39 protein-coding genes, 1 rRNA gene and 1 pseudogene (1 of these 41 cut by a window edge) are annotated in these 43,284 nt (G+C 75.3%); 17 read left to right on the forward strand and 24 right to left on the reverse strand.

Annotated elements, in window-relative coordinates; translation table 11 throughout:
* A protein-coding gene (locus ACIGG8_RS30665; protein ID WP_396551969.1) for a restriction endonuclease crosses the window boundary here: on the forward strand, positions 1–577 show its 3' portion. The gene continues 500 nt to the left of window position 1, outside the view; 577 of the gene's 1,077 nt are visible here — the last part of the coding sequence; the start codon falls outside the window, past its left edge; its stop codon occupies positions 575–577.
* Positions 578–601: 24 nt separating this feature from the next.
* On the opposite strand, the gene ACIGG8_RS30670 is transcribed toward ACIGG8_RS30665, so the two are convergent.
* From ACIGG8_RS30670 to ACIGG8_RS30680, 3 genes are all read right to left on the reverse strand, one after another.
* Complete coding sequence (locus tag ACIGG8_RS30670) at positions 602–1,027, reverse strand: cupin domain-containing protein (RefSeq protein ID WP_396551970.1); 426 nt, start codon at positions 1,025–1,027, stop codon at positions 602–604.
* A 100-nt stretch (positions 1,028–1,127) separates the two neighbouring features.
* A complete protein-coding gene (locus ACIGG8_RS30675) occupies positions 1,128–1,880 on the reverse strand; it encodes a Mut7-C RNAse domain-containing protein (RefSeq protein ID WP_350521042.1) in 753 nt (250 codons plus the stop codon).
* Between the two features lie 124 nt (positions 1,881–2,004).
* On the reverse strand, positions 2,005–3,321 hold the full coding sequence (locus ACIGG8_RS30680; protein WP_396551971.1) for an MFS transporter: 1,317 nt from the start codon (positions 3,319–3,321) through the stop codon (positions 2,005–2,007).
* A 420-nt stretch (positions 3,322–3,741) separates the two neighbouring features.
* Between ACIGG8_RS30680 and ACIGG8_RS30685 the strand changes: the two genes are divergently transcribed.
* Both ACIGG8_RS30685 and ACIGG8_RS30690 read left to right on the forward strand, forming a co-directional pair.
* Positions 3,742–6,138: a molybdopterin cofactor-binding domain-containing protein gene (locus ACIGG8_RS30685; RefSeq protein ID WP_396551972.1), complete on the forward strand. Its 2,397-nt coding sequence runs from the start codon at positions 3,742–3,744 to the stop codon at positions 6,136–6,138.
* A gap of 145 nt (positions 6,139–6,283) precedes the next feature.
* A complete protein-coding gene (locus ACIGG8_RS30690) occupies positions 6,284–6,751 on the forward strand; it encodes a (2Fe-2S)-binding protein (RefSeq protein WP_396551973.1) in 468 nt (155 codons plus the stop codon).
* Between the two features lie 69 nt (positions 6,752–6,820).
* On the opposite strand, the gene ACIGG8_RS30695 is transcribed toward ACIGG8_RS30690, so the two are convergent.
* From ACIGG8_RS30695 to ACIGG8_RS30730, 8 genes are all read right to left on the reverse strand, one after another.
* On the reverse strand, positions 6,821–7,426 hold the full coding sequence (locus ACIGG8_RS30695; protein ID WP_396551974.1) for a TIGR03086 family metal-binding protein: 606 nt from the start codon (positions 7,424–7,426) through the stop codon (positions 6,821–6,823).
* 208 nt (positions 7,427–7,634) lie between these two features.
* On the reverse strand, positions 7,635–8,390 hold the full coding sequence (locus ACIGG8_RS30700; protein WP_396551975.1) for an SDR family NAD(P)-dependent oxidoreductase: 756 nt from the start codon (positions 8,388–8,390) through the stop codon (positions 7,635–7,637).
* 169 nt (positions 8,391–8,559) lie between these two features.
* Positions 8,560–9,042 (reverse strand): class I SAM-dependent methyltransferase, encoded by a 483-nt coding sequence (locus tag ACIGG8_RS30705; protein ID WP_396551976.1) that lies wholly within the window; start codon positions 9,040–9,042, stop codon positions 8,560–8,562.
* Positions 8,954–9,409 carry a hypothetical protein gene (locus ACIGG8_RS30710; RefSeq protein WP_396551977.1) on the reverse strand — a complete coding sequence of 152 codons (456 nt, stop codon included), beginning with the start codon at positions 9,407–9,409 and terminating at the stop codon, positions 8,954–8,956. Before ACIGG8_RS30710 ends, ACIGG8_RS30705 begins: the two co-directional genes overlap by 89 nt.
* Positions 9,410–9,562: 153 nt before the next feature.
* Entirely contained in the window at positions 9,563–10,330 is a 768-nt protein-coding gene (locus ACIGG8_RS30715) for a transglycosylase family protein (protein ID WP_396551978.1), read from the reverse strand.
* A 556-nt stretch (positions 10,331–10,886) separates the two neighbouring features.
* The gene (locus ACIGG8_RS30720) at positions 10,887–11,555 is read right to left on the reverse strand and encodes a response regulator transcription factor (protein ID WP_350521083.1); all 669 of its coding nucleotides are present in this window, start codon (positions 11,553–11,555) and stop codon (positions 10,887–10,889) included.
* Between the two features lie 190 nt (positions 11,556–11,745).
* A complete protein-coding gene (locus tag ACIGG8_RS30725) occupies positions 11,746–13,416 on the reverse strand; it encodes a sensor histidine kinase (RefSeq protein ID WP_396551979.1) in 1,671 nt (556 codons plus the stop codon).
* A 154-nt stretch (positions 13,417–13,570) separates the two neighbouring features.
* Complete coding sequence (locus ACIGG8_RS30730; protein WP_396551980.1) at positions 13,571–16,099, reverse strand: SpoIIE family protein phosphatase; 2,529 nt, start codon at positions 16,097–16,099, stop codon at positions 13,571–13,573.
* A 93-nt stretch (positions 16,100–16,192) separates the two neighbouring features.
* Between ACIGG8_RS30730 and ACIGG8_RS30735 the strand changes: the two genes are divergently transcribed.
* From ACIGG8_RS30735 to ACIGG8_RS30745, 3 genes are all read left to right on the forward strand, one after another.
* Positions 16,193–16,522 (forward strand): DUF4326 domain-containing protein, encoded by a 330-nt coding sequence (locus ACIGG8_RS30735; RefSeq protein ID WP_350521052.1) that lies wholly within the window; start codon positions 16,193–16,195, stop codon positions 16,520–16,522.
* Between the two features lie 210 nt (positions 16,523–16,732).
* Positions 16,733–18,052 (forward strand): PQQ-binding-like beta-propeller repeat protein, encoded by a 1,320-nt coding sequence (locus ACIGG8_RS30740; protein ID WP_396551981.1) that lies wholly within the window; start codon positions 16,733–16,735, stop codon positions 18,050–18,052.
* Positions 18,053–18,081: 29 nt separating this feature from the next.
* Positions 18,082–18,717 (forward strand): uridine kinase, encoded by a 636-nt coding sequence (locus ACIGG8_RS30745; protein ID WP_396551982.1) that lies wholly within the window; start codon positions 18,082–18,084, stop codon positions 18,715–18,717.
* Positions 18,718–18,764: 47 nt separating this feature from the next.
* Here the strand turns inward: ACIGG8_RS30745 and ACIGG8_RS30750 are convergent, their stop codons facing one another.
* The 5 genes from ACIGG8_RS30750 to ACIGG8_RS30770 form a co-directional block, all read right to left on the reverse strand.
* Positions 18,765–19,598 (reverse strand): DNA-formamidopyrimidine glycosylase family protein, encoded by an 834-nt coding sequence (locus ACIGG8_RS30750; RefSeq protein WP_396551983.1) that lies wholly within the window; start codon positions 19,596–19,598, stop codon positions 18,765–18,767.
* A 52-nt stretch (positions 19,599–19,650) separates the two neighbouring features.
* On the reverse strand, positions 19,651–20,103 hold the full coding sequence (locus ACIGG8_RS30755) for a universal stress protein (protein WP_396551984.1): 453 nt from the start codon (positions 20,101–20,103) through the stop codon (positions 19,651–19,653).
* Between the two features lie 156 nt (positions 20,104–20,259).
* Positions 20,260–21,297 (reverse strand): zinc metalloprotease, encoded by a 1,038-nt coding sequence (locus tag ACIGG8_RS30760; RefSeq protein ID WP_396551985.1) that lies wholly within the window; start codon positions 21,295–21,297, stop codon positions 20,260–20,262.
* A gap of 98 nt (positions 21,298–21,395) precedes the next feature.
* Positions 21,396–22,103, reverse strand: coding sequence for an AAA family ATPase (locus ACIGG8_RS30765; RefSeq protein WP_396551986.1), 708 nt, complete (start codon positions 22,101–22,103; stop codon positions 21,396–21,398).
* A gap of 200 nt (positions 22,104–22,303) precedes the next feature.
* On the reverse strand, positions 22,304–23,230 hold the full coding sequence (locus tag ACIGG8_RS30770) for an LLM class F420-dependent oxidoreductase (protein ID WP_396551987.1): 927 nt from the start codon (positions 23,228–23,230) through the stop codon (positions 22,304–22,306).
* Between the two features lie 152 nt (positions 23,231–23,382).
* Between ACIGG8_RS30770 and ACIGG8_RS30775 the strand changes: the two genes are divergently transcribed.
* Both ACIGG8_RS30775 and ACIGG8_RS30780 read left to right on the forward strand, forming a co-directional pair.
* Positions 23,383–23,736 (forward strand): DUF6401 family natural product biosynthesis protein, encoded by a 354-nt coding sequence (locus ACIGG8_RS30775; RefSeq protein WP_396551988.1) that lies wholly within the window; start codon positions 23,383–23,385, stop codon positions 23,734–23,736.
* Positions 23,737–23,880: 144 nt separating this feature from the next.
* The gene (locus ACIGG8_RS30780) at positions 23,881–24,645 is read left to right on the forward strand and encodes an alpha/beta fold hydrolase (RefSeq protein WP_396551989.1); all 765 of its coding nucleotides are present in this window, start codon (positions 23,881–23,883) and stop codon (positions 24,643–24,645) included.
* A 379-nt stretch (positions 24,646–25,024) separates the two neighbouring features.
* Here ACIGG8_RS30780 and ACIGG8_RS30785 read toward each other — a convergent pair whose 3' ends face one another.
* Positions 25,025–26,038, reverse strand: a complete 1,014-nt coding sequence (locus ACIGG8_RS30785; protein WP_396551990.1) for an ArsR/SmtB family transcription factor — start codon at positions 26,036–26,038, stop codon at positions 25,025–25,027.
* 314 nt (positions 26,039–26,352) lie between these two features.
* Between ACIGG8_RS30785 and ACIGG8_RS30790 the strand changes: the two genes are divergently transcribed.
* The gene (locus ACIGG8_RS30790) at positions 26,353–27,099 is read left to right on the forward strand and encodes a hypothetical protein (RefSeq protein ID WP_396551991.1); all 747 of its coding nucleotides are present in this window, start codon (positions 26,353–26,355) and stop codon (positions 27,097–27,099) included.
* Here the strand turns inward: ACIGG8_RS30790 and uppS are convergent.
* Both uppS and ACIGG8_RS30800 read right to left on the reverse strand, forming a co-directional pair.
* On the reverse strand, positions 27,056–28,759 hold the full coding sequence (gene uppS, locus ACIGG8_RS30795) for a polyprenyl diphosphate synthase (protein WP_396551992.1): 1,704 nt from the start codon (positions 28,757–28,759) through the stop codon (positions 27,056–27,058). The genes ACIGG8_RS30790 and uppS overlap by 44 nt on opposite strands.
* Positions 28,760–28,937: 178 nt before the next feature.
* A complete protein-coding gene (locus ACIGG8_RS30800) occupies positions 28,938–29,528 on the reverse strand; it encodes an isochorismatase family protein (RefSeq protein WP_396551993.1) in 591 nt (196 codons plus the stop codon).
* A gap of 229 nt (positions 29,529–29,757) precedes the next feature.
* Here ACIGG8_RS30800 and ACIGG8_RS30805 point away from each other — a divergent pair.
* Positions 29,758–30,729 (forward strand): annotated as a pseudogene (locus ACIGG8_RS30805) (GlxA family transcriptional regulator); the annotation flags it as partial.
* 118 nt (positions 30,730–30,847) lie between these two features.
* Here the strand turns inward: ACIGG8_RS30805 and ACIGG8_RS30810 are convergent.
* Positions 30,848–32,377: a sensor histidine kinase gene (locus ACIGG8_RS30810; RefSeq protein WP_396551994.1), complete on the reverse strand. Its 1,530-nt coding sequence runs from the start codon at positions 32,375–32,377 to the stop codon at positions 30,848–30,850.
* A 47-nt stretch (positions 32,378–32,424) separates the two neighbouring features.
* On the reverse strand, positions 32,425–33,141 hold the full coding sequence (locus ACIGG8_RS30815; RefSeq protein WP_396551995.1) for a response regulator transcription factor: 717 nt from the start codon (positions 33,139–33,141) through the stop codon (positions 32,425–32,427).
* Between the two features lie 228 nt (positions 33,142–33,369).
* Between ACIGG8_RS30815 and ACIGG8_RS30820 the strand changes: the two genes are divergently transcribed.
* The 3 genes from ACIGG8_RS30820 to ACIGG8_RS30830 all read left to right on the forward strand — a co-directional run bounded on the left by ACIGG8_RS30820 (position 33,370) and on the right by ACIGG8_RS30830 (position 36,123).
* Positions 33,370–34,761: a ferric reductase-like transmembrane domain-containing protein gene (locus tag ACIGG8_RS30820; protein ID WP_396551996.1), complete on the forward strand. Its 1,392-nt coding sequence runs from the start codon at positions 33,370–33,372 to the stop codon at positions 34,759–34,761.
* Between the two features lie 105 nt (positions 34,762–34,866).
* On the forward strand, positions 34,867–35,340 hold the full coding sequence (locus ACIGG8_RS30825; protein ID WP_350521069.1) for an FMN-binding protein: 474 nt from the start codon (positions 34,867–34,869) through the stop codon (positions 35,338–35,340).
* A 30-nt stretch (positions 35,341–35,370) separates the two neighbouring features.
* Positions 35,371–36,123: an FAD:protein FMN transferase gene (locus ACIGG8_RS30830; protein WP_396552004.1), complete on the forward strand. Its 753-nt coding sequence runs from the start codon at positions 35,371–35,373 to the stop codon at positions 36,121–36,123.
* 253 nt (positions 36,124–36,376) lie between these two features.
* Here the strand turns inward: ACIGG8_RS30830 and ACIGG8_RS30835 are convergent, their stop codons facing one another.
* Positions 36,377–37,402: an NUDIX domain-containing protein gene (locus ACIGG8_RS30835; protein WP_396551997.1), complete on the reverse strand. Its 1,026-nt coding sequence runs from the start codon at positions 37,400–37,402 to the stop codon at positions 36,377–36,379.
* A gap of 701 nt (positions 37,403–38,103) precedes the next feature.
* Between ACIGG8_RS30835 and ACIGG8_RS30840 the strand changes: the two genes are divergently transcribed.
* Both ACIGG8_RS30840 and ACIGG8_RS30845 read left to right on the forward strand, forming a co-directional pair.
* Entirely contained in the window at positions 38,104–39,783 is a 1,680-nt protein-coding gene (locus ACIGG8_RS30840; RefSeq protein WP_396551998.1) for a phytoene desaturase family protein, read from the forward strand.
* Positions 39,784–39,892: 109 nt separating this feature from the next.
* Positions 39,893–40,507, forward strand: a complete 615-nt coding sequence (locus ACIGG8_RS30845; RefSeq protein WP_396551999.1) for a TIGR03086 family metal-binding protein — start codon at positions 39,893–39,895, stop codon at positions 40,505–40,507.
* Positions 40,508–40,669: 162 nt separating this feature from the next.
* On the opposite strand, the gene ACIGG8_RS30850 is transcribed toward ACIGG8_RS30845, so the two are convergent.
* Positions 40,670–40,990, reverse strand: a complete 321-nt coding sequence (locus tag ACIGG8_RS30850) for a hypothetical protein (RefSeq protein WP_396552000.1) — start codon at positions 40,988–40,990, stop codon at positions 40,670–40,672.
* A gap of 319 nt (positions 40,991–41,309) precedes the next feature.
* Between ACIGG8_RS30850 and ACIGG8_RS30855 the strand changes: the two genes are divergently transcribed.
* On the forward strand, positions 41,310–42,212 hold the full coding sequence (locus ACIGG8_RS30855; protein ID WP_396552001.1) for a nuclease: 903 nt from the start codon (positions 41,310–41,312) through the stop codon (positions 42,210–42,212).
* Positions 42,213–42,437: 225 nt separating this feature from the next.
* Positions 42,438–42,995 (forward strand): hypothetical protein, encoded by a 558-nt coding sequence (locus ACIGG8_RS30860; protein WP_396552002.1) that lies wholly within the window; start codon positions 42,438–42,440, stop codon positions 42,993–42,995.
* Between the two features lie 186 nt (positions 42,996–43,181).
* Here the strand turns inward: ACIGG8_RS30860 and rrf are convergent.
* Positions 43,182–43,284 (reverse strand): 5S ribosomal RNA (rrf, locus tag ACIGG8_RS30865); the annotation flags it as partial.

Consider the following 43,284-nt stretch of genomic DNA (forward strand, 5'->3'; position numbering starts at 1 on the left):
CTTCCACGAGGTGTTCGCGGCCGCCCAGGAGGACGCCTCCGCCGAGGCGGCCGGCCTGGACGGGCTGCCCGCGATCGAGGTCGCCGCCGAGCCCGCCCGGCTCCTGCTGCACTGGACCGGCGCGGAGGAGTACGACATCGCCGCCCTGGTCTGCCGGGGGAACGTCGCGGTGTCGGACGACCACCTGGTGTTCTACAACAACGCCTCCACGCCAGACGGTTCGGTGCGGCTGGTGACCGGCTACGAGGACGCGAACGCCTGCCTGATGGTCGACTTCGACGCCCTGCCCGCCGACGTCGACCGGCTCGTGATCATCGCCGCGGCCGACACCGGGAACCACCCGGACGCCACCATGGCCGGGTTCGCCGGCCCAGCACTGATCCTGGAGACCGGCACCGGCCAGGACGCCGCCGTGATGCACCTCGCGGATGGCGCGGAGACCAACACCGCCATGCGGCTCGGCCGCTTCGACCGCGACGCCCACGGTGACTGGGAGTTCACCCCGGCCCTCGCCGGCTACCCGGGCGGGCTGCACCAGGCCGTGGTGGCGTACGGCCTGGAGGTCGACGACGCGTAGCCGTGCGGGCCGGCCCGGCCTGCCTCAGCGGACGGTCGCCCGCCAGGGGCCGTCCTCGGGGCGGGCCTCGCCGTCCGTGCCGGGCCAGGGCGGCACGGTGACGGCGGTGATCCGCAGCGGCCCGTCGGAGTCCTCGTCCGCCCGGAACTGGAAGGCGGTGCCGAGCGGTATCGACGCGGCGGTGCCGGGCACGAGCCGTACGATCTCCTCCCGTGCGCCCTGGCGGCGCCACAGCGCGCCGCTGCCCGCGGTGACCTGCCACAGCTCCTGGACGGTGGCGTGCGACACCGCGTGGGTCACCTGCCCGGGAGCGAGCGTGAACACCGCGAGGCTCCCCCGCCCCTCCAGGACCAGCAGCGGGTACACCGCGGCTCCGTCCGGCGCGGTGACGACGGGGGCGTCCGCCAGGCGCGCGGTGCGGAAGGGGTCGTGCTCCGGCTGGTTGCTCATCCGACGACCTGGCCTCTCCCGCGACCGGTCCTGCGACCGAACGACGTGTTTCCCCCACCGTCGATGGGAACACGGCCGCGCGGCCGTCCGCCAGAGCGCCTCAGCCCGATGCCGCCCCGAGCCGGTCCTGCCCGTCGCCGAAGTCGCGCACGGCTTCGGTGACGATCGCCTCCAGCCGGGCGTGGTGGGCACCGCGCCAGTAGGCCTGGCCGCACTCGGTGCACTGGGCGAAGGCGTCGTAGGAGCGCTCGGTGCCGTCCCGCAGCTGCTCGCGCACCGAGGTCTTGGTGACCGTGCGCAGCGTGCCGTTGCAGGTGGTGCAGCGGCTCCAGGGGGCGAGCGGCGGGGCGAAGCGCGAGAGGACGTCGCGCAGTTGCTCGGCGGGGCGGTGGCTGTAGACGTAGGCGCCGGCCCACAGTTCGCGGCGGCGCAGCAGGCCGCGGTCGCGCGAGAGCAGGACGCGCTGCTCGGCGGCGGAGCGGGCGGCCAGCGCGGCGTCGCCGATGTCGGGGTTCTCGTACGCGGCGTCCACGCCGAGCAGGCGCAGGCGGCGGGTGAGGGTGCCGAGGTGCACGTCCAGGAGGAAGCGCGGCGGGGTGGCCGAGGGCTGCGGCCTGGTCACCGCGCGGACGTCGATGTGCTCGCCGTCGGCCGGGACGTACGCGTCGGGCACGGCCCGGCCGTCCACCAGCAGGGCGCCGACCTCGGTGAGCGGGACGCCCAGCGACTCGACGACGTGGCCGAGGGTGGAGGTGCCGTCCGTGTGCAGCGCGGTGCGGCCGGCCCGCCGGGGCGCGGAGACGAAGAGGTGCAGCTCAGGGGCGAAGTCGAGCCATATCCGGGGTCTGTCCACGCGGCCAGCATGCCAGTGGGCGGCGGGCCGGTGCCAGCGGTTTCCGGACGGTTCGGCTGCTCGCCCGCCGCACCCCCGGGGTGCCCCGCGCGCCGGCCCGGCCGCCGCTGCGCCGCTGCGGCCGTCACGCCGCTTCGGCCGCCGTGCCGGCCGTGCCCGTCCCGACCGGCGTGGCGGTCGCGGCCGACGCGACCGGGGCCGACGGTGACAGCGCGTGACCGCGGTCCCGCTCCGCCCAGCGGGCCACCGGCCCCATCGCGAACCCGGCCGCGAGGAACACTCCGCCGAGGACCAGCCAGCCCGCCAGGCCTCCGTCCAGCAGCAGCGCGGTGAGCAGCAGCGGCCCGAGGGTGCGGGCGACAGCGACGCCGGTGCCGAAGAAGCCCTGGTACTGCCCGATCCGGTCCGGCGGAGCGAGGTCGAAACCGATCTGCCAGGAACCCGCCGACTGCCGCATCTCGCCGGCCACCTGCAGCACGGAGGCCACGACCAGCAGCGCGCCGACCGCCCACACCGGCACGTCTAGCGCGGACAGTCCGAAGACGGCGCAGCAGGCGAGCAGCAGCACCCCGGCCGAGCGGACCGCCCGCGCCGCCGAGTCCAGCCCGGTGACGTCACGGGCCGCCCGGACCTGGAAGGCCAGCACCGCAAGGGTGTTGAGCACGAACAGCGCCGAGCCGAGCCAGCCGATCCCGGGGGCGCGCTGGGCGATCCAGAGCGGGATGACCAGGCTGAGCAGCGGCATCCGCAGCAGCAGGACGGCGTTGACCAGGGTGACGGCGGCGTACCGCCGGTCGCGCAGCACGGCCAGGCGCGGTCCGGCGCCGGACTCCTGGGCGGCGGGCGGGACTTCGGGCAGTCGCCGGAGCACCAGCGCGCCGACGAGGAGGCCGATCGTGGTGACGACGAAGGCGCCCAGGTACGCGGCCCGGGTGCCGACGCTCAGGGCGATGCCGCCGACGGCCGCCCCGACGGCCAGGCCTCCGTTGAGGGTCGACTGCAGGTGGGCGAGCAGGCCGGTCCGCTCGCCGGGAGGCACCAGACCGGCGACCAGAGCCTGCCGGGCCGCGGTCAGTCCGGACTGCGCGGTGGCGTAGAGGCAGACCGCCAGCAGGAACGACGGGTAGGAGCGGATCACCAGGAAGGCGACGACCACGGCCGCGGCCGCGAGCCCGAGCACCACCGCCGTGCGGCGCGGGCCGCGCCGGTCGGCGAGGTGGCCGAGCGGGACGGCGGCGACGGAGCCGAGCGCCCAGCCGATCGCGAGGCCGAGGCCGAGGGCGGTCGGTGACATGCCGACGACGCGGGTGAAGTAGAGCGCGGAGCAGGTGTAGTAGGCGCCGTCGCCCACCGCGCTCGCCAACTGGGCTGCGGCCAGGGTCCGCTGGGGGCCGGCGGGCGGCAGGAGGCTGCTCCGCCGGGCGGCTCGGTCGGTCGGCACGTCTCTCCTCCACGGGGTGACCGACCGTCACTGTCCGCCCGACGGCTGACCGCCCACCCACGGACGGGCGACATCACCGATTCGACGAGCGGCGCGCGGGCCGGGAGTTCACAACCGTCGGCGACGGTTCGGCTCCTACCCTAAGCCGGAACTGGCCCATCCGACAGGTCCAATGATCAAGGAGTTCCTTGGGCCACTTCCGCGGGTCGCCGCACCGCCGACCGAGCGCTGAACCCTCGTGCGACAGTGGGTCGTTGGGCTCTCCAGGCCCTTCGGGAACGTTCCGGCCGAGCTGTTCCCGCGCCCCCGCAGCGCCGTCCGTACCCGTTCCGAATCCGCGCCCGCCGAACGCTGCAAAAGCCCGATCGCCCAAGCCGGGGGCCAACTTTGACCGTGTTGACCCGTCAGTAGCGCCCTTTTATGCTCAACGGCGTTCGCGATCCGGCACCGGGGCCGGGGCCGCCGTGCCCGCCCGATCCGGCGCCGTCTCCGGCACGAAGGGTTCCTCCCATCAGCACCTCCGTCGCCCCCTCGGACTCCACCGGCCACCCGGGCGATGCCGGACCCCCCGCCGAACCCGCCGGCCGCCGCCGCTTCCTCACCTACCTGCTGGCCGCACCCACCCTCACCGTCGCCGCCCGCCTGGGCCTCGACGCCGCCGAACCCGCCAGCGCGCGGGCCGCCACCCCGGGCGCCGGACAGGCCGCCGCGCAGGCCGTCCACGCCGCCGCGGCCGCCGGGTCCGCCGCGCCCCCGCAGCTGCTCGGCCTGCCCGGTATCCCCGACATCGTCGACCTCGGCGACGCGATGATCCTCGCCGGGCTGCCGACCTCGCACCTGCTGGTCCTCGAACTCACCCCCGCCGGACGCGCCGTGCTGTACCTGCCGCGGCTGGAGGTCGGCCAGGGCCTGACCACCGCGATCGCGATGCTGGTCGCCGAGGAGCTCGACGCCCGGCTCACCGACGTGGACGTACCGCTCTCCGACGGCCGTCCCGAGCTGCTCTTCAACCAGCTGACCGGCGGATCCAACTCCATCCGCTCGCTGTACGACCCGGTGCGCGGCGCGGCCGCCGCCGCCCGGGCCCGGCTGGTGACCGCCGCCGCCAGGCGCTGGAACGTTCCGGCAACCACGCTGCGCACCGCCGACTCCGCCGTCCTCGCCCCCGACGGCCGCCGGCTCGGCTACGGCGACCTCGCCGCCGACGCCGCCGCGATCTCCGCGCCCGCCGTCCCCGCCGTCCCGAAGGCCGCCGACCGGCTGCGCCTGGTCGGCAGGCCGACCGGCCGCATCGACGCCCGCGACATCGTCACCGGCCGCGCCAAGTACACCGGGGACCTGCAGATCCCGGGCGCCGTACCGACCGTCGTCGCCCGCCCCACCACCGTCAACGGCACCCTCAAGTCCCTGGACGCCTCCGCCGCCCGCGCCATGCCCGGCGTGCTCGGCGTCGTCCAGGTGCCGAGCGGCGTCGCGGTCCTCGCCGAGACCTTCGACCAGGCGCTCAAGGCGCGCGACGCACTGCGCACCACCTGGAACCCGGGCCCGGTCGCCGGGCTCTCCACCGACGACGTCAGGAGCCGGCTGCGCGCCGCCCACGCGCCGTTCCTCCCCCCGCCGCTGCTCGCCCAGCACCTGGACGCCGAGTTCGACTTCGCCTTCGTCAACCACGCCCCGATGGAGGTGCTCACCGCCATCGCCGACGTCCGGCCGAACCGCGCGGAGCTGTGGTTCGCCGCGCAGAGCCCGATCGTCGCCCAGCAGACCATCGCCGCCGAACTCGGCCTGCCGCAGAACGCCGTCACCGTCCACGTGGTGCGCGGCGGCGGATCGTTCGGCCGGCGGCTGTTCTTCGACGCCGCCCTGGAGGCCGCCCGGATCTCCAAGGCCGCCGGCCGCCCGGTCAAGCTGATGTGGACCCGCAACGACGACATGCGCCACGGCCGGATGCGCCCGGCCAGCCACCACCGGATCCGGGCCGTCTACGGCCTCGACCACGTGCTCGGCTGGGAGCACCGCGCTGCCGGCGTGCAGACCGACTTCGGCCACGGCCTCGGCGAGGCCCTCACCGCCGCCGGCTACAACCTCCCGCTGGCCGGGCTCACCACCTCCGAGGCGTTCTTCCTGCTCACCGAGAAGAACCCGTACGACGTCGGCGTCCCGGTCCAGTTGCTCGCCGAGGTCCCGCTGGAGCTGCACACCGGCAGCTGGCGGTCGGTCTACTCGGGCACCGTGCGCGTCTCCGACGAGATCGTGATGGACGAACTGGCCCGCCGGATGGGCCAGGACGAGGTCGCCTTCCGACGCGCCCGGCTGCGCAGCGCCGCCGGTCGGACCGTCCTGGACACCGTCGCCGCGAAGGGCGGCTGGGGCCGTCCGATGCCGCCCGGCCAGGCCCAGGGCGTCGGCTACCACGAGGAGAACGGCGGCACCGCCGCCTACCTGGTCGAGCTGGACGCCACCGACCGGGCCGACCCCCGGGTCACCAAGGCGGTGATCGCCGCCGACGTCGGCCGGGTGATCAACCCCACGGGGCTGGAGGCCCAGTTGACCGGCGCGCTGGTCGACGGCATCTCGGTGATCCTGCAGGCCGGCAACCACCTCGACAACGGCGCCTTCCGGGAGGGGAGTTACGGCGACTTCCACTACGCCCGGCAGCGGCACACCCCGCCGGTGGTCGAGATCCACCTGATGCCGCCGAGCGGACCACCCGGCGGCGCGGGCGAGTTGGGGGTCCCGGCCGCCTCCGCCGCGGTCGCCAACGCCTACGCCCGCGCCACCGGCACCAGCCCGCGCTCCTTCCCCGTCAACTTCTGACCGCCCGGAACCGCGCACGTCCGGCACCGCGTCCGCCCGGAGCCACGAACGTCCGGCACCACGAACGTCCGGCACCACGAACGTCCGGCACCACGAACGTCCGGCACCGCCCCCCGACCACCAGAGCCGAGGATCCCGACTCCCCATGCCCACCCACACCTTCGTCCTCAACGGGCAGCCCGTCACCGTCGAGGCCCCGGACGACATGCCGCTGCTCTGGGTGCTGCGCGACAAGCTCGGCGTCACGGGCCCCAAGTACGGCTGCGGGGTGGGCGTCTGCCGCGCCTGCACCAGCCACCTCGACGGCCAGGAGTTCCAGCCCTGCACCCGGTCCGTCAAGGACTGCGCGGGCCACACCGTCACCACCATCGAGGGCCTCGCCGACGGCGACACCCTGCACCCCGTCCAGGAGGCCTGGCTCGCCTGCGACGTCGCCCAGTGCGGCTTCTGCCAGCCGGGGCAGATCATGGCGGCGGTCGCCCTGCTGCGCCGCACCTCGGATCCGACGGACGCGGACATCGACCGGATCCAGAACGTCTGCCGCTGCGGCACCTACCCGCGGATCCGGGAGGCGATCAAGCAGGCGGCGGCCGCGCGGCCGGCCAAGCCGTGACCGTGGTGCGCCCCCGCCCGGTCGCGGGCGGGGGCGTGCGCACCCGTCGGCCGGTCCGCCGCCCCCGCGCTACCCGGTGACCGGCGCCGCCGGATCGCGCCCGAAGAACGCGGCGAGCCGGTCGTACGGCGGCGCGTCCTCGGGCACGGCGACGGCCGGGCCGAAGGCGTGGTGGTCCTCCTCCGTGCCGCGGTACTCGGGCTTGAGCGCGCCCTCGGCCCAGGCCAGCGCGGCCAGCGCCACCTCGTGGTCCAGCCCCTCGGTGGACTGGTCCGATGACCGCGCCAAGTCCCAGCCGTGGACGGCGAATTCGGCGATCTGCTGGTCCACCGGGAAGCGGGCCGGCAGGGTGCCGAAGCCGGGCACCTCCAGCGTGCCGCCGAGGTCCCCGGCCGCACGCCAGGCGTCGACCAGTTCCTCGGCCCCGGCCTCGAAGGCGTGCAGCCAGTCCTCCTCGACCCGCGCGAAGGGCTGCGACCAGTCCGGCTGCCCGCCCTTCGCCCGGACGGTGAACTGCCGCAGGTCGTGGAGCAGATGACTGACCAGGTCGCCGACGTCCCAGGAGCGGCAGGGAGTCGGGTGGCCGGCCAGCTCGACGCCGGTGCCGTCGATCAGCCCGGCGGTCTGCGCGAGGGCCCGGGCGAGCAGTCCGATCGGGTCTTCCGCTGCGGTCATGGCACACCTCTCGGTCGGGGGCACATCGGTCGGGGCACGGGTCGTGCCGGGCGATCGTAAGCGCGTGCGCCGACAACCGCCCGGCACGACACCGCGCCGGACCCCGCTGCCACCGGGTGCCGGACGCCGGCCAGCGGACCGGCTGCCACCGGACCAGCGGGCCACCGGCCACCGGCCACCGGCCACCGGCCACCGGCCACCAGGACCGTCAGGCCCCGACGCCGCCGTCCACCGCCAGCTCCGCACCCGTCACATAACGGCCGTCCTCGCCGACCAGGTAGGCGACGGCCGCCGCGACCTCCGCGCCGGTGCCGAAACGGCCGAGCGCGGTGAGCCCGCGCTGGAACTCCGCCGATGGGCCGTCGGCCGGGTTCATGTCGGTGTCGATCGGGCCCGGGTGCACCAGGTTGGCGGTGATCCCGCGTGGGCCGAGCTCGCGGGCCAGCGCCTTGGTGAGCCCGATCAGCGCGGACTTGCTGGTCGCGTACAGCGTGGCGCCGGGGAAGGCGACCTGCTTGGCCACGCAGCTGCCGATGGTGACGATCCGTCCGCCCTCGCCCAGGTGCGCGGAGGCCGCCTGCGCGAACAGGAAGGGCGCCCGGACGTTCACCTCCAGCACCCGGTCGACGTCGTCCAGCGCCGCCTCGCCGATCGGGCCGACGGCGCCGACGCCGGCGTTGTTGACCAGGACGTCCAGCCGTCCGAACCGCTCGACGACCGCCGCCACCACGGCCTGCACCGCCTGCGGATCGGCGCTGTCCGCGCGGACGGCCCAGCCGGCCCGCCCCATCGAGGTGATCTTCGCGGCGACCTCCTCGGCCCGCTCCGCGCCGCCCTGGTAGGTCAGCACCACGTCGGCGCCGTCCTCGGCGAGCCGCAGCGCGACCGCCGCTCCGAGCCCCCGGCTGCCGCCGGTCACCAGGGCCACCTTGCCGTCGAGCACCGCGGTTCCGTTCATCGTCATATCTCCAGAACTCCTCGTTCCGATCTCGGACATGACTCGATCCTGGTCCGCGGCGCCGCGGACCTCCGGCGGTATTCGGACGCTGCGTTGAACCTTCAACGATGCCACGCCGCACCCCCTGCCCGCGCCGCACCCCCGCCCGCGCCGCGCGCCCCGGCGTGCGCTCCGCCTATCGGTAGTACGAACCGACGGCCGGCTGCCCCGTGTAGTTCGGCCCGGCGCCCGGGTCGGCCCCCGCGTAGACGAAGGGCAGTTCGACCGGCCGGCCACCGTCCAGGACGAGCAGGTGCCGCCGCGCCCGGTACCCGAACCCGGCCGCCCGCAGCGCCGCCACCACCGGGCGGGCCGCGCTGCTCCCGTCCGTCCGGCGCACCGACTCGGGGTCGAAATGGGCGGCGAACCGGCCGTCCGGAGCCAGCCAGGAGGCGGCGCGGGCGATCGCGCCGAGCTGGTCGCCTAGGTAGTGCAGGCCGTGCACACAGGTGATCAGGTCGTACGGCCGGTCCGGCGCCCAGTCCGCGACCGCCGCGGTGACCAGCCGCAGGTGCGCTAGGGGCCTGTCTTCAAACCCCCGTCGTCCGCCCGAAGGGCGGGCGGGGCGGCGTTGGGGTGCGTGCATCGCAAGGCGGAGGAGGGAGTCCATGCGGAGCATCGGCGACCGACGACAACGCGGCGAGGTGCGTGCCCCGGCGTCGCCCCGCAGGCGGGGGTTCGAAGACGGGCCCTCGGGCCGCCCCGTCCGGCGGCGGGGCCATCGGGCCGACCAGGTCGACCCCGGTCAGCTCGGCGCCCCCGCGCGGCAGCTGCCGCGCGGCCTCCGCCAGCGCCCGGCCCTCACCGCTGCACAGGTCCAGCCAGCCCGGCACCGCGGCGTCGCGCTCCCGCAGCCAGGCCAGCGGGTCGAAACCGAGCGAGCGGGCGTAGCTGTTCACCCCGCTGAGCCCGCGCTCGCGGTTCATCGTGCTGTTCGCCACCACGGAGGTGGCGACGAGCTCGTCGTCTCTGATCAGTCGGACCATCAGCCGACCCTACCGGCGCCCGAGGAGTCATCGGACGGCCGGGAAACGCGTCGCGCCGAGCGGCCGCCCCGGGCAGGGGACGGCCGCTCGGCCGAGTGGTGCGGGGCTCCGACGGAGGCTGGGTCAGGCCTTCCGCCGGATGGTCGGGCTGCGTCAGACGGTCAGGGTCTGGCCCGGGAAGATCAGGTCCGGGTTGCCGCCGATGACGCGCACGTTCTTGCGGTAGAGGCCGTCGGTGTCGACGCCGAACTTGGCGGCGATGTCGCTCAGGGTGTCGCCGCTCCTGACGGTGTAGCTCCCGCCCGCGCTGTTCTTCTCGGTGGACGGCGCGGACTGCGCCGGCTTGGCCGACGGCCGGCCCGCTGCCGGGTCGGCGGCCCTGGGCGCCTGCCGCCCGGCCGCCGCAGCGAACGTGTCGACGGGCTTCGCCGCCCGCGCCGCCGGCTTGGCGGGCTTCTCGGCCGGCTTGGCCGCGGGCTTGGCGGCCGGCTTCGCGGCCGACGGGGTGTCGACGGCGGCCGGGGCGCCGCCCCTGCTCAGGCCCGCCCTCTTCGAGCAGACCGGCCAGGCGCCCGGCCCCTGCGAGGCGAGGACCTTCTCGGCGACGGCGATCTGCTGCGCCCTGGTCGCCTGGTTGGCCTGGGGGGCGTACGCGGTGCCGCCGTACGCCCGCCAGGTGCCGGCGGAGAACTGCAGTCCGCCGTGGAACCCGTTACCGGTGTTGATGCTCCAGTTGCCGCCGCTCTCGCACTGGGCGACGGCGTCCCAGACGGAGGCCGGTGCGGCGGAGGCCGAGGTGGCCGTGACGAGGCCGACCACCGGCAGGGCCGCGACGGCGGCTCCCGCGACGACCGCCAGCCGCACGCGGTTGCGCTGGGTGGTGGTCTCGGTGGCAGCGGTGGTCTCGTGACGGGGATTCATGCGGATCCTCTCGACAAGCCCCGGGCGGGCAGGCGGAACCAGGCCCGGGACATGGGCCGGTGGTGTCCGCTCACCTCACTCGACGGGCGGCCGGGCACGCGTCGGACGTGCCGTGCCGCCCCGGTCACCTCCGCTCGCCGACGGGGCCTGGACGAGCCGGCCTGCTCGGCGGGCACCGCCCTGGCGCCGTGGGTCAGTCGGCGGGCGGTGCGTCGGGGTGAACCCGGGTGGCGCTCGTTGCGCCGCCAATGAAGCTAGGGGCATCCCCGGGGCTCAGCAAGCAATTCTTGGACGTCGCAGGTCAGTTGACTGTTACCGGCGGTATCGATCAAGAAACGGTGACCGGTTCGACCGGGTTTGACCGCATTTACAAGATCTAACGATCAACTCCCGTGCCCTCACTCACATCTGTCCGTTCATCAGAGACGGCACACCATCGACTCATCGCAACGAAGTACTGACGGACCGTCACCACGGCATCCGGAGTTCCCTGCTCCGAGCGGCCGTCGAGTGGCGTCCGCCACACCCACTACTTGACGTGAGCACATGAACGCGCTCAGTTCCGTCCGTCGAGCTCCGCGTCACGCGCCAGCAGCGCCGCCTGGACCCGGTTCTCGCACCCCAGCTTGGCCAGGATGCGGCTCACGTAGGTCTTCACCGTCGCCTCGCTCATGTGGATCCGGGCCCCCGCGTCGGCGTTCGACAGGCCCTCCCCGAGCAGCGCCAGCACCTCCAGCTCGCGCCCGGTGAGCACCTCCAGCCGGCGCCGGGCCGCGGCGCTGCGGGCGGCCAGCGAGCCGCTGCGCCCGGCCGCCAGCGAGTCGACGATGTGCCGGGTGGCCGCCGGGGACAGGAAGGCGTTGCCGCCGGCCGCCGCCCGGACGGCCTGGATCAGCTCGTTCGGCGCGGTGTCCTTGAGCAGGAAGCCGGCGCCTCCCTCGGTCACGGCGCGCAGGACGTTCTCGCGCTCCCCGAAGGTGGTGAGGATCAGCGCCCGCGCGCCGGGGGCGATCCTCGCCAGCTCCCCGAGCGCCGTCAGCCCGTCCATCACCGGCATCTGGATGTCCAGCAGCACCACGTCCACCCGGTGCGACCGCGCGAGCTCCAGCGCCTCCCGCCCGTCGGCGGCCTCGGCGACCACCTCGATGTCGTCGGCGGAGCCGAGGATCATCCTGATCCCGGCCCGGATCAGCGGCTCGTCGTCGGCGACGAGGACTCGGATCACGCTGGTCATTCCCCTCGGATCGAACAGTGCTTCGGCTGCGGCACCATCCTCACATCTCCGCCGACCGGCCCCGACCACCCGTCCGGGCCGGGAGGGGTCGGGCCGGGCCGGGTCGGGCCGGGGCGGGTCTGGCCGGGGCGGGTCTGGCCGGGCCGGGCCGGTCCTCGCCCGCGGACCGGGCCCCGCGCGATCAGCTCTTGGCGACGTAGTCCTGCTTGTCCACCAGCACGCCGTCCTTGAAGCAGAACCGCGCCACGTGATCCTCGTCCCAGGCCTCGCCGGCCGAGCCGGCCAGCAGGAACCACCGGCACTGCGCGCCCTCCGGCGGGGTCGGACCGCTCTTCCGGTAGTCGTCGGTGAAGAAGCCGTTGCCGGACGGCAGCTCGTGCAGCACCGCGGCCTCGGCCGTGCCGACCTCGATCCGGTCGTACACCGGCCGGCGGACCGTCGCGTCGTGGTTGCCGTCGATCAGGGCCACGATGCCCCAGACCACCAGGCCCAGCAGGACCAGCCCGACCGCCGCCACGCCGACCGCGCAGCCCATCGCCGGGCTCCGCCGCTTGCCGGCCACCTCGTCGGCCGACGGCAGGCCCTCCAACATCCAGTCGTCCGCGCCGGCATCGGCAGCGGCGCCCTCCTGGCCGCCCTCCGCCCCCTCGTACGGCAGCACGGCGGCCAGCCGGAAGCCCTGCTCGGGCGTCGGCCCGGCGTGCACCATGCCGCCGACCAACCGGGCGCGCTCCCGCAGGCCGGTCAGGCCCTGGCCGCCGCTCACGGCCTGGCCCGCTCCGGCGCGCACGCCCACCAGCTCCGGCGCGCGCGTGTTGGTCACCTCCACCACCAGGGCGTCCGGCTCGTACCGGAGCGCGACGCCGATCGGCGCGCCGGGGGCGTGCTTGTGCGCGTTGGTGAGCGCCTCCTGCACGATCCGGTACGCCGCGTGGTCGACCGCGGCCGGCAGCGGGCGCCGCTCGCCCTCCCGGATGAGCGACACCTCCGCCCCGGCCGCCCGGGAGGACTGCAGCAACCCGTCGATGCCGTCCACCCCGCCCCGGGCGCCGCCCGCGGCCGCCGTCCCCACCGGGGGCGGCGCCGCCGTCGACTCGTCGTGCAGCACGCCGACCACCTCGCGCAGCTCGCGCATCGCCGCCACCGCCGCCTGCCGCAGCACGCCGACGGCCTCCCGCTGCCGGTCGGTGAGGGCGCGGTCCACTTCCAGCGCACCCGAGTGCACCGATATCAGCGCCAGCTGGTGGCCCAGGCTGTCGTGCATGTCCTGGGCTATCCGGTGCCGCTCGCGCAGCCGCGCCTGGTGCACCAGCATGGCCCGCTCGCGCACCAGCTGGTCGTTGCGCTCGCGCAGCGCGTCCAGCAGCGCGCGCCGCTGCGCGCGGTAGCGGCCGTAGAGCGCGGGCAGCACGGCGAGCACCAGGTAGCCACCCAGCGACAGCCCGAGGACCAGCTTCGGCGAGGCCGTGGAGGCGTCCGTCAGCACGCCGGTCACGGTGAACAGCGCCCAGCCCGCGACGAAGGCGGTGACCAGCGACCAGACCCGCTGGATCCTCGCCCCGGCCGCCCAACCCGCGCAGACCAGCAACAGCACCGGCCCGGCCGACCACCCGGCGGCCGCCGAGGCCGCCAGCAGCACAGTGGTCGGCAGCCCGCGCCGCAGCACCCACAGCACCGCGACGCCCAGGCCGAAGGGCACCGCCAGGCCGGTGCCGGTGGCGGCCTCCAGCAGCGCGGCCAGACCGCCCATCAGCAGGGCGAGCAGGACCTGCCCCACCACCCGCCGGGGCCGCCAGGGCCCCGGCAGTGCCGTCCGTACCGCCTTCTTCCAGGCCCGTGCGATCGCATTCACCCGTCGAGGCTAACCGGCCGGTCGGGACGCCCGCCGTCCTCCTTCGTCGCCACCGGCGCCGACGAAAGTCTGAGGCCGGCGACGTCGGCAGCAGCGACCGCAACGACGACGTGTCGGCAACCAACGGCGACGGCGACCGCACCCGTTCGGTGGCTCAGCCGAAGGCCGTCAGCAACAGCGCCACGTCGTCCACCCGGCGGGTCGAGCCGACCTCCTCCAGCAGCCGCTCGGCCGCCTCCTCCAGCCCCTCCCCCTCCGGGCCGCGGGCCAGCGCGGCCCGCAGCCGGTCCACGCCCTGGTCGATCGCCACCGCCGGATCCTCCACCAGCCCGTCCGTGTACAGGGCGAGCACCGCGCCCGGGCGCAGCCGCAGCTCGCCGACGGGGTACTCGGCCCCTTCGTCCACCCCCAGCAGCGGCCCGCCCGCCATGTACAGCGCCTCGGCCCGCCCGTCCGGGTGCCGCAGCACCGGCGGCATGTGGCCGGCCCGGGCGATCCGGGCGGTGCCGTCGGCCGGAGTGAGCCGGACCAGGCAGCAGCTGGCGAGCAGTCCGGGGTCGAGGTCGAGCAGCAGCCGGTTGGTGCGGGCGAGCACCTGGTCGGGCGGGTCGCCGCCGGTCGCGAAGGCGCGGACGGCGCTGCGCAGCTGGCCCATCGTGGCAGCGGCGCCGACGCTGTGGCCCTCGACGTCGCCGATCACCAGGGTGACGTCCTCGTCGGTCACGATCGCGTCGTACCAGTCGCCGCCGATCTCCATCCCCTGGGTGCCGGGCAGGTAGCGGGCAGTGATCCGGATGCCGGGCACCTCGGGCAGCCGGTGCGGCAGCAGTGCCTGCTGCAGGCCTCGGGCCACCGTGAACTCCGCGTCGTACAGCCGGGCGCGCTCCAGCGCCTGGGCGATGAAGCCGCCGAGCGCGGTGAGCAGGCCGCGCTCCTCGACGGTGAACGGGCGGGGGTGGTCGAAGCCGAGGATGCAGCTGCCGACCGGGCGGCCGGAGGCGATCAGCGGCAGGAAGGCCCAGGCGCCCATCTCGTCGAGGGCGAGGCCGGGGTAGGCGGTGGCGAGTTCGCGCACCGATTCGAAGAAGATCGGGGTGCCGGTGCTGAGCGCCTCCGCACCGGGGACGCGGGCGTCGGTCGGGGTGCCCTCGAAGCCGTCCAGGAAGCCGTCCGGGTAGCCGGTCTGCGAGACGAGCTGCAGCCGCTGGTCGCGCACCGTGTAGATGGCGAGCTCCTGGCCGCCGAAGGCCGGCAGGATCTCCTCGCCCACCGCCCGGCACACGTCGCGCACGGTGACCGCCTCGGTGAGCGCGCTGGCCAGCTGGAGCAGGTGGTGGGTGCCGCCGACACCGGTGCGGGTGACGGGCGGCGGCGTGGCCGGCGGTTCGGCGGCGCCGGGCGGGGGCTCGGCGGCGACCACCCGGCCGGTGACGCCGTGCGCGTCGGGGTAGAGCGAGAAGGCGAGCCAGCCGTCCGGCGGGCGGGCGGCCAGGAAGGCGGTGGGGCGCTGGGAGAGCAGGGCGGCGCGGTAGCGGTTCTCGTAGAAGGGGTCGGCGAGCCAGGGCAGCGCGTCCCAGGGGTGCCGGCCGACCAGGTCCTCGCGGCGGGCTCGCAGCAGCGGTTCGGTGGCGTGGTTGGCGTAGCTGATCCGGCCGTCCAGGTCGATCGAGAAGACGCCCTCGCGCAGCCGCTCGACGGCGGCCGCGGCGGCGGTCAGGCCGCTGACGTCGAGCACCGCGCCCACCAGGTGGGTCCGCCCGTCGGAGATCGCCGCGGGCACCCGGGCCCACAGCTCCACGGGGTACGGCAGGCCGTCCGGCCCGAGCACCCGGACCCGGGCGGACAGCACCTCGCCCTGCTTCAGCGCGGTGCGGGCGGCGGCCCGGAACTCCGGCAGGTCGCCGGGGGCGATGCGGCGGTTCAGGGCGGTCACGGTGCCGTCGAACTCGCCCGGCCCGAAGCCGAAGATCTCGCGGAAGTGCTCGTCGGCGGAGAGCGCCCCGGTGGCCACGTTCCAGTCGAACAGCCCGACCCGGGTGGTCGGCAACGCCGGCGACGGCAGCTCGACCACCGCCGTCTCCCCGCCCGCCTCCACGGACTGCCCGGCCTCCTCCAACTCGGCCAGCCCGTCGCCCAGTTCGGCCGCGGCGGCAGCGAGCTGCGGGCCCGACGACTCCGGCACCCCGTCGTCGGAGGCGGGCCACAGCACGCTCAGCACACCGAACCGCTCGCGGTCGTGCTCCACCGCCACGCAGGCGGACGCGAAGTCGTACGGCAGGCCGACCGCGAGCTGCGGGAAGCGCCGCATGGTGTCCTCGCCGTCGGAGAGCACGATCGCGTGCCCGGTCCGGAAGCAGACCGCGACCGGCAGCGGCCCGGCCGCCGCGATCCGCCGGAACGGGCTCATCACCGACAGCGGCACCCCGGCGACCGTCCGCAGCACCAGCGACCTGCGGTCCGGTGACCGCAGGTGCACCATCGCGCCGTACGCCCCGGTGGAGCGGAGCACCCGGCGCACGGCGTGCGCGATCAACTCGTCCCGCCGGTACTCGGCCGGCCGGCCCTCCCGGGGCCCGGCACGCGGGCCGCCCCGGCGCACCTCCGCGTCGGCCCCGGGCTCCCGCGGCCGGTCCGACCCCGGGCGCGCCCCAGGGGCCCCACCGGTCGCGTGCGGATGGTGCATGCTCTTTTGCTACGCCGGGCCCGGAACCGTGTCAAGGCGGGCCGCCCCCGGCCCGAGCTGCCCGGCCACCCCGCTTGCAGCAGCATGGACGACATGCCCCGCACGAGCCGCACCACCGTGGTCAACCTCAAGGGCCACCGCGACGACCCCGACTACCGGGACGTCGTCTACGTCGGCCGCGCCGCGCACCGCGGCGGCTGGCACCTCGCCGAGTCCCCGCTGCACTGCCCGTACCACCCGGGCCCGGACCTCACCCGCGAGGAGATGGTCGTCAAGTACCGCGACTACCTGCTCGCCCGCCCCGACCTCCTCGCCCTCGTCCCGCCCCTGCGCGGCCACCGCCTGGCCTGCTGGTGCGCACCCCTCCCCTGCCACGCCGACGTCCTCGCCGACCTCGCGGACCACCCCCCGGAGCAGCACTGACGCCCTCCCCGAGTCAGGGCCGGCCCGGGGAAGAGGTCGGGTGCGATCGTCCCGGCCGTCACGGCGCACCTCCCCCGGGCCGCCGGGCGGGCGGGCACGGCGTGCCGCAGCCGGATCGGGGCCTCACGGGTCTCGGATCGTTCGGGGGCTGTTCGATATCCTCCGGGCGGGTGGCGGCGCGGGACCGCCGGGTGGGGAAGCGAGAGCGTCATGCAGTCGCCGTCGTCCGAAGGGGCCTCCGAGCGCGGGGCATCGTGGCAGTGGGACGGGGAGGAGCGCGGCGACGGCGAGGCGTCCGAGGACGTGATCGGCGGGGGCTGGGACGGGTCTCGGCCGAGCCGGCGCCGGCTGCTGATCGGTGCCGGGGTGCTCGCGGCCGGCGGGGCCGTTTGGGCGTTCGGCCGTTCGGGTGCCGACGGTGCGCTCCCCGCGCCGGTGCCGACCGGGCCGCCCACCGCCGTCTCCGGGCCGACCCCGGCCTGGACGTACCGCGGCCCCGACGCGATGACCCCGGAGCGGCTCACCGACCCGCCGAACCGTCCGGTCTACCTCTCCCGGAAGGGCCTGCAGGTCCTCGACCCGGCCCGGGGCACCGCCGCCCGGCTGCTGGTCCTCGACCCGCCGCAGACCCGGGACTGGCCCAGCGACCTCGACATGCTCGGCAAGGTCGTGTTCGGGCCCGACCACCTCTTCACCACCACGTACCGGGGCCACCTGGAGGCCCGCCACTTCACCGACCCGGCCGGCGACTGGAGCCTGCCGCTGCCCGACGACCTGCAGGGCCAGGTCCGGCTCACCGGCTACGACCGCGGCATCGTCTACGGCTGTGCCTGGGGCCGCCCCCGGCCCGACGGCACCGCGCCGGACAACCGCCTCTTCGCGCTGCGGGTCACCGACCGCTCCGTCCTGTGGTCCGTCCCCACCGCGTCCGAGGAGCAGCCGGTCACCCCCGCCACCGGCATCGGCAGCCTGCTGCTGGCCTGCGTCCGCTTCGTCGGCGGCCGCGCCGAGCTGGTGGCCCGGGACGCCGCCACCGGCCGGGAGCTGTGGACCGCCCCCGGCGACGAGGACCTGCGCTGGTGCGCCACCGGCTCGCAGGACGTCTACGTCCCGGACGGCAACGGCGGCGTGCGCATGCTGCACCCCACCGGCGCCCCGGGCTGGACCTACTCCCCCGCCCGCGGCGATTCCTGGCGGGCGCTGCCGCCCGTCCCGGACGGCCCCCGGGTGTACGTCGCACGCGACCACGGTACCGTCACCGGCCACGACGCGACCACCGGTGACGTGCTCTGGACCTGCCCGCTGCCGTTCCTGCTGGACCGCCGCAGCCGTCCGCTGGTCGTCGGCGGCACGCTGTTCGTCCCGGGCACCTCGGTCGGCGGGGTCAGCGCGATCAACACCGCGACCGGCGAGCTGAGATGGACCTTCCGCGACTCCGGCCCGGGCAAGGACGCCTGGACGCTCGCCGCCGACGGCAACCGCCTCTACGCGGGCCACGACGACGTCCTGCACGCCCTCCCGCTCGCCTGAACGGCCCCACGAGACGGCAGGATGGCCCGATGCAGGTACGCCCGATCTCCCCCGACAACCTGGCCGAGCTGCTCGCCGACCGCATCACCGCCCTGCCCGACGCCGACGGGCGCCGGCTGCGGGTGGCCGTCGACGGTGCCGCGGCCGCCCGCCCCGAGGCGCTCGCCGACGCCCTGGTGGAGCCGCTGCGGCTGCGCGGCCGCCCCACGCTGCGGGTGTCGGCGGCGGACTTCCTGCGCCCGGCCTCGATCCGACTGGAGTACGGCCACCACGACGCGGACGCCTTCCACGACCTCTGGCTGGACGACGGCGCCCTGCTGCGCGAAGTCCTCGACCCGTTGGAGCCCGGCGGCAGCGGGCGCGTCCTGCCCTCGCTGCGCGATCCCGTCACCGACCGCTCCACCCGCGCCCCGTACACCCTGCTCCCGCCCGGGGGCGTGCTGGTGCTGGACGGTCAGCTCCTCCTCGGCCGCCGGCTGCCGCTGGACCTGACCGTCCACCTCGCCCTCACCCCGGCCGCCCTGGCCCGCCGCACGCCCGACGACCGCCGGTGGACCCTCCCCGCCTTCGCCCGCTACGACGCCGAGACCGTGCCCACCGAGCTCGCCGACATCACCGTCCGGATGGACGACCCCCGCCACCCCGCCCTGGTCGAGCAGTCCTGAGCCGGCCGCGGGGGCGGGACGCCGGCCGGCGGGACGCGGGCCGGGCCTCAGCGCCCCGGCGCCCTTCCCCGGCCGGAACGAGCGCCGACCGGGGCGGGGCCGCGCTGGCAGTACGGGCACCAGTACACCGCCCGGTCCCGCGGGGGCGCGCCCTGACGCCCGCTCACCACGGGGGTGACGCAGCGCGGGCAGGGCCGTCCGGCCCGGCCGTAGACCCAGTGCTGGTAGCCGGGCCTGGTGTCGCCGGTGGTGATGTGGCCGGGGCGTAGCTTGTTGGCCTCCAGCATCTGCCGGGCGCGCTCCACCAGCCGGTCGGGGTGCGGGAGTTCGCCGACCTCGGTCCACGGCGTCACGCCGGCCACGAAGCACAGCTCGTTGGCGTAGACGTTGCCGATCCCGGCCAGGTTGCGCTGGTCGAGCAGGGCCTCGATGACCGGGCGGCTCGGGCGGGCGAGGAGCCGGCGGACGGCCTCGACCGGGTCCCAGTCGGGGCCGAGCAGGTCCGGACCGAGGTGGCCGACGATCCGCCGTTCGTCGGCGGTGCGCAGCAGCTCGACGACGGGCAGCCGGTAGCCGACGGCGGTGCCCCGTTCGGTGCCGAGGACGGCGCGGATCTGCCAGTCGGGGCCGCCGCTCCACTGTTCGCCGGGGCGGTAGACCTCCCAGCGGCCCTCCATCCGCAGGTGGGTGTGCAGGGTCAGGCCGCCTTCGAGGCGGGTGAGCAGGTGCTTGCCGCGCGGGGCGACCTCCAGCACCCGGCGGCCGGCGAGGTCGGCGGTGGCGTGGGCGGGCACCCGCAGGTCGGCGCTGGTCAGCAGTTGTCCGGCGAGGGCCTCGCGGAGCCGGGCCGCCTCGCGGTAGACGGAGTCACCTTCTGGCATGCCTCCATTCTGGTCCGCGCGGCGGCCCGGCGGGTCGCCGTCCCCCGTCGCACTACTCCGATGCGGCGTGCCGCTCGCGGACGACGACGACCGGGCACGGCGCGTGCTCGGTGAGGTGGCGGCTGACCGAGCCGAGCAGCACGCCGGCGAACCCGCCGAGGCCGCGGCTGCCGACGACGAGCAGCGCCGCGCCCTCGGCGGCTTCCAGCAGGGCCCGGGCGGCGTTGCCGGGCATCACGCGCTCGCTGATCTGCACGGCCGGGGCGCTGCCGACGACCCTGGTGACGGTCTCGGAGAGGGTCTTGCCGGCGAGTTCCTCGGGGTTGACGACATCGAGGTTCGGCACGCCCTGCCCGGCCCAGCCGTAGAAGGCGGGGTACTCCCAGGCCGCGATCGCGTCGATCGTCCCGCCGACGGCCTCGGCGTAGTCGACCGCCCACTGCAGCGCCTGCTCCGAGGCGGGCGACCCGTCGACGCCGACGACGATCCGGGGAATGGCACGCATGGCCTTGCTCCTTCGGTTGCTCCTGACCGGTCCCGACCGCACGAACATAGATCAAATCGGACATACAGCCGATATGCGCCACACCGACAGCGGCGTGGCGCATTCGAATCCCGTGCCGGAAGCCCCAAGCTGCGACTCGGCGCGGCTGCGGCTGGTTCAACTGCGGTACGCAGCCCATGAGTTCGCCATCCGCTGGACCTGCCCGGGGGTGAACTGGCTCATGCAGGAGTCGTAGGCGTAGTCCATGTAGTTGTGGATCGGGTCGAGCCCCGCGGTGGGGCAGGTGTCGCGGCCCTCGGGGCAGCCGAAGGTGGCGCTGCGCTCGGCCGGGGTGTCGTCCACGTAGTCGCCCGGGGTCAGGCAGCCGCCCTGGAAGGTGTGGAGAAGTCCGAGCCAGTGGCCGATCTCGTGCGTGGCGGTGTTGCCCTCGTCGTAGTGGGTGGCGCCGCCGCCGGGCAGTGAGGCGTCGAGCACGACCACGCCGTCGTCGGTCGGGTTCGTCCGGTACGTGTCGGGGAAGGTCGACCAGCCGAGCAGGGACTGGCCGAGCCGGGCGGTGTAGAGGTTGAGGGTGCCCTGGCCGCCCTTGCGCAGGGCGGTCTTCATCGCGCGCTCGGCGGTCGAACCGGGCGTCATGCCGGTGTACCAGGAGGCGTTGTCGGTGCGGTCGGTGCCGGCCAGCTCGAAGTGGAACGGGGTGGGGGTGTTGCCCGCGCCCTGGCCGCCGTAGGTGGCGTTGAGGTGCTCGATCTGGGCGGCGACGGCGCCGTCGTCCAGCTTCCCGGCGTCACCGGCGTGGATCACGTGGACGAAGACCGGCACGGTGGTCGGGGCACCGATCTGGGTGCGGGCGGCGCCGAGGGCGGCGAGCCGGTCGTCGAGGTCGGCCTGCATCGCCCGGGCCCGGGCGGTGCTGACGGCGTTCGGGTCCTTCCCCGTCTGGCTGCCCGCCGGCTTCCGCGCGGCCACCCCGTCGCCCGCGCCGTCGCGCGTACCGTCGCCCGCGTCCGCGAGGGCGGCGTCCGCCTGGACGGCGCCGTCGCAGGCGGTCGTCGGGGCGAGGACAACCGCGCGCTGCGGTGCCGGTGCCGGTGCCGGTGCCGCGAACTGGCTCAGCCCGGCGGCGGTGACCAGTGCGGCGGCGCAGGGGAACAGGCGGGGGGCACGCGAGCGCACCCGGGCAGTACGGCGCATCTGCGCTCCTGACGGGGGGAGTCGACGGGGTCTCGGCCGCGCCCGGGCGCGCTCCGGCCGGACCCGCCGGCGCGAGGCCCGGCGCGGACTCGCCGAGACTACGACGCCGTGAAGTCGATCTCCCGCAGGGCGCGCGCGGCGGTCCGGTCGAGTACCACGGCCGACGCACACCCGGCCGGCAGCCGGCCGGCCCCGAGGATCCGCCGCCGAAGCCGCTCGACACCGGAGCGGTGCCGGGCGAAGGCGTAGCGCGAGACGCCGCGCCCGCGCCGCAGCTGACCGTCCAGCGCCTCGGTCGGGTCGACGTCGAGCAGCAGCAGGTGCACCCGGCGGCCCTGGCGGGCGGCGGTGCGGGCGAGCCAGGCCCGCACCCAGGGCAGCGTGCCGCAGTCGTGCACCGCGAGCGCCCCGCCGTCCAGGACGGCGCGGCGCAGCCGGCGGTAGTGCGCGAGCCGGGCGAGCGGGCGGTAGAGGGCGTAAGGGAGACGGCCGGGCAGTCGGGCCGCGTACTCCTCGCGGACCAGCTGGGAGTCGACCAGCGGGGCCCGGACGCAGCGGCGCATCAGGGTGCTCTTGCCGCTGCCGGGCAGACCCGTCACGACCAGCAGGTCCCCGACGGGGTAGCGCAGGGCGGCCGGACCGCGTCCGCGCAGTTCGTGCAGGGCGGGCGGGTCGTGCGACGGGGGCAGGACGACGCGTTCCCCGGCGGTGCGCGGTGGCGGCAGCTCCGGTGCCGCCACCCGCACCGTTCTCGTCCCGCTCACCGGATCTCCCCCCGCCGTTCCCTCCTCAGGAGCATGGCGCATTCCCAAGAGCGAGTAAAGGGCGGAGGTCGGAGCGGGTACGGACGGCCCTTGCCGGGCCCGGCCCGGTGACCGGAGCGGTGACAGGACCGGGTCCGTTTCCGGACCTTTCCGACACCGACGGGCGCCGGCCGGAGCCGTCCGCACCCGGCCGGACCGGGCTGCTCCCGCGAGGGGCAGCCGGAGCCGGCCGGCCGCGATCGTCAGCCGAGCTGCGGGGCGACCCGGGAGGCGATCAGCTCCAGGTGGTCGAGGTCGTCCAGGTCGAGGATCTGCAGGTAGACGCGCTCGCTGCCGACGGCCGCGTACCGGCCGATCCGCTCCACCACCTCGTCCGGAGTGCCGGCCAGGCCGTTGGCCTTCAGCTCGTCGACCTCGCGGCCGATGGCGGCGGCGCGGCGGGCCACCTCGGCGTCGTCCCGGCCGACGCAGGCGACCAGGGCGTTGGAGTAGACCAGGTCGCCGGCCGAGCGCCCGGCCCCCTCGACGGCCGCGCGGACCCGGCCGAACTGGGCGGCGGAGTCGTCCACCGAGGCGAACGGCAGGTTGAACTCGTCGGCGAAGCGGGCGGCCAGCGCCGGAGTGCGCTTCGGGCCGAGGCCGCCGACCAGCACCGGGATCCGGTCCTGGGCGGGCTTGGGGAGCGCGGGCGAGTCGGTCAGCGTGTAGTACTCGCCGGCGAAGTCGAAGGTGTCGCCGAGCTTGGTGTTCCACAGCCCGGTGATGATCGCCAGCTGCTCCTCCAGCCGCCCGAACTTCTCCTTCGGGAACGGGATGCCGTACGCGCTGTGCTCGGCCTCGTACCAGCCGGCGCCGAGGCCGAACTCGACCCGGCCGCCGCTCATCGCGTCGACCTGGGCCACCTGGATCGCGGTGACGCCCGGCAGCCGGAAGGTGGCGGCCGTCATCAGGGTGCCGAGGCGGATGGTGCGGGTGTCGCGGGCGAGGCCGGCCAGGGTGATCCAGGCGTCGGTGGGGCCGGGCAGGCCGTCGACGTCGCCCATCTTCAGGTAGTGGTCGGAGCGGAAGAAGGCGCTGAAGGCGCCGAGCTCCTCGGCGGTGCGGGCCACCTTCAGGAGGGTGTCGTAGCTCGCGCCCTGCTGGGGTTCGGTGAAGATACGAAGATCCATGCGGACCATTCTGGTACAGACCACACGGTCGTGAGCGCAGGGAACCGGCCGAACCACGGAACGTACCGGCCCTCCGCACGGGTGGCCAAGGTCTCAGCACGGAACCGTCACGGCCGTCCGCGCCCGCTCCCGGCCTCGCCTACCGTGGACGGATGTTCGCGACCCCCGACGAGTACTCCCGGCGTTCCCCCGACGACCCGGCCGGCTGCCCGCTGCCCGGCATCGTGACGGCCTTCACGCCGCGGCTGGCCGAGTTCGCCTTCGAACCCGGGTTCGTCGCGGCGGTCGACCAGCACGCCTCGATGCTGCGCGAGCTGCTGTACGCGCAGGGGTCGGAACTCGCGCCCCGGCCGCTGGACCGTGCGGAACTCTCGGACTACGCGCTGGGCTTCCTGGACGCGCTCAGCGAGATCGGCTGGCGGGAGCCGGTCGGCTACGACTACGCCGTACTGCGGCTCACCGCGATCTGCTGGCTGGTGCGGGAGCACGGCCTCCTGGAGGTCTGAGTCCCGCCCGGTCCGGCGCCTCCCGGTCCGGAGGCCTCCGGTGTCCGGGACGTCCCCTCGGGTGACGGGTCCCGCGGTCCGCACGCGTACAGTGGCGGTCCGGGGGACGGGCGACGGGGGCGGGACGGACGGGACGGTGCGGCAGTGAGCGGTACGGCGGCGGACAGCGCGGTGGGGCACCGGGCGCTGCACTGGCGGATCCGCCCGGAACGGGCCCGGGCCGCGGTCCTGGTGCTGCACGGCGGCGAGGAGCACAACCTCGCCCGGCCCGGCCGGATCAACCTCCCCCTGCTGCGGATGCACGGCTTCCTGCGCGCGCTGGCCAGGGCCACGGCGGACGCCGACGTGGCCGTCGCCACCGTCCGCTACCGGCACCGCGGCTGGAACGGCGAACGCGCCGACGCCGCCCGGGACGCGCGCGCCGCGCTCGACGAACTGTCCGCACTGCTGGGCCCCGTCCCCACCGTCCTGATCGGCCACTCGATGGGCGGACGCGCCGCGCTGCAGGCCGGCGGCCACCCGTCCGTCACCGGACTGGTCGCCCTCGCCCCGTGGTGCCCCGCCGAGGACCCGTGCGAACAGCTGGCCGGCCGGGACGTGCTGATGCTGCACGGCGACCGCGACACCGTCACCCTGCCCGCCGACACGCGCGCCTTCGCCGCCCGCAGCCGCGCGGCCGGCGCCCGCGTCTGCGGCTACACCGTCACCGGCAGCGGCCACGCCATGCTCCAGCGCATCCCCGACTGGCACCGCGCCGCCACCGGCCTCGCCACCGCCCTCCTCGGCCTCCACCCCCTCCCCGCCGAGACCGCCTCCGCCCTCGCCCTCCCGCCCACCTCCGCGGAGGCCCTCACCCTCCCCCTCCCGCGCCAACCCCGCCGCACCCCGCCCCTCCCGGCCAACCCCTGACCGGCCGCCGGGCCCTGCGGGCTGTCCCGTCACCGCTCGACGACGTGTCGGCGGTGTCGTCGTCGCGGGTCATGGAGGGATCCCCCCGGTCCGCCCCCGGCTGCGTCCATAGGGCGGTCGGCGCCCGGGGCGTCCGTGGTCGCTTCCCCCGGAACCCTCAGGACACCTCCCAGAGGGCGCTGGCGAAGACTGCCGTGACCCAGGTCCGGAGGACGGAGAGGGCGAGGTGGGCGATGGTGCGGAAGGGGCTTCCGCGCCACAGCTTCGGGGAGAAGAAGGCGAACTCGAAGAGCCAGCGCAGGCCCCAGAAGAGGGTCTGACCGGCCAGCAGAGCGGTGGGTCAGACCTGCCCGGGAACCGCTCATGAACATCCTCACCGTCAGGCGGCCTCCGGTCCGGTGACCGGGGGCCCCGTGACCGGGGACGGGATGCGGCCGGCCAGGAGGGCCTCGCCGAGCGGGGTGGGCCGGTGGGTGACGGTGCGGCCGATGCGGTCCTTGGCCGTGAGGCCGGACTCGGCGAGGACGGTGGCGTGCTCGCTGGCGGAGGCGGTGGAGATGTCCAGGCGGGCGGCCAACTCCTTGGTGGAGCACGGCCCGTGGGTGGCGATGGCCTCCAGGGCGGCGGCCCGGGTCTGGCCGAGCAGGGCGGTCAGGGTGCGGCTGGGGGCGGGTGGTCCGGCCTCGGCGCGCAGGGGTCCGCCGATCCGGGCCGGGTAGAGGAGCACCGGCTGCTGCTCCGGGTCCTCGAAGCGGGCGATGACGGGGCGGCGCGGTCCGAACACGCAGGGCTGGAGCAGCAGTCCGCGGCCGTCCAGCCGTACGTCGTGCCGGCACCGGTTGGCCAGCGGGAAGCTGAGCACCGGGCGGCGCCAGCACACCGCCGGGTGCAGGGATCCGAGCACCTGGTCCGGCTCGGTGAGCCGGCGACTCCGCCAGTGCTCGGTGGTGACGATGGTCTCGATCTGCCGCCGGTAGGGGTCGATCGCGAGGGTCTGATAGTCGGCGGTGACGTTGCCGAGCAGCTTCCTGGCCCGGCGGTCGCCGTCCGCGACCCCGCGGGCGAAGGCGCTCAACTGCCGTTCCCCGCCCACTGAACGCAGGTGCTCGCGCAGCGGTGCCTCGGGCGCCCGGGCGGTGGCGCTCTCGGTGGCACCGGGGTCGCGCCGGACGGCGAGGAACTCCGGGATCGCCGTGGCGGTGTAGAGGTCGAAGAGCAGCGCGGTGCGCGGGTTCCAGGAGGCCCGCAGGTGGTCCCGCCAGCTCTGGAAGCGTGGGTCGCGCACACCGCTCACCAGGGCGTGCACGCTGAGGGACAGCTCCATCGACATGTCCGGACGCTCCGCGACCCGGATCCGGGTCAGGTCGTCCCTACTGAAGAGGATTCGCAGCACGAGCGCGATCGTGCCCCGGGACCGGCACCACCGCAAGACCGTTCGGCGAGACCCGAATCGTTTGCCCGCCGCCCGCTCCCCCGGTCAGGATCGGACTCGTGAACCGCCCTCCCCGCCGGGGTGCCCGGGTGACGGACCGGTCACCCTGCGGGGCGCGGACCCGGGGCGCTCGTACGGGGGCGGAGCCCCGGGTCCGCTCCCCGCTCCCCCCGGGCGGGTGGTTTGGGCGGCCGGGCCGACGCCGGGACTCATCGGTGCACGGATGATCATTCCCGGGGCCGCGCCGAGCGGCCCGGGAAGGACGGGTACGGGCGATGAGCACGACGCGACGGACGGTGCTGGGCGCGGCACTGGCCGCCCCGCTGCTTGGACAGTTCACGGCCACGGCGGCCGGCGCCGTCGACCGTGGCACCGGCGACGGTGGCACCGGCGCCGGGCGGGGTGCACGGGTCGGCGCACAGGGTGGCCCGGCCGGGCAGACCCGACGGGCAGCGCAGGCCGGACGGCTGGGCACGGTCACCGAGGGCTGGGTGGAGGTGCGCTGGACAGCGGAGGCGCAGGCCCAACTCGACCGCTACAAGGCAGTGGTGGAGGCCATCGCTCCGGCGCGGCTGGTCCGGGACGACCGGGGCACCGCGATCCGGCTCCCGGTGCGCTCGGCCGAGGGCGACCCCTCCCCGGCGGACCTGCCGAAGGCACACGGCGAGGGCGCGTTGGACGGCGGGGTCACCCTGAGCACCTCCGAGGGCACCTTCCGGGTGGTGAACCTGGCCGGTGCGATCGAGGACGGTCTGGCCTCGGGCCGGTGCGAGGTCGGCGGCGCGGACATGGGGCACCGGTCGGCGTTCCGCTGCGGCCTGGCGGAGGGGAAGTTGACGGCGGACCCGGTGCCGGCCGGGCAGCCGATGAAGGTCCGGCTCAGCGAGGTGCCGCTGCGCGCCACCCAGGAGGTGCTGGACGCGCTGACCGCGAGCTGCGGCCCGCATTCCGTCACCGTGGACACGGTGCTGGCGTACGTCACGGCCGAGGGGGTGTACACCCCTCCCCCCGCGCGGGCGTGAGGGCCCGGCCGGTCCGGGCCTGGGCGGGCAGCGCGCCACCGAAGCGGCGTTCGCGGCCGGCGTAGGCCCGGACGGCGTCGCGAAGCCGGGCGAGGTCGAAGTCCGGCCAGGGCGTCGGGTCGAAGAGCAGTTCGGCGTAGGCGAGCTGCCACGGCAGGAAGTTGCTGATCCGCTGCTCGCCGGAGGTGCGGATCAGCAGGTCGACGTCCGGCAGCTCCGGGACGTACAGGTGCCGGGTGAGGTCGGCCTGGCCGATGGCCTCCGGACGGATCGTCCCGGCGACTGCCTCCGCGGCCAACGCCTTTGTAGCGGTGACGAGTTCCTCCCGGCCGCCGTAGTCGGCGCAGACCGTCAGGGTCAGGGCGCCGTTGTTCGAGGTCAGGTGCTCCACCAGTGCGATCGAGGAGGCGAGCGACCCGTCGATCCGGTCGCGTCGGCCGCACCAGCGGATCCGGACGCCGAGCGCGTGCAGCCCCTCCGTGCTCCTGGCGATGCCGTCCGCGAGGGAGTCGAACAGCGCGGTCAGCTCCTCGGGCGGGCGGCCCCAGTTCTCCGTCGAGAACGCGTAGATGCTCAGGTGCCGGATGCCCAGTCGCAGCGCCGCGTTGACCAGGCGCAGCGCGGCCCGCTGACCGGCGTGGTGGCCGTGCTGGGCGGTCAGTCCCCGGGCCTCGGCCCAGCGCCGGTTGCCGTCCATGATCACCGCGACGTGGGCGGGGACGCGGTCGCGCTCCGGAGGGCAGTCGCGCCCCCGAGGGCAGTCGCGCTCCGGAGGGCAGTCGTGCCCCGCAGGGCGGGCGACGCGGCGGTGCGGTGTGGCGCCGTCGGTGGTCAACGGCGCCAGGCCCTCGATCAGGACCCGCGAGCGCAGCAACGTCAGTTCGTCGTAGTGCAGTTGGGCGCCCAGGAGCAGCGTGTGCAGGAAGGGCCGGCACTCCGCCGCCACCAGCCAGGTGGCGGGGACGGCCTCCTCCAGGAGGGTGTGCCAGTGCGATCGCTGGGCCTCCGTCAGCTCGTCCAGGGCCGGGCTCGGCGCGGCGCGCACGAGATCGGTGAGGTCCAGCCCGAGGCGCCGCAGGTCGGCGCGCGGCAGGTGGCAGCGGCCCTGCGCGAGGTCGGCGGGCAGGTCCTGCACGTGGTCCGCCAGTTGGCAGGCCTCGCCGAGGGCGGAGAGCGCCGCGGCCGCCCGGGGGCCGCGGGCGCCGAGCAGCGGGGCCCAGAGTTCGGTCATCGTCCCCGCGATGAGCCGGATGTGGCGCCGCTGGTCCGCGAAGGTCTCGATGGCGGGCGGGGAGGTGCTGTCGGCCTGCATCGCCGCCAGGAACTCCTCGATCAGCGACCGGTCGAGCTCCCACCGCCGCACCGTGTCGACGAACGCCCGGCGCAGCGGATGAGTGCTGCGGCCGGACGCCAGCTCGGCGAGGGTGTCGGTCCGCCATCGCGCGAAGCGGCGCCCGCGCTCCGCGGGTCGGCCCTCGTCGGCGATCCGGTCGGAGCGACAGCCGAAGGCGTTCACCGCGTCGACGTACGGCCGCAGCCCGCTCGGCAGCGCCTCGGTGGCGGCCCGCATCGCCGGCAGGGCGCGGCCCACCTCGGCCGCGCAGGCCCGGTACGACTCCTGCAGCTCGGGCGGGCCCGTGACCGCCGCGCTCTCCGCCATGCCCGCGCCCCGCCCTCCGACCGACACCGTGCTCCGCCTGGTCAACGAGGCAGGCTCGGATCGGTGGCGGACGGGACGACCGGCGGACGGGACAGCCGGCGGGCGCGGGCGGTCCCGCTGCCCTCGGGCCCGCCCGCCGCCCGTCGACTCACCCGCTGCCCGTCGGCTCACCCGTCGGTCAGCCCAGGTCCGCCGGGGACTCCACCACCACCCCGTACAGGTCTCCGATCGTCGCCAGCGCAGCGCGGTGGACCTGGGCGGCGGTCAGCTCGGTGCCAGCCGACTGCAGCGGCCGGGTCGCACTGGCGGCGGCGACGACGGTCGGGCGGTTGCCGCGCAGGAAGGCACCGGCCGTGGTGAAGGTGACGCACATGTGGGTCATGAATCCGGCGACGACGACGTCCTGGTGGCCGGCCGCGTCGACCAGTTCGCCCAACTCGGTGCCGACGAAGGCGTCCGGGACCTGCTTGACGACCACGCGCTCGCCCTCGGCGGGCGCCACGCTCGGGTGGATCTGCCCGATCTCGGCCCGGACGTCGTACGGGGTGCCCTCGCCGCCGTCGTTGATCACGTGGATGACGGTGGCGCCGGCCGCCCGGGCCCGGGCGAGCAGGTCGGCGGCGGCGTCGAGTGCCTGCTGCCAGCCGTCCAGTTCCATGACACCGCGCACGTAGGTGTTCTGGTAGTCGACCAGGATCACGGTCGCGTCGGCGAGCGAGGCCGGCTTCTCGTCGAGTCCGTTGAGGGCGCGCAGGGTGGTCGTGGGCACAGCGGTGCCGCCTTTCGTTGTCGGGAAGGGAGTCGGGTTTCGGCAGGTCACGCGTGGTGCGCCCTGCCCGGAAAACGCTACGGGCGGCCCTCGCATGGCGGCAATGCCATCTAACATGCAGATTCCGACATCGAGGGGAACAGCCGTGCGCACCGAGACCGAGACCCGTGACGGGAACGACACCGCGGCAGCCGCTCCGGTCGGGGCCGGCCCCGGAGCCGTCCGGCGGCTGATCGTCATCGTCCTGTTCGAGGGCGTCGACCTGCTCGACGTGACCGGCCCGCCGGAGGTGTTCGCGCTGCTCCGGCGGGAGACCGGCGACGCGGCCGGCTACCGGGTCCTCCTCGCCGCCGAGACCATGGCGCCGGTCACCACCGCTGCGGGCGTGCGGATCCTGCCCGACCTCACCTTCGACCGGGCCGCCGAGGGCGGGATCGACACCCTGCTGGTGCCCGGATCGGTCGAGGTGGACGAGCGGAGCCGGGTCCGCGCCGTCACCGACCCGGCGGTGGTCGAGCGGGTCCGGGTGCTGGCCGCCCGCTCGCGCCGGGTGGCGAGCGTCTGCGTCGGCGCGCACCTGCTCGCCGCCGCCGGGCTGCTGAACGGCCGGCGGGCCACCACGCACTGGTCCACGGCCGACCAACTCGCCGACGAGTACCCGGAGATCGAGGTGGACGCCGACCCGATCTTCATCCGCGAGGGCGAGGTCTGGACCGGCGCCGGCATCAGTGCCTGCCTGGACCTCTCGCTCGCCCTGGTCGCCGAGGACTTCGGCGAGGAGTTGGCGCTGCGGGTCGCCCGCCAGCTGGTGATGTACCTCAAGCGTCCGAGCGGCCAGAGCCAGTTCAGCGTCCCGCTGGAGCCGGTCTCGACCACCCGCAGGATCGAGGAGCTGCGCCACCACATCCTGCGCAACCTGTCCGGGCGGCTCACCGTCCCGGACCTCGCCGCCCACGCCCACGTCAGCGAACGGCAGTTGACCCGGATCTTCAAGACGGAGCTGGGCACCACGCCGAGCGCGTACGTCGAGTCGGCCCGGGTCGAACTCGCCCGCCACGAGCTGGAGTCGGGCGACGCCACGCTGGAACGCATCGCCACCGCCTGCGGGTTCGGCACCACCGACACCCTGGTGCGCGCCTTCCGCCGCCGCCTCGGCACCACGCCGACCGACTACCGCCTGCGCTTTCGCACCGGCACCGCCGGCAGGGGCACCGGCACGGCCGCCGCAGCGGACGCGACGACGGGCTCGACGACTGCTGTGACGACCGTTGCAACGACGGACGCGACGACTGCCCAGACGACGTACGCGACGACGGCCGTCACGGCTCCCGCTCCGGCGAGCCCTGCGGCAACCGGACGGTGAACACCGTACGGCCCGGCCGGCTGGCCGCGTCGACCGTGCCGCCGTGCGCCCGGACCACGGCCCGGACGATCGCCAGCCCGAGCCCGGTCGAGCCGGTGGCCCGCGAGCGGGCGCGGTCGCCCCGGACGAAGCGTTCGAAGACCCGCTCCAGCAGCTCCGGTGCGATGCCCGGGCCGTCGTCCGTCACGCTCAACTCGACCTGACCGCCGACTCGTTCGCGTTCCAGCCGCAGCTCGATCCCGGTGCCGGGCGGGGTGTGGGTCCGGGCGTTGGCCAGCAGGTTGGCCGCCGCCTGGCTCAGCCGGTGCTCGTCGCCGCGGACCACGACCGGATCCTCCGGGAGGGCGAGTCGCCAGCGGTGGTCCGGTCCGGCGGCGCGGGCGTCGGCCACGGCGTTGAGGGCGATCCGGGTCAGATCCACGTCCTCCTCGGCCAGTGGACGGCCGGCGTCCAGGCGGGCGAGCAGCAGCAGGTCCTCGACGATCGCCCCCATCCGCACCGCCTCGGCGTCGATCCGCTCCAGCGAGTGCCGGACCGGCGCCGGCACCTCCCCGGGGTGGCGAAGCGCCAGTTCGGCGTGGCCGCGCACGGTCGCGACCGGGGTGCGCAGCTCGTGGCTGGCGTCCGCGGCGAAGCCCCGCAGCCGTTCCTCCACGGCGTGGCGGCGGGCCAGGGCGTCGCCGACGTGGCCGAGCATCCGGTTGAGCGCCGCGCCGACCCGACCGACCTCGGTGCGCGGGTCGTCGTCCGGCACCCGTTCGGCCAGCAGGACCTCGCCGCTGGCGAGCGGCATCGCGCTGACCCGCTCGGCCATGCCCACCACCCGCCGCAGCGGGCGCAGCGACCAGCCGACCCAGAGCGCCCCGGCCGTACCGGCGGCCGCGACGGCGATAGCGAAGACCGTCAGCTCCAGGCCCTCCAGCCGCCGGACGGTCTCCTCGGCCGGACGCAGCGGCAGGCCGCTGACCAGCACGTCGCCGTCCCGCCCGGCGACCGCCCGGACCCGGTAGTGGCCCTGGGCCTCGCCGAGGTCGAGGGTGCGGGCCGGGCCGCCGACCGGCAGGGCGGCGAGCGCCCGCTGCTGGGCGGGGGTGAAGCTGATCCGGTCGTCCTCGTCGTCGGGGCCGTCCGTGTCGTCGGCATCACCGTCGACCACGCCCGCCGCGGTGACCCGCCCACCGAGCAGCCGTACGCCGAGGGTGCCCGGGGTCTGCGCCCGGGTGTCGGGGCCGCCGCCCTGCCCGGTGTGCTCCAGGCTGGCGGCGTAGCGGCCGCCGGCCTCGGCGAGCTGCTGGTCGAGGCGGTCGACCAGGAAGTGGCGCAGCGCTGCAGTGGTGGCGAAGCCCACGGCGGCGCAGGTGACGACGAGCAGCACCAGCAGGCCGGCGATCAGGCGGGCGCGCAGGGTCCGGGGGACGGGCCGGAGCCGGCTGCCGCGCGGGCCGGCCGGGGCGGTCGGGCGGGTCATGCGGAGGGGGCGGGTCATGCGGAGCGGGCGGGTCGGACGGCGCGGGCGGGTCGGACGGCGCGGGCTCATGTCGCGGCCTTGATCAGGTACCCCGCGCCCCGCACCGTGTGGATCATCGGGCTCCGGCCCGCATCCACCTTCTTCCGCAGGTAGCTGATGTACAGCTCGACGATGTGCGCCTGCCCGCCGAAGTCGTACGACCAGACCGCGTCCAGGATCTGGGCCTTGCTGAGCACCTGGCGGGGGTGGCGCATCAGGTGGGCGAGCAGCGCGTACTCGGTCGGGCTGAGTTCGACGGTCTCGCCGCCGCGGGTCACCTCGCGGGCCCGGTCGTCCAGGACGAGGTCGCCGAGCACCAGCGCGTGCGCGGGCGGCCGGTGCGGCGCGGCGGGCGGGGCGGCCCGGCGCAGCAGCCCGCGCAGCCGGACGACCACCTCGGCCAGGCTGAACGGCTTGGTCACGTAGTCGTCGCCGCCCGCCGCGATGCCGGCGATCCGCTCCTCGACGGCGTCCCGGGCGGTGAGGAAGAGCACCCGCACCTCGGGCTGCTCGGCGTGGACGCGCCGCAGCACTTCCAGGCCGTCGAGGTCGGGCAGCATCACGTCGAGCACCACGGCGTGCGGGCGCCAGGCCGCGGCGGCCTCGACGGCGGCCAGTCCGGTGGTCGCGCCGCGCGCCTGCCAGCCCTCGTAGCGGACGGCTCCGCAGACCACCTCGACCAGGTCCGGCTCGTCGTCGACGACCAGGACGCGCCACTCCGGGCGGTCGGCGGTGTCGTCCATGCTGCTCCCTCGGACTCGTGCTGGGCGGCGTTCATTCTGCACCGCCGCGATGAGAAAGCCCTGAGACCCCGGAGAGCCGTTCGTGGACCAGCACACCCGTCATGACCTGGCCTGATGCCGCCGCGCGGGGGCGTGGGTGGCGGTCCGGTTCAGAGGCGGCTCAGAGCTTGCGGTGCCATCGTGGTCGGCCTCGGCGGCACTCGCCGCCGGGCGCTGAGGAGGTTCCCGATGACCACTGCCGCCGCACCGGAGTCGCGGCCCGACCCCCGGCGCGGGCCGCGACCGGCGCCCGCCGGCCGGGGGCACCGGGCCGCGCCGCACCCGCCGTTCGCGCTGGAACCGGCCCCCGCGCTCGGCCTGATCGCGGTCGGCGCCCTCGGCGTGCCGGCGCTGTGGTGGGTGAGCACCCCGGCGGTCGTCGGCGCGGCGGGCTGGCTGACCGGCGCCGGGCGGATCACCGGACTGCTCGCGGGGTACGCCGCGCCGGTGCTGCTCCTGCTGATGGCGCGGCTGCCGCCGCTGGAGCGCGGGGTCGGCACGGACCGGCTGGCGCGCTGGCACGCCTTCGGCGGGCGCTGGCTGGTCGCCGCCGTCTCGGTGCACGTGCTCACCGTCGTCTGGGGCTACGCGCTGACCGACGGGCGCGGCCTGATCGGCGAGGGCGTGGAGGTCGTCCTCCACTACCCCGAGATGATCAAGGCGACCCTGGGCACGCTGGCGCTGCTCGGCACCGGTGCGGTCTCCGCCCGGGCCGCGCGCCGCCGCCTGTCGTACGAGGCCTGGTACTACCTGCACCTGGCGACGTACCTGGCGGTCGCACTCGCCTTCTCCCACCAGCTGGCCACCGGCGCCGACCTGGGCGGCGGCCCCGGCCGGGCCGCCTGGTACGCGCTCTACTTCGGCACGGCGGCGTTGCTCGGCTGGTACCGGCTGGCCCGGCCGTGGCTGCTGGACCGGCGGCACGGGCTGCGGGTCGCGGAGGTACGGCCGGAGGGCCCCGGCGTGGTGTCGCTGTTCCTGACCGGGCAGCGACTGGACGAACTCGGCGCCGAGGCGGGCCAGTTCTTCCGCCTCCAGTTCCAGGCGCCCGGCCTGCGCTGGGCCGCCAACCCGTACTCGCTCTCCGCGCCGCCGCACCCGCGGTTCCTGCGCTTCACGGTCAAGGACCTCGGCGGGCACAGCGCCGCGGTCGCCGCCCTACGCCCGGGCACCAAGGTGCGCGCCGAAGGCCCGTACGGCGCGTTCACCGGGCGGCGGCTGCGCCGGCGCCGGGTGCTGCTGCTCGGGGCGGGCGTCGGGATCACCCCGCTGCGCGCCCTGTTCGAGACGCTGCCGGGCGAGCTGACGCTGGTCCAGCGGGCCCGGCGACCGGAGGACGTGCTGTTCCGCACGGAGCTCGCCGACGTCGCCCGGCGGCGCGGCGCGACCGTGCACGAGCTGCTCGGCTCGCGGGACCAGGTCGGCGACCTCGGCACCGCGCTCGCCCGGCTCGTCCCGGACCTCGCCGGGCACGACGTCTACCTGTGCGGCCCGGAAGCCCTGACCGCGGAGGCCGTCCGCGCGCTGCGGGCGGCGGGGGTCCGACCGCGACACATCCACCACGAGAGCTTCTCGCTCTGAGCCCGGCCGCCTCCTTCAGCCTCCTGCCACCACCACACCACCGAGCCCCACCGAGCCCGGTCCGGTCCTGCCGGGCCCTCCCGACCCCCGAGGAGCGTCGATTCCATGCGCCGAGCCGTCGTCACCAGCGCCGCCACCGCCGCCGGGGTGGTGCTGCTGCTCTCCCTCAAACCGCACGAGGCGGCCGGGCCGGCCCCGGTGATCGGCTCGGGGTCGGACACCGCCACCGGCTCCGACGTGTCGGAGCCGTCGAACGCGCCCGCGCCGTCGGCCTCCGCAGCCACGTCCGCTCCCGCCGGCACCACCCGGAAGGTCAGCGGCGACACCGTCAACACCCGCTACGGCCCGGTGCAGGTCCAGGTCACCCTCAACGGCAGCCGGATCACCGCCGTCGACGTGGTCAAGTACCCCACCGCCGAGCGGCGCGACCGCGAGATCAACACCTCCGCCCTGCCCGTACTCAACCAGGAGGCGATCTCCGCGCAGAGCGCCCGGATCGACGTCGTCAGCGGCGCGACCTACACCAGCGACGGCTACATCCGCTCGCTGCAGAGCGCGCTCGACCGGGCAAAGGGCTGAGACACCGTGCTCCGCCACGCCGAGCCCGTGATGGGCACCGTCTTCTCGATCACCGTCCGCGACCCGGGCCCGGGGACGACCGCCGTACTGGAACGGATCACCGAGCGGCTGCACCGGATCGACGCGGTGTTCTCCACCTACCGGCCGGACAGCGACATCAGCCGCCTCGGCCGGGGCGAACTGGCCCTGGCCGACTGCGATCCGGACGTCCCCACCGTCCTGGCCGCCTGCCGCGAGACCGCCGCGCAGACCGACGGCTGGTTCAGCGAACGGCCCGGCGGACGGCTCGATCCCAGCGGCTGGGTCAAGGGGTGGGCGGTCGAGGAGGCGGCCGCACTGCTGCGCTTCTCCGGCGCCCGGCAGTACTGCGTCAGCGGCGGCGGGGACGTGCAGACCGGCGGCGGGCCGTGGCGGATCGGCATCGCCGACCCCCGGCAGCCGGGCCTGCTCGCCGCCGTGCTGGCCGGCCGCGACCTCGCCGTGGCCACCTCCGGCACCGCCGAGCGCGGCGCGCACGTCCTCGACCCGCACACCGGCCGCCCGGCCACCGGCCTCGCCTCCCTCACCCTGGTCGGCTCCCCCGGCACCGGCATCGCCCGCACCGACGCCTGGGCCACCGCCGCCTTCGCCATGGGCCCCGACCGCGCCCTCGCCTGGGCCGCCCGCCGACCCGGCATCGAGGCGCTCGCCGTCCTGCCGGACGGCACCAAACGCTGGACACCGGGCCTACCCGGCCACCTCCCCGCGAGCGGGCCGGCGGACTGGCAACCCGCCGCCGGGTGAGCGCCGAGCCGCACTCGTGAGCTGCGCGCATGAGGTGCGCTCATGGGGGCACGCATGAGGTGCGCTCATGCACACCTGCACCATGCGGAACCCTCATGACCTGGGGCCATGAGCAACTCTCATGAGCCGACGCCATGAGCTCCGCTCATGCCCGCCCCTCCCATGAAGCAAGCCATGGTGAGAGAAGGAAGCCCGGACGTCCATGAGCCGGCCTCATGGGCCAGGCCCCATGAGCCACCCTCATGCCTCCGCCCTACGCGCGCTCCTGCTGCGCCGCCCGCCACGCCTCCCACGCCACCAGTGGCGCCAGGTACGACCAGCGCTGCGAGCCGTCCGGGCAGACGCCGCCTTCGACCAGCTGGGACACCGAGCGGCGGTTGAACGGCACCCAGACCGCCATGTCGTGTTCGAAGGTGCTGTGGCAGGCCTCGCGGCGGCGGTCGATCTCGGCCGCGTCCAGCCGGGCCCGGACGGTGGCGACCAGCGTGTAGCAGGAAGCCGGCTCGCTCCAGCCCAGCCAGGTGATCACCGTCGGCCCGACGTCCGCCGGCAGCAACCCCAACTCCTCCTCCAACGCCCGGTGGACCAGCGCGTAGAAGTCCTCGGCGGCCCCCGGCTCGTCCCGGTACTTCATGGTCTCGTTGATCCCGACCGTCCACTGCGCCGGGAAGGTCCGGACCGCCAGCGAGCGACGGAGCAGCAACAGTCGGCCCGCACGGTCCCGCACCGCGACGCAGGCGCTCATCATCGTCGGCGGCGCGGTCGCCACGAAGCTCGTCAGCCCCTCGTCCAGCGCCTCGCGCAACAGCCGTCCCGCCTCCGGATCCTCCCGGCCCAGCCGGGTGGTGGCCATGCACTCCGCGTAGTCGCTCTCGGCGATGCTCACCTCGCACATCCGTGCCGCGCTGTGCTCACCGTGATCGACCGTCAGCCGCGAGACGTACGCCGTGCGGCCCGCCGCCCCGGCGGCGCGCTGGCGCTCCACCTCGTCGGCCCACCCGACCGCGTCCAGCCGGTGCGGGCGCGCCACCCGCCCGTCGTACGAGGTCACCAAGGTGCCGGGAGTGAGCGGCCGGGACGCCGACCAGGTGATCAGGGGCGCCAGCCCGTCCGCCCGGACGTCGTGCGCCCGCGCCGCCTCCGACAGGCTCATCCGCCGGACGCGCGGCGCCGGCAGGCGCGAACCGATGCGCGAGCCGCCGTACTTGGCGAAGTCGTACACCAGATTGGTCAGCACGCCGAGCAACAGCGCTCCGCCGATCCCCAGCAGCCACTCCACCCGGTTCCCCCACCCTCATGCGCCGCCCGCCCCATTGTGGGGTCGTCGGCCACCCGGGGAAAGGCCTTCAGGCAGACCGGCCGCCGCGTCCATCACCACGGTGCGCGCGCCGTTCGGCGACGGCCCTTCCGGTGACCGGTCGCGGACGGCGCCTGCGTGGTGGCGCCTCGTGCCTCGCCGGCGGAACGCCGCCATCCCGGACTGCGGCGGATCGAACGGGATTTGCACGAGGGCGCCCGGGCCGACCCGGTGGCCGTCCCGCTCCGGTTCGGATGATGCGCCGGCGGTCAGGGCGTTGTCGTCGCCGATCAGGATCCGAATGGGATGTCCACCTCCGGTACGGCCGGGTCCCCGGTCGTACCGGACAGGTCGATGGCCGTCGAAACGCGGAGACCCGGTGTCGGATCCCGGGCAGGCCGCTTCCGGTGCCTTCGACGGCAGCGTCCTTCCGTCGTCCTCGACCCGGCTGCGATCCGGTCGGCGGTGGTCGCAGCCGGACGAGGGGCGGCACTGGTGGTGAGATCGGTCCGGGGGGACGGCATGGTGGGTGGCGAGCGAGCGGACGGCCTTTGGAAAGCCCCCGGTCGGCGAGCACGGGCGGGTGGCTTCCACGCACCAGGGCGGACGCCTGGCCGGCGAGGGGCCCGGCCGGGCCGTGCACGGCTGTTCCGCGCGTCCGCGATGTGGCGTAGCGTGGCCGGATGAACACGAACGCGTCCTCGCGGTACGACGTCGTGATCGTCGGCGGCGGACACAACGGGCTGGTGGCCGCGGCGTACCTGGCACGGGCCGGGCAGCGGGTGCTGGTGCTGGAGCGGCTGGACCGGGTGGGCGGGGCGGCGGTGTCCGCGCGGGCGTTCCCCGGGGTGGACGCGCGGCTGTCGCGCTACTCGTACCTGGTGAGCCTGCTGCCGGGGAAGATCGTGCGGGACCTCGGGCTGCGGCTGGAGCTGCGGCGGCGCCGGATCGCCTCGTACACGCCCGTCGAGCGGGACGGCAAGCCGACCGGCCTGCTGGTGGACGCGGGCGATCCCGGCCGGACCCGGGAGTCGTTCCGGGCGCTGACCGGCGGCGACCGGGAGTGGCAGGCCTGGCAGCGCTTCTACGGGATGACCGGGCGGGTCGCCGAGCGGGTGTTCCCGACGCTGACCGAACCGCTGCCCTCCCGCGCGGAGCTGCGCCGGCGGGTCGCGGACGAGGACGCCTGGCGGTCGCTGTTCGAGGAGCCGCTGGGTGTGGCCGTCGAGCGGAGCTTCGCGGACGACCTGGTGCGCGGGGTGGTCCTGACGGACGCGCTGATCGGTACCTTCACCCACGCCCACGACCCGTCGCTCCGGCAGAACCGCTGCTTCCTGTACCACGTGATCGGCAACGGCACGGGCGACTGGGACGTGCCGGTCGGCGGGATGGGCGCGGTGACGGGCGCACTCGCCGAGGCGGCGCTGGCGGCCGGGGCCGAGATCCGGACCGGGCACGAGGTCACCGGCGTCGCGGCCGACCGCGACGGCGACGCCGAGGTGTCCTACCGGGCCCCGGACCGGGACGCCGAGGGGACGGTGGCGGCACGCCGGGTGCTGGTGAACGCCGCGCCCGCGGTCCTGGCCCGGCTGCTGGGCGACGAACCGGGGCCCGCACCCGAGGGCGCCCAGCTGAAGGTCAACATGGTGCTGCGCCGACTGCCGCGCCTGCGGGACACCGCCGCCGACCCGCGCGAGGCCTTCGCGGGGACCTTCCACATCGCCGAGGGCTACCGGCAGTTGGCGACCGCGTACACCGAGGCACGGGCCGGCCGGATGCCCTCGGCGCCGCCGTCCGAGATCTACTGCCACACCCTCACCGATCCGTCGATCCTCGGCCCGGAGGCCGTCCGGCAGGGGCTGCAGACGCTGACCCTCTTCGGCCTGCACATGCCCGCCCGCCTGTTCGGCGATCCGGCGGCCAAGGACCGGGCGCTGGCCGCGAGCCTGGCAGAGCTGGACGCGGTACTGGCCGAGCCGATCGCCGACTGCCTGGCCACCGACGCCGACGGCCGCCCCTGCGTCGAGGCCAGGACGCCGCCGGAGCTGGAGCGGGAGATCGGCCTGCCGGGCGGCCACATCTTCCACCGCGACCTGTCCTTCCCGTTCCGGGAGGCGTCCTTCCCGGAACGGGAGGCATCCTTCCCGGGCCGGGACGGGGGCGAGGTCGAGGGCCGGGACGGGGGCCGGTACGAGGACCGCGCCCGCGCTGCGGCGGGCGGTGCCGCCGCCCGCTGGGGCGTGGCGACGGACCGCCCGAACGTCCTGCTGTGCGGCGCGGGGGCCGTGCGCGGTGGCGGGGTCAGCGGGATCCCGGGGCACAACGCGGCCCGGGCCGTGCTGGAGGAGCTCGGCGGCCGCTGACGGGGAGCCACCGGGCGAGCACCCACGGCGGTCGGCCCCCCGTAAACCTGGCAAGTCACTCCCGGTGGCGGTTTACTGAGAGTGAGCAGGACAGGAGGGAGGCCCTCCGATGGAATGTCCGCATCCTCCCGGTTTCCACGTCGAGGTCCGTGAACACTACGTCGCTGCCGTGGCGGAGGTGACCCGCCTCGTGCGGGCCGTTCCGGAAGACGGCTGGACGGCACCCACCCCGTGTCGGGGCTGGGACGTCCACACACTCGTGAACCACCTTGCCGCGCAGCACCTCTGGGTCTGCCAGGCGGTGGCAGGCTACACCCCGGAGGCGATCGGCCGCCGGTTCGAAGGCGACGTGCTGGGCCGCAACCCTGTCGGGGTGTGGACGATGGCCGCCGACACCGCGGTGCGCGCGCTGCACCAGCCGGGCGCGCCGGACCTGCTGGTCCACCTGTCGTACGGGGTGCGCGACGCCGGCGGGTACGCCCGCGAGCTGACCGCCGAGACCGTCGTGCACAGCTGGGACCTGGCCCGGGCGCTGGGCGAGAGCGGCCGGATGCCGCCGGGCGCCGCCGCGTACGCGCTCACCGAGTTCCAGGGCTACCGCAACCTGGCCGGCACCGGCCTGTTCGACCCGCCGGTGGCCGACGCCCAGGCCGCCGACGCCCAGGACCGGCTGCTGGCCCTCACCGGGCGCGACCCGAACTGGTCCTACGACAAGCTGCGCTGACGGCCCGCCAGCCAGGTCGGCCCGCCGGACGGCAGGTCCCCGCGCCCGGATCCGGACGCGGGGACGGAGGCCGTGCCCGCGGGGCCGCCAGGCCCTCGGACCGTCCGAACCCGTCCGAACCGCCGACCCACCGGTCCGCCGGTCCACCGGCCCCGCGGCCCGTCAGGCGCGCGCGAGCACCCAGGCACCGAGGCCGTTGCAGCCACCTGCCGAGTAGGTCGTGGAGCGGAAGCCGGGCGGGATGGGCGAACCCGGGCAGGTCCACAGGCCCACGCGGGCGGTGTTGTGGTACCAGGCGCCGGCGCCGTCGCAGCCGGCCTGCATGTGACCGGTGATCACGTAGCCCGCCACCACCGGGGCGCCCGAGCAGGTCCAGATCCCGTCATGCGGGAGGCCGTGCTGCCAGGAGCCGATGCCGCCGCAGCCGGCCCGCAGGTGATTGGTGATGACGTACCCGGGCACGACGGGCGAGCCGGAACACATCCATATGCCGTCCTTCACCAGGCTGTGGCGCCACGAGCCCACACCCCGGCGCACCGGCCGTCGCGCCGACCGGCGCACCGGGCGATCCACGGCAGCCGGCGCCCGCCCCTCACAGTGCGTGAGCACCTCCCTCCGGCGTGACACCACCGCCGGACGGGCGCATGGTGGAGGAAAAGGGCGATGCGGACGACTGCCGCCGGATTCGCCACCCGGGGCCCGCCAGGCCAGAGCCCTTCGCATACGGACGGAGCTTCGGCCCCGGTACCACGGCGGTGGCGTCCGACCCGAGCCGCGTCCGGTCAGATCCGGGAGGCAGACAATGTCCATGGTCCTCATCACCGGCTCGTACCAGGTCCTCCACGACCGACCCGACGGCGACACCGTCCACTTCCTACCGCAGGACCCGGGCTTCTGGTTCGACGTCCCGGGCCGCAACCGGGTCGACCGCGACGAGCACGGCGGCGCCTCGCTCCGGCTGGACGCGATCGACGCCCTGGAAACCCACTACAAGGGCGTCGGGCCGGACTTCGCGCACCAGCCGCTCGGGCTCGGCGCACACGCCGCCCGCAACGAACTGCTGAAGTGGCTGGGCTTCACCGACGTCGTGCAGGACGACACGGAGAAGGTGACCGCCTCGACGCCGGCCGCCGTCCCGGGCTACATCCTCACCGGCGGCGCCGACGTCTTCCACCGCTGCGTGGCCCTCGTCGGGCGCGGGGACGCGCCGAGCGTCGGGGACCCGCCGAAGCCCGCGCGGAGCGGCTTCCGGCTGGACGTCACCGTCGACATGCTGCACGACACCGTCAACCACCACCTGCTCTCGCGCGGGCTGGTCTACCCCACCTTCTACCAGAGCCTGCCCGACCTCCTGCGGGCCGACCTCACCGCCACCGCCCGGCAGGCCCGCACGGCCATGGCCCCCGACAGCGTCTGGCTGCACGACGTGACCACCAGCGGCGCGAAGATCGAGAACCTCGAATCGATCACCGAGGACCTCGTGATGCTCCCGAAGCTCTTCCGCCGCCTCGTCGACTACATCCGGCTCTTCGGCCCCGGACTGGGCTGCCTGCCCGCCTTCCTCGCCGGTGGCGCCGACGAGTTCACCCTCCCCGAGCAGCCCAAGCCGCCCACCGTCGGCCTCCAGCACGTGGTCGAGGTCACCAACGGCGGCACGCTGCGGATGACCCGCCCCATCGAGGACCTGCTGTTCACCGAGAAGTAGCCCGTCCCGCCCGCGGTCCGGGCAACCGCCCCGGTACGGAGCCGTCGGCGGACGGCTCCGACCGTCACGCCGCCTCCCCGCTCCCCCGGCCCGGTGAGGCCGTTGCAGCCGTCCGCGCGGTGATGCCCCCGAGTCGGTCGGGCCGGCCCGGCCGGGCCGCGTGTCGAAGGCCGCTCAGTAGGATCGGGCCGCGACGGGAGTCGCGTCGGGGCTGGGGAGGTCGCCGTGTTGTTCGGGTCGCGGACCGGATTCGGTCTGGAGTTCCACATCGAACAGGGCCCGGGGCTGCTGCGTGTCGACGTCTTCGTCGGCGGGCTCCATGTGAACACGTGGGACAACGCGTTCTACCCGCCGCTGCTGGTCAAGAAGCTCAAGGACGAACTCGGCCGCCACCGCACGCCGACCGCTCGGCCGGTGGGCTTCACCACCCCCTCCGCGTCCTTCCTCCTCGCCGAAACCTGGATGTCCGGCGGCGACGACGGCGCCGGGACCGCCGCCGGGGCCGGGGCGGAACTCGCCCGGTGCGAGTTCCTGGAGTGGGGCGAGTGCACCGATCAGGTGGTGGCGTTGGCGTTCCCCGACGGGGACCGGGTGCACCTGGCCTGCCGGGTGCGCGAGGTCGGCGGTGCCGCCTGGGGAGCCGAGCCCCGGCACGAGCCGACGGTGGTGTCGGTGAGCCGGACGGTCCTCGTCGACACGCTGGAGCGCGCCCTCGCCTTCGCCGAACGCGAGTGGTCCGCCCGGCTCGCCGTCATGAGGAGCCTCGGCGACACCACGCCCTAACGGATCCCGGCGGCCACCGCCAGCCCGGCGGCACCGACGCCGCCGAGGCCATCCGCAACCGCTACCCGCACTGAGCCCGCGCGGATCCGCCCCCCCGGGGGGGCGGATCCTGCGGCCGGAAGAAAGTCCCCGGAAACGCGAAGAACCCCCATCCGGAATCCGGATAGGGGTTCTTCAGCAATGATTGTTCGGCAGCGTCCTACTCTCCCACAGGGTCCCCCCTGCAGTACCATCGGCGCTGTGAGGCTTAGCTTCCGGGTTCGGAATGTAACCGGGCGTTTCCCTCACG

The sequence above is a fragment of the Kitasatospora sp. NPDC085464 genome, assembly GCF_044541955.1.
Taxonomy (GTDB): Bacteria; Actinomycetota; Actinomycetes; order Streptomycetales; family Streptomycetaceae; genus Kitasatospora.

Bases quoted from the DNA above. Each gene is read 5' to 3' on its own strand.
- ACIGG8_RS30770 (WP_396551987.1), bottom strand. From the start codon at position 23,230: ATGGATCTTCGTATCTTCACCGAACCCCAGCAGGGCGCGAGCTACGAC.
- ACIGG8_RS30690 (WP_396551973.1), top strand. From the start codon at position 6,284: ATGCCCACCCACACCTTCGTCCTCAACGGGCAGCCCGTCACCGTCGAG.
- ACIGG8_RS30705 (WP_396551976.1), bottom strand. From the start codon at position 9,042: ATGCTCCGCATGGACTCCCTCCTCCGCCTTGCGATGCACGCACCCCAA.
- ACIGG8_RS30695 (WP_396551974.1), bottom strand. From the start codon at position 7,426: ATGACCGCAGCGGAAGACCCGATCGGACTGCTCGCCCGGGCCCTCGCG.
- ACIGG8_RS30845 (WP_396551999.1), top strand. From the start codon at position 39,893: ATGGAATGTCCGCATCCTCCCGGTTTCCACGTCGAGGTCCGTGAACAC.
- ACIGG8_RS30840 (WP_396551998.1), top strand. From the start codon at position 38,104: ATGAACACGAACGCGTCCTCGCGGTACGACGTCGTGATCGTCGGCGGC.
- ACIGG8_RS30740 (WP_396551981.1), top strand. From the start codon at position 16,733: ATGCAGTCGCCGTCGTCCGAAGGGGCCTCCGAGCGCGGGGCATCGTGG.
- ACIGG8_RS30715 (WP_396551978.1), bottom strand. From the start codon at position 10,330: ATGAATCCCCGTCACGAGACCACCGCTGCCACCGAGACCACCACCCAG.
- ACIGG8_RS30700 (WP_396551975.1), bottom strand. From the start codon at position 8,390: ATGACGATGAACGGAACCGCGGTGCTCGACGGCAAGGTGGCCCTGGTG.
- ACIGG8_RS30760 (WP_396551985.1), bottom strand. From the start codon at position 21,297: ATGCGCCGTACTGCCCGGGTGCGCTCGCGTGCCCCCCGCCTGTTCCCC.
- ACIGG8_RS30710 (WP_396551977.1), bottom strand. From the start codon at position 9,409: ATGGTCCGACTGATCAGAGACGACGAGCTCGTCGCCACCTCCGTGGTG.
- ACIGG8_RS30755 (WP_396551984.1), bottom strand. From the start codon at position 20,103: ATGCGTGCCATTCCCCGGATCGTCGTCGGCGTCGACGGGTCGCCCGCC.
- ACIGG8_RS30855 (WP_396552001.1), top strand. From the start codon at position 41,310: ATGTCCATGGTCCTCATCACCGGCTCGTACCAGGTCCTCCACGACCGA.
- ACIGG8_RS30825 (WP_350521069.1), top strand. From the start codon at position 34,867: ATGCGCCGAGCCGTCGTCACCAGCGCCGCCACCGCCGCCGGGGTGGTG.
- ACIGG8_RS30745 (WP_396551982.1), top strand. From the start codon at position 18,082: ATGCAGGTACGCCCGATCTCCCCCGACAACCTGGCCGAGCTGCTCGCC.
- ACIGG8_RS30830 (WP_396552004.1), top strand. From the start codon at position 35,371: ATGGGCACCGTCTTCTCGATCACCGTCCGCGACCCGGGCCCGGGGACG.
- uppS (WP_396551992.1), bottom strand. From the start codon at position 28,759: ATGGCGGAGAGCGCGGCGGTCACGGGCCCGCCCGAGCTGCAGGAGTCG.
- ACIGG8_RS30775 (WP_396551988.1), top strand. From the start codon at position 23,383: ATGTTCGCGACCCCCGACGAGTACTCCCGGCGTTCCCCCGACGACCCG.
- ACIGG8_RS30670 (WP_396551970.1), bottom strand. From the start codon at position 1,027: ATGAGCAACCAGCCGGAGCACGACCCCTTCCGCACCGCGCGCCTGGCG.
- ACIGG8_RS30790 (WP_396551991.1), top strand. From the start codon at position 26,353: ATGAGCACGACGCGACGGACGGTGCTGGGCGCGGCACTGGCCGCCCCG.
- ACIGG8_RS30685 (WP_396551972.1), top strand. From the start codon at position 3,742: ATGCTCAACGGCGTTCGCGATCCGGCACCGGGGCCGGGGCCGCCGTGC.
- ACIGG8_RS30810 (WP_396551994.1), bottom strand. From the start codon at position 32,377: ATGACCCGCCCCCTCCGCATGACCCGCCCGACCGCCCCGGCCGGCCCG.
- ACIGG8_RS30730 (WP_396551980.1), bottom strand. From the start codon at position 16,099: ATGCACCATCCGCACGCGACCGGTGGGGCCCCTGGGGCGCGCCCGGGG.
- ACIGG8_RS30735 (WP_350521052.1), top strand. From the start codon at position 16,193: ATGCCCCGCACGAGCCGCACCACCGTGGTCAACCTCAAGGGCCACCGC.
- ACIGG8_RS30750 (WP_396551983.1), bottom strand. From the start codon at position 19,598: ATGCCAGAAGGTGACTCCGTCTACCGCGAGGCGGCCCGGCTCCGCGAG.
- ACIGG8_RS30820 (WP_396551996.1), top strand. From the start codon at position 33,370: ATGACCACTGCCGCCGCACCGGAGTCGCGGCCCGACCCCCGGCGCGGG.
- ACIGG8_RS30850 (WP_396552000.1), bottom strand. From the start codon at position 40,990: ATGTGTTCCGGCTCGCCCGTCGTGCCCGGGTACGTCATCACCAATCAC.
- ACIGG8_RS30765 (WP_396551986.1), bottom strand. From the start codon at position 22,103: ATGCGCCATGCTCCTGAGGAGGGAACGGCGGGGGGAGATCCGGTGAGC.
- ACIGG8_RS30815 (WP_396551995.1), bottom strand. From the start codon at position 33,141: ATGGACGACACCGCCGACCGCCCGGAGTGGCGCGTCCTGGTCGTCGAC.